50 protein-coding genes, 1 pseudogene and 3 riboswitches (1 of these 54 running past the window's edge) are annotated in these 57,671 nt (G+C 38.6%); of the genes and pseudogenes, 41 read left to right on the plus strand and 10 right to left on the minus strand.

Annotated features, from left to right (window positions below):
- Positions 1-264: 264 nt before the first annotated feature.
- The 4 genes from ACQKIC_RS15020 to ACQKIC_RS15035 all read right to left on the minus strand — a co-directional run bounded on the left by ACQKIC_RS15020 (position 265) and on the right by ACQKIC_RS15035 (position 5,637).
- Positions 265-1,185 (minus strand): VOC family protein, encoded by a 921-nt coding sequence (locus tag ACQKIC_RS15020; RefSeq protein ID WP_427591793.1) that lies wholly within the window; start codon positions 1,183-1,185, stop codon positions 265-267.
- Between the two features lie 13 nt (positions 1,186-1,198).
- Complete coding sequence (locus ACQKIC_RS15025) at positions 1,199-2,161, minus strand: fumarylacetoacetate hydrolase family protein (protein ID WP_427591794.1); 963 nt, start codon at positions 2,159-2,161, stop codon at positions 1,199-1,201.
- Between the two features lie 146 nt (positions 2,162-2,307).
- Positions 2,308-3,525 (minus strand): MFS transporter, encoded by a 1,218-nt coding sequence (locus tag ACQKIC_RS15030; RefSeq protein WP_427591795.1) that lies wholly within the window; start codon positions 3,523-3,525, stop codon positions 2,308-2,310.
- 285 nt (positions 3,526-3,810) lie between these two features.
- Positions 3,811-5,637, minus strand: coding sequence for a helix-turn-helix domain-containing protein (locus ACQKIC_RS15035; RefSeq protein WP_427668674.1), 1,827 nt, complete (start codon positions 5,635-5,637; stop codon positions 3,811-3,813).
- Between the two features lie 321 nt (positions 5,638-5,958).
- On the opposite strand from ACQKIC_RS15035, the gene ACQKIC_RS15040 reads away from it, so the two are divergent.
- From ACQKIC_RS15040 to truA, 22 genes are all read left to right on the plus strand, one after another.
- The gene (locus ACQKIC_RS15040; RefSeq protein ID WP_402989772.1) at positions 5,959-7,158 is read left to right on the plus strand and encodes an acyl-CoA dehydrogenase family protein; all 1,200 of its coding nucleotides are present in this window, start codon (positions 5,959-5,961) and stop codon (positions 7,156-7,158) included.
- A gap of 88 nt (positions 7,159-7,246) precedes the next feature.
- The gene (locus ACQKIC_RS15045; RefSeq protein WP_427591797.1) at positions 7,247-8,197 is read left to right on the plus strand and encodes a VOC family protein; all 951 of its coding nucleotides are present in this window, start codon (positions 7,247-7,249) and stop codon (positions 8,195-8,197) included.
- Between the two features lie 20 nt (positions 8,198-8,217).
- Positions 8,218-9,069: an alpha/beta fold hydrolase gene (locus tag ACQKIC_RS15050; RefSeq protein ID WP_402873160.1), complete on the plus strand. Its 852-nt coding sequence runs from the start codon at positions 8,218-8,220 to the stop codon at positions 9,067-9,069.
- A 49-nt stretch (positions 9,070-9,118) separates the two neighbouring features.
- Positions 9,119-10,615: an FAD-dependent tricarballylate dehydrogenase TcuA gene (gene tcuA, locus ACQKIC_RS15055; protein ID WP_427591798.1), complete on the plus strand. Its 1,497-nt coding sequence runs from the start codon at positions 9,119-9,121 to the stop codon at positions 10,613-10,615.
- An 11-nt stretch (positions 10,616-10,626) separates the two neighbouring features.
- Positions 10,627-11,484, plus strand: a complete 858-nt coding sequence (locus ACQKIC_RS15060; protein ID WP_427591799.1) for an alpha/beta fold hydrolase — start codon at positions 10,627-10,629, stop codon at positions 11,482-11,484.
- 22 nt (positions 11,485-11,506) lie between these two features.
- Entirely contained in the window at positions 11,507-12,715 is a 1,209-nt protein-coding gene (locus ACQKIC_RS15065; protein ID WP_427591800.1) for an acyl-CoA dehydrogenase family protein, read from the plus strand.
- A 21-nt stretch (positions 12,716-12,736) separates the two neighbouring features.
- Complete coding sequence (locus ACQKIC_RS15070; protein WP_402872389.1) at positions 12,737-13,690, plus strand: VOC family protein; 954 nt, start codon at positions 12,737-12,739, stop codon at positions 13,688-13,690.
- Positions 13,691-13,705: 15 nt separating this feature from the next.
- Positions 13,706-14,173 carry a flavin reductase family protein gene (locus ACQKIC_RS15075; RefSeq protein WP_427591801.1) on the plus strand — a complete coding sequence of 156 codons (468 nt, stop codon included), beginning with the start codon at positions 13,706-13,708 and terminating at the stop codon, positions 14,171-14,173.
- A 9-nt stretch (positions 14,174-14,182) separates the two neighbouring features.
- Positions 14,183-14,953, plus strand: a complete 771-nt coding sequence (locus tag ACQKIC_RS15080) for a 2-keto-4-pentenoate hydratase (RefSeq protein WP_427591802.1) — start codon at positions 14,183-14,185, stop codon at positions 14,951-14,953.
- Positions 14,954-14,962: 9 nt separating this feature from the next.
- Complete coding sequence (locus tag ACQKIC_RS15085) at positions 14,963-15,850, plus strand: acetaldehyde dehydrogenase (acetylating) (RefSeq protein ID WP_427591803.1); 888 nt, start codon at positions 14,963-14,965, stop codon at positions 15,848-15,850.
- Positions 15,847-16,848 carry a 4-hydroxy-2-oxovalerate aldolase gene (gene dmpG, locus ACQKIC_RS15090; protein WP_402989747.1) on the plus strand — a complete coding sequence of 334 codons (1,002 nt, stop codon included), beginning with the start codon at positions 15,847-15,849 and terminating at the stop codon, positions 16,846-16,848. The genes ACQKIC_RS15085 and dmpG overlap by 4 nt, the downstream gene beginning before the upstream one ends.
- 166 nt (positions 16,849-17,014) lie before the next feature.
- Positions 17,015-17,980, plus strand: coding sequence for an SMP-30/gluconolactonase/LRE family protein (locus tag ACQKIC_RS15095; RefSeq protein ID WP_427591804.1), 966 nt, complete (start codon positions 17,015-17,017; stop codon positions 17,978-17,980).
- Positions 17,981-18,095: 115 nt separating this feature from the next.
- Entirely contained in the window at positions 18,096-19,046 is a 951-nt protein-coding gene (locus tag ACQKIC_RS15100; RefSeq protein ID WP_427591805.1) for a VOC family protein, read from the plus strand.
- 23 nt (positions 19,047-19,069) lie between these two features.
- Entirely contained in the window at positions 19,070-19,852 is a 783-nt protein-coding gene (locus ACQKIC_RS15105) for an FAD synthetase family protein (RefSeq protein WP_427591904.1), read from the plus strand.
- Positions 19,853-19,864: 12 nt separating this feature from the next.
- Complete coding sequence (locus ACQKIC_RS15110) at positions 19,865-20,734, plus strand: isocitrate lyase/PEP mutase family protein (RefSeq protein WP_427591806.1); 870 nt, start codon at positions 19,865-19,867, stop codon at positions 20,732-20,734.
- 17 nt (positions 20,735-20,751) lie between these two features.
- Positions 20,752-22,164, plus strand: coding sequence for an FAD-dependent oxidoreductase (locus ACQKIC_RS15115; protein ID WP_427591807.1), 1,413 nt, complete (start codon positions 20,752-20,754; stop codon positions 22,162-22,164).
- Between the two features lie 18 nt (positions 22,165-22,182).
- A complete protein-coding gene (locus tag ACQKIC_RS15120; protein ID WP_427591808.1) occupies positions 22,183-22,917 on the plus strand; it encodes an SDR family NAD(P)-dependent oxidoreductase in 735 nt (244 codons plus the stop codon).
- Positions 22,918-22,936: 19 nt separating this feature from the next.
- A complete protein-coding gene (locus ACQKIC_RS15125) occupies positions 22,937-23,383 on the plus strand; it encodes a GlcG/HbpS family heme-binding protein (protein WP_427591809.1) in 447 nt (148 codons plus the stop codon).
- 4 nt (positions 23,384-23,387) lie between these two features.
- Entirely contained in the window at positions 23,388-24,767 is a 1,380-nt protein-coding gene (locus tag ACQKIC_RS15130) for an FAD-dependent oxidoreductase (RefSeq protein ID WP_427591810.1), read from the plus strand.
- A 139-nt stretch (positions 24,768-24,906) separates the two neighbouring features.
- Complete coding sequence (locus tag ACQKIC_RS15135; RefSeq protein ID WP_427591811.1) at positions 24,907-26,214, plus strand: MFS transporter; 1,308 nt, start codon at positions 24,907-24,909, stop codon at positions 26,212-26,214.
- Between the two features lie 98 nt (positions 26,215-26,312).
- Positions 26,313-27,170, plus strand: a complete 858-nt coding sequence (locus ACQKIC_RS15140) for an aspartate/glutamate racemase family protein (RefSeq protein ID WP_427591812.1) — start codon at positions 26,313-26,315, stop codon at positions 27,168-27,170.
- A gap of 634 nt (positions 27,171-27,804) precedes the next feature.
- The gene (gene truA, locus ACQKIC_RS15145; protein WP_427591813.1) at positions 27,805-28,542 is read left to right on the plus strand and encodes a tRNA pseudouridine(38-40) synthase TruA; all 738 of its coding nucleotides are present in this window, start codon (positions 27,805-27,807) and stop codon (positions 28,540-28,542) included.
- A gap of 67 nt (positions 28,543-28,609) precedes the next feature.
- Here the strand turns inward: truA and ACQKIC_RS15150 are convergent, their stop codons facing one another.
- Entirely contained in the window at positions 28,610-28,927 is a 318-nt protein-coding gene (locus tag ACQKIC_RS15150) for an iron-sulfur cluster biosynthesis family protein (RefSeq protein ID WP_427591814.1), read from the minus strand.
- Between the two features lie 441 nt (positions 28,928-29,368).
- On the opposite strand from ACQKIC_RS15150, the gene ACQKIC_RS15155 reads away from it, so the two are divergent.
- Positions 29,369-29,578, plus strand: a complete 210-nt coding sequence (locus ACQKIC_RS15155; RefSeq protein WP_402872441.1) for a hypothetical protein — start codon at positions 29,369-29,371, stop codon at positions 29,576-29,578.
- Positions 29,579-29,872: 294 nt separating this feature from the next.
- On the plus strand, positions 29,873-30,703 hold the full coding sequence (locus ACQKIC_RS15160; protein WP_402872444.1) for a DUF2935 domain-containing protein: 831 nt from the start codon (positions 29,873-29,875) through the stop codon (positions 30,701-30,703).
- Positions 30,704-31,227: 524 nt separating this feature from the next.
- Here the strand turns inward: ACQKIC_RS15160 and ACQKIC_RS15165 are convergent.
- Both ACQKIC_RS15165 and ACQKIC_RS15170 read right to left on the minus strand, forming a co-directional pair.
- Positions 31,228-32,655, minus strand: a complete 1,428-nt coding sequence (locus tag ACQKIC_RS15165) for an aldehyde dehydrogenase family protein (protein WP_427591815.1) — start codon at positions 32,653-32,655, stop codon at positions 31,228-31,230.
- A 269-nt stretch (positions 32,656-32,924) separates the two neighbouring features.
- Positions 32,925-33,266, minus strand: a pseudogene (locus tag ACQKIC_RS15170) (DUF6176 family protein); the annotation flags it as partial.
- A gap of 322 nt (positions 33,267-33,588) precedes the next feature.
- Here ACQKIC_RS15170 and ACQKIC_RS15175 point away from each other — a divergent pair.
- The 11 genes from ACQKIC_RS15175 (at position 33,589) to ACQKIC_RS15225 (ending at position 45,649) form a co-directional block, all read left to right on the plus strand.
- Positions 33,589-35,058, plus strand: a complete 1,470-nt coding sequence (locus ACQKIC_RS15175; protein WP_427591816.1) for an MFS transporter — start codon at positions 33,589-33,591, stop codon at positions 35,056-35,058.
- Between the two features lie 137 nt (positions 35,059-35,195).
- On the plus strand, positions 35,196-35,588 hold the full coding sequence (mscL, locus tag ACQKIC_RS15180; protein ID WP_402959683.1) for a large conductance mechanosensitive channel protein MscL: 393 nt from the start codon (positions 35,196-35,198) through the stop codon (positions 35,586-35,588).
- Between the two features lie 621 nt (positions 35,589-36,209).
- Entirely contained in the window at positions 36,210-36,968 is a 759-nt protein-coding gene (gene pxpA, locus ACQKIC_RS15185; RefSeq protein ID WP_427591817.1) for a 5-oxoprolinase subunit PxpA, read from the plus strand.
- Positions 36,969-37,082: 114 nt separating this feature from the next.
- A complete protein-coding gene (locus ACQKIC_RS15190) occupies positions 37,083-38,222 on the plus strand; it encodes an NRAMP family divalent metal transporter (RefSeq protein ID WP_402873167.1) in 1,140 nt (379 codons plus the stop codon).
- Between the two features lie 48 nt (positions 38,223-38,270).
- Positions 38,271-39,062: a putative hydro-lyase gene (locus ACQKIC_RS15195; protein WP_427591818.1), complete on the plus strand. Its 792-nt coding sequence runs from the start codon at positions 38,271-38,273 to the stop codon at positions 39,060-39,062.
- Positions 39,063-39,075: 13 nt separating this feature from the next.
- Positions 39,076-39,843 (plus strand): 5-oxoprolinase subunit PxpB, encoded by a 768-nt coding sequence (gene pxpB, locus ACQKIC_RS15200; RefSeq protein WP_427668676.1) that lies wholly within the window; start codon positions 39,076-39,078, stop codon positions 39,841-39,843.
- On the plus strand, positions 39,840-40,826 hold the full coding sequence (locus tag ACQKIC_RS15205; protein ID WP_427591820.1) for a biotin-dependent carboxyltransferase family protein: 987 nt from the start codon (positions 39,840-39,842) through the stop codon (positions 40,824-40,826). Before pxpB ends, ACQKIC_RS15205 begins: the two co-directional genes overlap by 4 nt.
- A gap of 168 nt (positions 40,827-40,994) precedes the next feature.
- Positions 40,995-41,750 (plus strand): IclR family transcriptional regulator, encoded by a 756-nt coding sequence (locus ACQKIC_RS15210; protein ID WP_427591821.1) that lies wholly within the window; start codon positions 40,995-40,997, stop codon positions 41,748-41,750.
- A gap of 38 nt (positions 41,751-41,788) precedes the next feature.
- Positions 41,789-42,697, plus strand: coding sequence for a DMT family transporter (locus ACQKIC_RS15215; protein ID WP_427591822.1), 909 nt, complete (start codon positions 41,789-41,791; stop codon positions 42,695-42,697).
- Between the two features lie 494 nt (positions 42,698-43,191).
- Positions 43,192-44,730 (plus strand): class I adenylate-forming enzyme family protein, encoded by a 1,539-nt coding sequence (locus ACQKIC_RS15220; RefSeq protein WP_427591823.1) that lies wholly within the window; start codon positions 43,192-43,194, stop codon positions 44,728-44,730.
- 28 nt (positions 44,731-44,758) lie between these two features.
- The gene (locus ACQKIC_RS15225) at positions 44,759-45,649 is read left to right on the plus strand and encodes a R2-like ligand-binding oxidase (protein ID WP_427591905.1); all 891 of its coding nucleotides are present in this window, start codon (positions 44,759-44,761) and stop codon (positions 45,647-45,649) included.
- Positions 45,650-46,141: 492 nt separating this feature from the next.
- Here ACQKIC_RS15225 and ACQKIC_RS15230 read toward each other — a convergent pair whose 3' ends face one another.
- Together ACQKIC_RS15230 and ACQKIC_RS15235 are read right to left on the minus strand one after the other, a co-directional pair.
- Positions 46,142-47,062 (minus strand): HNH endonuclease, encoded by a 921-nt coding sequence (locus ACQKIC_RS15230; RefSeq protein ID WP_427591824.1) that lies wholly within the window; start codon positions 47,060-47,062, stop codon positions 46,142-46,144.
- A gap of 302 nt (positions 47,063-47,364) precedes the next feature.
- Positions 47,365-48,549: a LysM peptidoglycan-binding domain-containing protein gene (locus ACQKIC_RS15235; RefSeq protein WP_427591825.1), complete on the minus strand. Its 1,185-nt coding sequence runs from the start codon at positions 48,547-48,549 to the stop codon at positions 47,365-47,367.
- Positions 48,550-49,020: 471 nt separating this feature from the next.
- Positions 49,021-49,122: riboswitch (purine riboswitch) on the plus strand.
- 188 nt (positions 49,123-49,310) lie between these two features.
- Here ACQKIC_RS15235 and ACQKIC_RS15240 point away from each other — a divergent pair.
- The 4 genes from ACQKIC_RS15240 to prpB all read left to right on the plus strand — a co-directional run bounded on the left by ACQKIC_RS15240 (position 49,311) and on the right by prpB (position 54,856).
- Positions 49,311-50,504, plus strand: coding sequence for a NupC/NupG family nucleoside CNT transporter (locus ACQKIC_RS15240; RefSeq protein WP_402989635.1), 1,194 nt, complete (start codon positions 49,311-49,313; stop codon positions 50,502-50,504).
- A gap of 351 nt (positions 50,505-50,855) precedes the next feature.
- Positions 50,856-51,054, plus strand: a riboswitch (cobalamin riboswitch).
- 224 nt (positions 51,055-51,278) lie between these two features.
- On the plus strand, positions 51,279-52,406 hold the full coding sequence (gene mmgD / locus ACQKIC_RS15245; protein ID WP_427591826.1) for a citrate synthase: 1,128 nt from the start codon (positions 51,279-51,281) through the stop codon (positions 52,404-52,406).
- Positions 52,407-52,497: 91 nt separating this feature from the next.
- A complete protein-coding gene (prpD, locus tag ACQKIC_RS15250) occupies positions 52,498-53,934 on the plus strand; it encodes a 2-methylcitrate dehydratase (RefSeq protein WP_427591827.1) in 1,437 nt (478 codons plus the stop codon).
- A gap of 13 nt (positions 53,935-53,947) precedes the next feature.
- Positions 53,948-54,856 carry a methylisocitrate lyase gene (gene prpB, locus ACQKIC_RS15255; protein WP_427591828.1) on the plus strand — a complete coding sequence of 303 codons (909 nt, stop codon included), beginning with the start codon at positions 53,948-53,950 and terminating at the stop codon, positions 54,854-54,856.
- 324 nt (positions 54,857-55,180) lie between these two features.
- Here prpB and ACQKIC_RS15260 read toward each other — a convergent pair whose 3' ends face one another.
- Positions 55,181-55,576 carry a DUF2294 domain-containing protein gene (locus tag ACQKIC_RS15260; protein ID WP_427668678.1) on the minus strand — a complete coding sequence of 132 codons (396 nt, stop codon included), beginning with the start codon at positions 55,574-55,576 and terminating at the stop codon, positions 55,181-55,183.
- A gap of 225 nt (positions 55,577-55,801) precedes the next feature.
- A riboswitch (cyclic di-AMP (ydaO/yuaA leader) is annotated at positions 55,802-55,942 on the plus strand.
- Positions 55,943-56,436: 494 nt separating this feature from the next.
- Here ACQKIC_RS15260 and ACQKIC_RS15265 point away from each other — a divergent pair.
- Positions 56,437-56,511, plus strand: coding sequence for a potassium-transporting ATPase subunit F (locus ACQKIC_RS15265; RefSeq protein WP_427591906.1), 75 nt, complete (start codon positions 56,437-56,439; stop codon positions 56,509-56,511).
- A 25-nt stretch (positions 56,512-56,536) separates the two neighbouring features.
- Positions 56,537-57,671, plus strand: the 5' portion of a protein-coding gene (gene kdpA / locus ACQKIC_RS15270; protein ID WP_427591829.1) for a potassium-transporting ATPase subunit KdpA. Its footprint extends 539 nt past the window's final position; 1,135 of the gene's 1,674 nt are visible here — the first part of the coding sequence; its start codon is at positions 56,537-56,539; the stop codon falls past the right edge of the window.

The raw sequence follows: 57,671 nt of genomic DNA on the forward strand, positions 1-57,671 counted from the left end.
TCATTTTACTAAAAAGGGCGATTTTTTTGTGCATAAATTTCATAAAAAAAGGGTTGCCCTAAAAGTCATTTTCCTGACTTTTGGGACAGCCCCTTACATTCTTAAAATTAAGACTGAAATCAATTAGCACATGAACTAGCGCTATAAGAAAAGGAAAGTAAAATATCCATTTTGCTTTTCTATTAGTTCCTTGTTTCTATATTATAGTGAGTGTAACTGAGGTAAAAAGGAAACCGTTTTCATTTTGATCGTTTCACCCTAGTTTCAAAGCGGTAAGATCTGTTTTGGTCGATCCATTTTCGATTCTTCTACTGATGGCAAAATATCACTAAATTGAGTTTCCCAATGCTCGAAGGACTCCCATTTCTTTGGACGCAAAGGTCTCTCTTTATGCCAAGGACGTGGCTCCATAATGTCTAGTTCTTGAATATATTTATCCATATCTGTATACAATTCAATTACATGTTTATCAGGATCGAAATGATATGAGGCAATATTATGTCCAGCCGTATGACGACTAGGTCCCCAAATAGTAGGCATGTTATGTCGCATAAGAATATCGGAGCTAGCATATTGATGCCCGGGGTTTCGTAATTGAAAAGCAATATGATGCATATAAGACTTTTTCCCTTGAATGATATTCAAGGTATGATGATCTTCATTACAAGTTAGAAAGCTTGCTACATCTAAGATTTGATCTGTCTTATGAAATCCAAGGATCCGATGATAAAAGTCAACGTTCTGAGGAGCATTTTTGACGCTAATGGATAGGTGGCCTAATTTATTCGGGATAATTCCGACTTCACTATAACCCGGTGAACTATATTCCATTTCATGATAGAGAAAAATCTTATTACCATCTGGATCTTTAAACTCGAGTTGTTCAACTACTCCAGGTTGTTTATCATGTATAAGTTCGCTAAAAATACCTTCTTCTCTTAAAAGATACTGCGCATCTTTTAACCCCATCTGTGCATTGACCTGCCAACCTATCCCTTCCATGAAGCTGTGTTGGCTAGGATGTATGACAATATGATGATGTTCGAAACCATTGCTAATATAAACCGTCCCATTTTCCACCTGTTCAACGACTTTGCATCCTAGTACGTTTGTATAATAATCGACCATCGCTTTGACATTTTTCGAGAAGAACGTTACATAGCCTAGCCGGAAAACTGGAATCATGAAATCACTCCTTTTATTTTACAGGTATGGAATGTGAAATTTTATTTTCTTGCATGCCTAAGTCAATGACATTGTCTGTGCTTTTGATGGAAAGACGTAAAACATCGCCATCTTGCAAGTATCCATTGTCTTTTTGCGTATCGATAAAATAAGAGATTTTATCTTCATGAGGAATTGTATTATCAGAAATATATTGGATGATATTTGCATTTAGACGTAAGCATACGCCACCAGGCGTTCCTGTAAGCACAAGGTCTCCTGTTTTCAAATTGAAGATTTCGGACATTTCACTTAATGTTTCTGTTGGTTTGAAAAGTAATTGATCCGTTATTACATGTTGGCGCGTTTCCCCGTTTACTTCTAAGTGAAGAACAAGTTGATCTAGGTATTGAATCTCATCTTCTTCTAATAAATAAATGTAAGGCCCTACTGGACAAAAACCTCGATAGCTTTTTCCTTTGAACCATTGTTGTTCTACAATTTGCACGTCTCGTGCAGACATATCATTGGCGATAACAAGGCCAGCAATGTAGTCTTTCAGATTATCCCCGGTAATCGTGGTTTGTTCTGTGATGTCTTTATTTATGATCAGACCAAGCTCAATCTCATAGTCCAATAATTTCACATGTGCAGGACAGAGTATATCAGCCGTTGCGGATGTTAATGTGCTAGACGCTTTTGTGAACAATAAATTGTACGGAGGCTTTTGTTTTGTAAAACCTGCTTCTTCGCGGTGTACGCTGTAGTTGGTTCCTTGACAAAAGATATTAGCATCTTCAGTGACTGGTGAAAGTAAAGTGATTTCTTCATTAGTAACGATTTTTCCATTTGTTTTTGCATGTTGAATGGCTTCATACCCGTTATCTAATAATTGGTTTAATGATTGCGCCTCATGCTCAATAATCCGAATGGCTTCTTCTAAAACACCCCAATGTATTTGAGATTCATATTCAAAACGTAATAATTTAATGCCCATAGTAATATCCTCCTTAAAGTTATTAAACTTATTGTAATGGTTAGCTTTATAGGGAACTAGAGTAATACTTATTGAAATCTTGAATGAGTTAAATAAAAATAATGAATCTGTTCTAGGAAGATATAAATACTTAAAGGTTATTCTTATTAGATGACGTCTGTTGAATTAGAAGGCTCGTATTCTGTTTGGACGGATCCTTTTTTAGAGAGTGATGTTATCACCAACCAAATAATGGCTAGTGCCAATAAACCAATGGCAGCAAGAAATAGTGTAAAACGACCACCTACTTGTCCAAATGAATGTAAAGTTAGTTGATACATGAAAGGGCTAATGATAGCGCCAAGTCCTTGTGCGGCAGCTGCAAATCCAACGAAAGATATGCCCTTGGCTATATTTGAAAGATCCGAAATACGTGATAATACTCCAGGAATCACGATTCCTAAGCCCATCCCCCCAACTAAACTGGCCATGAATATGAATGTTAAGTCTTTAGCATAGAAACACCACAGGATTCCAGCTGCAGTCAATATAATGCCGAAAGGAATATTGAAGTTTGGCCAAAGTTGGCGAAGTCGTCCGAAGAAGAAGCCAACTAATAATGTACCTAGAGTGAATAATGAAATAGCTAGGCCCGCTTCTGTTGCGCTACCTAGTTTTTCTGCTTGAATAATGATCGAAATGTTCGTCACATAGCCGAATACCAAGGCTGTATAAAAAACTTGTCCTAGTGTAAAGCCATAAACGGTTTTAGAAGCTGAAAATAGAATTTCTTTAAGAGAGGCATTCTCCACTTGTAGCCTGTTGGGCTCTGGTAAATATAAGAATGTAATCGCCAAAATCCAAATAGGAAAAAGATAGACTAAGAATCCGAATTGCCAGCTGTAGGCATCAGCAAGCATACCACCAGCCACTTGAAAGAATACTGCACCAATACAAGCAACAGTTGATGTGCCGAGACCAATTAAAGTATCTCTTTCACGACCATTAAAGAAGCTTGATATGATATCAATGGATAATGGTAGTGTAATGCCGACACCAAGACCCAATAAACCGCGGAATGCAATTATTATAAATAGATTATCTATGAAGAATGGCATAATTCCCCCAATAATGAACAGGAGGAGTCCGGTAAAAAGAAGGGTCCTTTTTGAAAACGTATTCGCTAATTTCCCATAGAACAAGGAAGGGAAAATCTGAAAAAAACCAGGGATTGTAGCAATGAGCATCACGACGGAAGGGGGGAATTCAGGAAAGGCCACGATAAGATCGGCCATAATGGAACCTGCTACACCTGCGGCAACATCCTGGAATGCGATTAGAACGATTAAAAACTTTAAAAAAGTAACGTTTTTTGTCTTTGCCATAAATAAAGACCCCCAAATTTTTTATTCAATTTTAAATAAATGCCGTGCAATGGCTTAGATACTGAGTGTGACTCCCTTCTTAATAGTTACTCAAGATGATAGCATAGAATCTCACATACAATATCGATGGTTTTTAATCAAAAGTAGAGCCATTTTACGAAAAAATCACTTATTTATTCAGAATAATCAAAAAGTAAGAGAGCCTTTTTTATATAAAACTATAACTTTTAATATCGGAAATAATTTGATTTGATGGTGAATTCAATAAAATATATTTGTTTTAGGTCAATCCATTTCAATTTTTCCTAAGATAATTAGGGATTTCAAAAGTAGCATAAGTTCAAATGAATGAGTAGAACTTCTTAAATCTTTATTGAGCATTTCTTCAATTTTTTGTATTCGATAGACCAGCCCACTCATTGATAAGTTTAAATCAAGCATGGTCTGTTGTAAGTTGCCGTTGTTGTTTAAAAATGCATAGAGCGTCTTTAAAAATTCATCCTTTTTATGTGCCTTTAATGCAAGAATGGGTGAGAGTTCTTTTTCCGCAAGTTGGATAATTGTATTCATATTGACGGGATTAATGATGGATCCCATAATACTCGTATTTTCATAGTAAATAAGGTTGGATTTCTTATCGATATTTAATGATGTCATTGCCTGTTGATTGGCTTCAGGTATATCTTCGATGGTATGAAGGGAACGACTTAAACCAACACGAAATTCATAACTTTTAAATGTTCGATGTAAATGTTTTAAAATATTTGTTAGAAGTTCATGTGTCTTTTCTTTCTTTGGAAACAAAAAAGTGATTTCTTGTTGAAACTCCGTAATGAAAATTTGAACTTGGTGCATTTCCAAATAGGTTGTAAAAGATTGAATAATTTTATTCATCAAGGTGGAATCCTTAATGATGATTCCTTTTTTTGTAATGCGTAAATTTCCAATATAGAAGTCTTCGTTTAAATCGATTTGCAACAAATAACTGCGAGATATCATGTTACTTTTCGATATATATTGCTTCTGTAATAGTTGCTCAAAAAAATAAGCCTTCATATTTTCTATAGCTTCTAAGCTTGATTTTTCATTTAAATAACATAAGGCTATCCCAGTAGCTGATCGTTGTAAAAAGTTCATTTCATCCTTTCGCGGTCCTTCTTCACATGAGTAAAGAAAAGAAATATAGCCAATGATTTGTTTTTGAACCGTTATTGGACTGATTAAGCGAATGTGTTCTGTGCAATCAATTTGAATTGAATGTAAAGGTTCAATGTGTTTCATTAAAATCTTCCCTGATTTAGTCTGCGGCATTTGATTAGCAAAATCAGTAGCTACAGCTTCTAATTCTGGTTCTGTCATTCCAATCGAATGCAGTGTATTAAAATTTAAATCCTGAATAATGACAGGAACATTTAAATTTTCATATATTGTTTCTAATATTTGTTCAATTGTCATTCCTTGAGAAATACCAATTGTTAAATCGTTATGGAAAGAGGAAACTTTTTCGGTTTGTTTTTTTTCGAGAAAAAGTTGTTCATAGGTTTGATTCAACACATCAATCATTGGTGCTTGATGTGTTTTTTGTAATTCTTCCTTCGTTTTTTCATCCCAATGTTCTATCATTCTCATTTCAAAAGCGCAGTCATCATCACCTTTAGCTCTACAAGTAATTTCAACAATATAAATTTCTCTCTTGGTTAAATAGGAAGTATAACCACTTGCATACCCTGCTAGGGTATGACAAATACATGAATCACTTTTGCCAAAATGATTCGTATGTTCATATATTTCATAAGAATTGATCCAGATTCCCTTTGCATACATATATTTAACCGTATCGTCAGGATTAAGTTCTAAAATTCTATCAGATATAACATCAGTAATCTGGCCAGAATTCAAATGATAACCAGAGGCACAATCTAATTTTTCACGTAAACTAAGTGGTCTCTGTTCGACTTCTTTTGCATGAACGACACCGATATTCCAGCCATAACGTCTTAAAAAGACTTTAGCATATTCCAAGCCGAGATATTCAATCAACTCTTTGCGTAGTAGACCAAATGTACCTGATGTTGAAAATAATTCTTTATCGACATATCCTGAATTTGCCATCATAGAATCCCCCCATAAGTTTACGGATCTACAAAAATAAAGCGCTTACAAAAAACATTCTAACAGAAATAAATGGAAAATGTAAACTTTGTAGGAATTATAACCCATTTAGTATGAAACTGGTTTTTTCGGTTTTCCAATACCGTTAAATAGGTTGATTTCCCATGTGATTGGGTTAATAACTTTCATAGGAGAAATGCAATTAAATAAAATTAAGCAGTTTTTATTAGAATTCATCATGAAAATTCAAGACATTTCACTAAAGTTTAATAGCTAGCAGTTTGATATATTAAATATTAATTAAGCAAAGGAGTTGGATATATGACAATCACCTTGAATGAAAAAGAATTAGAAACGATTCATAATGCTAAGCAAATAGCTAACGATATTCGCGATCGAGTAAAGGAAACTGAAACTCTCCGTCGCATTCCAAACTCTACAATCCAACAATTAAAAGATCATGGCATTTTCAAGATGCTGCGTCCAGCCAGGTATGGTGGGTTAGAAGTAAATATCCAAACTTATAGCCAAGTTATTTTAGAAATATCAAAAGCATGCGCTTCTACAGGTTGGGTTGCTTCTTTATGTGCGATTCGTGAAATGATGGTTGCTGAATCCTTCAGCGAAAAAACACATCTGGAAATTTTCAGTGGGGATCCGGATGACGTGTTGTTTGCAGGAGTGTATGAGCCCCGTTCATGTACTGTTAAGAAAGTTGAAGGCGGTTACATAGTGGAAGAAGGGCATTGGATGTTCTGTTCGGGCTCACTGCATGCTACTTGGGGTTACTTCGGCATGTATTTAAAAGATGATCTCGGAAATATTCAAGAGCAACTTTTGATGACATTGCCATTCGAAGAGTTAGAAGTGGAAGATGATTGGTTCACTCTTGGATTACGTGGTACGGGCAGTAACGCGGTTCACATGAAGAATGTATTCATACCGGAACATCGGTGTACGTCTTTTGTCAATGTATTGGATGGACATTTCCAATCGGAGCATCTGCGAGATAATCCACTATATAGTTCGGCATTATTCCCTTGTCTCATATTATCTTTAGCATTACCGGGATTAGGTGTGATGCAAGAAATGCTACGTTTGTTCCATCAAAGTTTACCTTATCGAACCGCGCAACATATGGGCGTCAAAATGATTAAGGATGCAGCAAGTACTCATAGCATCCTTGCCGAAGCAACATTAAAGGTAGAAACTGCCGAAATCTATTTAATGAATATAGCAAAGAGCATTGATGAATGGGCGAATAAGCTAACAATCATGCCAAAATCAGAACGTCTAAAGATACTTGCCGATATCGGTTATAGTAATCGTCTATTGAACGAAGCGATGCAAGAACTTTTATCCATCGGTGGATCAGGGTTTGTATATGATGGCAATCCGATGCAACGTTTAATTCGCGATTTCATTACTTTGCATTCACATCGTTCATTGTCGCCAGTAATCACTCTTGAGAATTTTGGTCGTCACTTATCAGGATTAGAACCAAATCAAGTCCGCTATTAAATTTATCTTTTGAAAAATAGAGGAGACGATATAGGGTAGTGAATGGTTTTCATTTTTCTAACATGAAAACCGTAAGGAGGGTTTAGGTGTGAAACCACAAATTGCAAAGTTAGGTTATGTAGCTTTAGAGTCTTCAGACATCGAAAAGTCGGTTACCTTTTTCCAAGATGTTATTGGACTAGAGTTAACAGAAAAAGTACAAGATACGTATTATTTTAGAGCTTGGGGCGATTTTGAACATCATACTCTATCTATTTCACCAGGTGAGATGGGAAAAGTGACATACATCGCCTTACGCACAAAAAGTTCAGAAGATTTGTACTTATTCAAAGAACAACTAGAAACAAAAGGTTATAGCATAGAGCATGTAGCAGCGGGAACGACACCAGGAATTGGAGAGGCCTTTCAATTTGTTGCCCCATCAGGTCACAGGCTAGAGCTATATTACGATGTTGAAAAAGGAGAAGTGGACGATCATCGGCGATCTGTCTTGAAAAATCAAACATATAAGTCTTGGGCAAAGGGAGCTTCTCCTCGTCGACTTGATCACGTGAATATCCATACATGTGCCCCAGGAAATAGCGCTTTCGATTTCTTTGTAGAAGAATTGGGCTTCCGTATCAATGAGTGCATTGAAACAGTAGAAGGTAAGCTGTTAGCTGGATGGATGAGCGTGACACCTCTAGTACATGACGTTGCACTTGTAGCACATGATTCATTGGAAACGAAAGCCCGCTTCCATCATATCTCTTATTGGTTAGATAGTTCAGGAGATTTGATGAGAGCGGCAGATATATTGAAAGAAAATGGACTTCAATTCATTGGTCCTGGAAAACACAGTGTTTCACAAGCTATTTATTTATATGTCATTGACCCTGGAAGTGGATGTCGGGTGGAGCTATTCACGGGAGGCTACCTGATCTTCGAACCAGACTGGGAAACGGTTGTTTGGCGACCTGAGGAAAGGGCATTTGGTAACACGTATTGGGGTGACAGTATTACGGGAAATGCACTTATAGTACCAACGATAGAAGCTTAAAGGAGGAATGAAGTGTGAAAATGACAAGGGAAGAGAAATTAATTACTTCGAAGCACATTAATACAGGGGAATATACGACTTGGATGAATGAAACGGGCAAAAAAAATGATGAAACGATCCTTTTTTTACACGGTTCTGGTCCAGGCGTAACATCCATTGCGAATTGGAGCTATGCTTTAGCCGATTGTGCCGATACATTCCACTGCTTGGCACCAGATTTATATGGGTTTGCCAAAAGCGACCATCCAGCAGAGCCATTGAAGAATCGTCAAGCTTGGATGGACTGCTGGATCGAACAAGTGATGGAAATTCTCGATTACTATGAATTAGAAAAAGTTCATCTAGTCGGGAATTCACTTGGTTGTTCTATTGCGCTAGAGCTATTGTTAGAATACCCTGAGCGATTTGACCGCATTGTTTTAATGGGACCCGGTGGTACACCTAATACCAAATTAAGCCTAGAATTAGCCCGTGCTAAGTCATTTTACGATAGCCCTTCCAAAAAAAGATTACAGCAAATCATGGGGTGGTTTGTATACGATAAAGAAAAGATGCAGCCAGTTATAGATGGCTTGACAGATGATCGGTTTGAAAATGCGATGCGTGAAGAGGTACGTCGTTCTAACAATTCCATTTTTTCAACGGCAGCTGTACCGATTCCAACAGTGGCGCTAGGTCGCATTAAAAATCCCATTCTTCTTGTTCATGGTAGAGATGACAAAGTGTGTTCGATTGAATCTAGCTATTATTTAATGGACTATCTTGATGATGCGCAATTACATGTTTTCAGTCAATGTGGACACTGGACGCAAATCGAAAAGAAAGAACAATTCAATCATCTTATACAAGAATTCTTTAATAGGCATTTATAACCTCTTATTAAAAGGCTTATAAAATAGGTAGATTATAGGAGTGAAAAGAATGTCGGAAATAACGGATATCGTGGTCATTGGAGCGGGAAATGCTGCATTATGTGCTGCCATCGCAGCAGCTGAAGAAGGCGTGACTGTCACGATTTTAGAAATATCATCCGCGGAAGAAAAAGGCGGTAACACAGCCTATACACATGGCTCCATTCGATTCGCCTATGAAAATGGTGAACAAGTCCGCACTCTATTACCGGACATGACGGATGAGGAGTTTAATACAATTGACTTTGGTACTTATACGAAAGAGCAATTTTTTGATGACCTTGCCGTGATGTCGAACTATCGAACGGATTATGATTTGGCTTCGATCATGACAAAAATGAGTTATGATACCGTTCGTTGGCTCACTGAACATCATGTTAACTGGATTCCAATCTACGGTCGGCAGGCTTATAAAATGGAAAATAAGTTTAATTTTTGGGGAGGAATGGTCATTGAGGCCGTTGGTGGAGGTAAAGGATTGGTCGATGCTCTCCACCGAGAAGCATTACGACTGGGTGTGAAAATTCACTATGATACAGCAGCAATCGACCTCGTAACCGCAAACCGCACAATTGAAGGAGTTATAGTGCGCAACGGTGACCAAGAACGGATAATTTCCTGTAAAGCTGTCATCTTAGCATCTGGTGGATTTCATGCCAATGTGGCGATGAGGACACAGTATTTAGGACCCGGATGGGATACGGTTCATACAAGAGGTTGTAAATATAATGTTGGTGATGGTCTACGGATGGCAATGTCACTTGGGGCGCGTACGACTGGCAATTGGTCAGGGGCACATGCAGTATGTGGAGATCGATATCTTCAAGATTATAAGGAAGGTTTTCAAAAGTTAAGTTTCCCTTTTGGCATTATGGTTAATCAACAAGGCCGGCGTTTCTTTGATGAAGGGGAAAATTTCCGTAACTATATTTATGCGAAAGTCGGTAGAGAAATTTTAAAGCAACCGGGACAAGTTGCATGGCAAATCTTTGATGCAAAGGTTAAACCTTTTATCCGAGAGGAATACAATGGTCGCCATATTACCAAAGTGACGGCCAATACATTAGAAGAATTAGCTGACAAACTGGATGGCATCAATAAAAATGGATTTTTAAAAGAAGTGGAAACTTTCAACGAATCCGTTTCTGAAAGTGTAGCTTTCAATCCCAATGTACTAGATGGCAAGAGTGCCGTAGGATTGGCTGTACCAAAATCGAATTGGGCCAACAAATTAGATGAAGGACCATTTGAGGCCTATGAAGTAGCTTGCGGAATCACGTTCACATACGGAGGTTTGAAAATCAATAAACAGGCACAAGTGATACACAACGACTTCACTCCCATTGCAGGGTTATACGCAGCTGGTGAAATCGTAGGTGGGTTGTATTATGATAACTATCCTGGTGGTGCCGGCTTAACTTCCGGGGCTGTATTTGGAAAAATGGCTGGAGAACATGCCGGGCAATATATTCAAAGCTTAAAAAGGCATGAAATTAAAAATAATTAGGAGGTATAGATATGACGATCAAACAAAATAAAGTTAAAACGGGTGAATTTGAAACGTATTTTCATGAGGGTGGTAAGGAACATGAAGAAACGGTTATTTTCATTCATGGGTCAGGCCCAGGAGCTAATGCAAAAGCCAACTGGCAATTTGTCTTAGAAGAATATGCACAAGATTTCCATGTTATTGCACCAGACTTAATCGGCTTCGGCGATACGGATCATCCTGAAATTTATCCGGAAAATGGTGTGCAATGGATGTCGATGCGAGTTCAGCAAATTTTAGATTTGATGGATGCATTGCAAGTTAAAAAAGCCAATTTAATAGGGAATTCTCTTGGCGGCGTAGTATCTATGTATTTGAACATGCAGGCACCGGAACGCTTTGGGAAAATCGTATTAATGGGAGCGGGGGTCCTTTTAAAAGAGCCTACTCCAGAACTGATGAAACTTTCCGGTTTCCATCTAGACCCGACAAAAGAAAATTTAAGGAACTTATTAAGCTGGTTTGTTCATGATTTGAATCGCATGAAGGATTTTGTGGATCAGGTAGTAGATGAGCGTTTTGCAATGTTCCAGCGTCCGGAAATTCTTCGTTCATATCGAGAGAACTTCACCAAGTCTTCGTTGACAGAAATGCTAATTCCACAAACTGCACTTGAACGGATGGAGAATGAGTTTTTATTGATTCATGGTTACTACGATCGTTTCGTACCATTACAAAGTAGTCTATATGCACTTGACCATTTGCCAAATGTGGAATTGCGCGTCTTCAAAAAATGTGGACACTGGGTAATGATTGAACAACGAGAAGAATTTTTGCATGAGACGAAGCATTTCTTTACCAAAGATAAAGTTCAAGTGAAAATCTAAATGATTGAAAGGAGGAATTACGATGAGTGAAGCCATAGTGAATATAGAAAACGTCAGTGAGATGCTTATTGAAAACGCACGATCACTACGAAAGGAATTACGGGATGTTACTCTAGAAATAGATCAAACGAGTACATTATCTACGAAGATCGTTGATTCTATACGTGATAAAGGACTTTTGAAAATTCTGCGTCCGAAAATGTTCAAGGGGTATGAAACGGACATGCGCACGTACTTTGATGTTGTAACAGAAATTAGTCGTGGCAATGCTTCAGCTGGATGGTTTGTTTCGCTTAGTAATATTCGGGATTACATGATTTCGTATGCGTTTGGTCGAAAAGCACTGATGGATATTTTTGGACCTAATCAAGATAGGGATGTTGTCTTAGCTGGGAATTTCAAACCCATTCACATTGATATTGAAAAAGTAGATGGCGGCTACATGATTAAAGATGCTAAATGGCCATTTGTCTCCGGTTCACCATACGCGGATTGGTTTTACTTTGGTGCACCAATTGATGATGGCAATGGCGGCGTTGAGATGGCAATCCTGGTTATTCCAAAAGAAGATGTCACGGTTTTAGATGACTGGGACGTTGTGGGTCTTCGGGGATCTGGTAGTAACAGTGTTATTGTGAAGGATGTGTTCATTCCGGAACATCGTACGTCATTGGATCGTCTTGCGCAGCAAGGACATTATGTTATCGATGAACTTAAGGATAATCCGCTTTATCGCACACCGTTTGTACCATCGTTAACGTTGTCCATCGTGGCTCCGGCTTTGGGAATCGCGCTTGGTGGCTTTGATTTGCATATGGAGCGCGTGGCAAAAGCGGGAATCGGTAATACCTTCTACAACAAAATGGATGAAGCGGCAGTGACGCATCTGCAAATTTCTGAAATTGATATGAAACTGGAATGTGCACGAATGTTACTGGAAAATGCCATTGGGAATTTAGATGGCCATTCGACAAAAGGGCAAGTTTTTACACAGAAAGAAAGTATCCGGATAAAAGCGCAGTTTGGCTATGCTAATCAATTATGTAAGGAAGCATTTGATTTGATGTTAGCTGGATCAGGATCCATATTCGCTTATAACAACAATGTATTCCAAACATTTTATCGTGATTTCATCACCATGCATTTACATGGTTTCATTACACCGTCAAGTTTATTGGAGACATATGGCCGGGTTATGTGTGATTTAGAGGCAAACACATACTTTGCATAAATTAGATAAGGGGGAAATGGTATGAGTAAAGCAGAAATTTCAAAATTGGGTCATTTTGGGTTAGTGAGTACGGATTTAGAAAAATCACTTTGGTTCTTTAAAGAAGTGGTTGGATTAGAGGAAACTGATGTAGTGAATGGCGTCCATTATCTTCGTGCATGGGGTGACTTCGAGCACCATACATTGTCGATACGTGCTGGAGAGGAAGCTTACTTAGATCACATTGCCTGGCGTACAAAGCGTCGTGAAGATGTCGATTTATTTGCTGAACAACTCGAAAATAGCGGCATAGCCATCAAATGGGTAGAAGAAGGAACCGAAAAAGGACAAGGAAAGGCATTCCGTTTCAAACTACCAAGCGGTCATACTTTTGAAATCTATTACGATATGGAAAAAACATTAGCTTCTCCAGAAACACGTTCTGTGCTAAAAAATCAAACACATAAATCTTGGAACAAAGGTGTGTCTCCGCGCAGAATTGACCATGTAAATCTATTAAGTTCATTGCCTGCGAATGAATTGGTAGACTTCATGCAAGAACACCTAGGTTTTAATCTCCGTGAATATGTAGAGGCACCAGATGGTACGTATGTAGGCGCTTGGATGAGTGTCACTCCACTGGTCCATGACATTGCCTTTAGCTTCGATCCAAACTCACCGTCAACACATGAAGTCCATCATATCGCTTACTGGTTAGATAATGCACAAGATTTATTGAGAGCGGCAGATATTTTAAAAGAAAATGGAATCTTCTTTAAAGGACCTGGAAAGCATGGTATCTCACAAGCCATGTATATATATGCGATTGATCCGGGTAGTGGTGTAAGATTGGAGATTTTTACAAACGGCTATTTAATTTTTGAACCAGACTGGGAACCAATTCGTTGGACGGTTGATGAAATGGATATCGGTTTCACATATTGGGGAGATCAAATGGATGCGAATACAGAAAATAATCCAACCATTAAAGCATAAAGGAGGGGAATCTGTATGGACGATCGTTTATTTCGAGATACAATGGGGAAATTTTCGACGGGCGTGACCGTGCTCACAACAAAGCATGATGGCAAGGTGCACGGGATGACGGCAAATGCTTTCATGTCCGTATCCCTTAATCCCAAATTAGTTGTTATTTCAATTGGTGAAAATGCTCTTTGTCTTAACAAAATTCGAGAAAGTGGCCAATTTGGAGTCAATATATTAGCCGAAGATCAGCAAGAATATTCGATGATATTTGCTGGACAGAAGAAGGGTGAAATAGATATTGAATTTGATACATTGGCTGGGGTTCCGGTGCTACCAGGTGCTTTAGCTCAAATTAGTTGCGAAGTAGTTTCTTCATATGTCGAAGGGGATCATACATTATTTATCGGTAAAGTGCAGGATATTCTCCTGGAAGAAAAAGAACCATTATTATTCTACTCAGGAAAATATTACTCACTGCAAACTGTCGTATAGGGGGAAGGTATGAACATTCAATCAGCAAGCCAAGCATTACTAGATGCTGAAAAAAACAAGATACCTATTGAACCTTTTACATCCACAACTAAAATCTCGGTAGATGATGCATATCATATTCAACTGCTGCAGATCCAAAAGAAATTAGAAAATGCTAATTTAGTAGGCATGAAGATTGGTTTGACAAGTAAGGTCATGCAGGACATGTTTGGTGTTGATTCACCGGATTTTGGACATATTTTGAACAATATGGTTTTCGAGAATAATAGTGTAGTATCCGTTTCAAATTTTATCAGTCCAAAGGTAGAATTTGAAATCGCTTTCATATTAAGGGAGGATTTACAAGGCCCGAACATTACGGCGGAACATGTTTTAAAGGCAACCGAAGCGGTGGTACCGGCAATTGAAATAATCGATAGCCGAATTAGAGATTGGAAATTCCGTTTTGAGGATACGGTTGCTGATAATGGTTCATCGGCCGGTGCCATACTAGGCGATGTCCATTCCCAACCAACAATGGCTGAATTAGCAAACATTAAGATTATAGCGATGAAAAATGGTTCGGTTTTTGATGAAGGAATTAGCAATGCTGTCATGGAGAACCCAGCAAAGGCCGTGGCATGGCTTGTGAACATGTTAGCAGCCTATGATATTACATTAAAAGCAGGACAATTTATTCTTTCCGGTGCAATCACTGCGGCTGTACCGTTTGAATCGGGAGATGTATTTGAAATAGATTATGGCCCATACGGCCATATGAAGGTAACTTTTTCAGACTGAGGTGACAATATGGAAAAACTAAAAGTGGGAATTATCGGTTCCGGGAATATTGGAACCGATTTAATGTATAAAATTGAACGTTGCGATGCATTAGAAATGTCGGTCATGATCGGTATCGATAAGAATTCAGAAGGCTTAAAACGAGCTAGAGATCGAGGTTATCATACGATTGAAAATGGGATAGAAGGGTTGAAAAATCAGCTGGATCTTGTTGATATCGTTTTTGACGCAACAAGCGCCTACGCACATGCTGAAAATTACGAGGTAATCAAGTCCGCGGGTAAAAAGATGATTGATTTAACACCGGCAGCAATCGGACCTTTCACAGTTCCACCCGTTAATTTAACGGAGCACTTTGATAAAGATAATGTCAACATGGTGACATGTGGTGGACAAGCTACAATTCCCATCGTACATGCTATCAATCGTGTAGTAGCTGTAGATTATGCCGAAATAGTTGCCACGGTTGCGAGCAAAAGTGCAGGCCCTGGCACACGCGCCAACATCGATGAATTTACACGTACGACTTCTTGTGCAATCGAAGTCGTAGGCGGTGCTAAAAAGGGTAAGGCCATTATCATTCTTAATCCTGCTGAGCCACCAATCATTATGCGAGATACGGTGCATGCCCTTGTTTCAGAAAAGGGAAAGGAAGAAGCAATCATTAGCTCTATTCGAGCTATGGTACAAGAAGTACAGGAATACGTGCCAGGCTATCGTTTACGCGGAGAACCTGTTTTTGAAGATCATAAGATTTCTGTATTCTTAGAGGTTGAAGGTGCAGGCGATTTCTTTCCAGCCTTCTCAGGGAATTTAGATATTATGACCGCAGCGGCCGCGCGTGTGGCTAATGAAATGGCGAAGAGTATGTTGGCTCAGGGAGGAGCGGTTTCATGAGGGATGTTCATGTGCTGGATGTATCATTACGGGATGGCAGTCATTCAATGAAACATGCTTTTACCGAGCAGCAAGTAAGAGATATTGCAAGAGGTTTGGATCAGGCAGGAGTGGAGTATTTTGAGGTCGCTCATGGAGATGGGCTTGGCGGTTCCAGTTTACAATACGGTTTTTCCTTGGTAGATGAACTGAAACTCATTGAAGCGGCTGTCGATGAATGTCAGCAGGCAGAAGTAGCCGTACTTTTAATCCCAGGAATCGGTATTAAGGAAGATATCAAAGAGGCGGTTAAAGTCGGGGCAAAAATGGCCCGTATTGCAACGCATGTAACGGAAGCGAATATAGCTGCACAACATATTGCCATGAGTAAGGAATTAGGTTTAAAAACAGCAGGTTTTCTAATGATGGCGCATATGGCACAAGTCGATGTCATTGTAGAACAGGCGAAATTGTTCGAGCAATACGGTGCGGACATCATTTACGTGACCGATTCGGCAGGGCATCTGTTACCGAATCAAGTGACGGAACGCATCCAAGCCTTAAAGCAGCATGTGCACTGTGAAATCGGCTTCCATGCACATAATAACATGTCTTTAGCGATGGCGAATTCACTAGCAGCTATTGAGGCAGGAGCTACATATATTGATGGTTCACTACGTGCGCTTGGGGCTGGTAGTGGCAATACTCAAACAGAAGCATTGATTGCTGTTTTAAATCGTCTCCATATTCAAACTGGTATTGATTTATACAAAATTATTGATACGGCAAATAATACTGTAGCGCCAATCTTGCCGAGACCACAAGAAATATCGGGTTCAAGCCTTATGATGGGCTATGCGGGAGTATATTCGAGTTTTCTACTTCACACTGAAAAAGCTGCAAGACAATTCCAGGTCGATGAACGTGATATTTTAGTAGAACTAGGAAAGCGCAAGGCAGTTGGGGGTCAGGAAGACTTGATTTATGAAGTAGCACAGCAATTGCAACACGCAAAGTAAATACCCTCTCATATCGTAAGAAAAGGAAGAGATAAATACTCTTTCTTTTTTTACAATTCACTAATGATTTTATGAACTTTATCCGTTTTCCATGCAAGTTCACCTTTGTGAAAACGAGTTAATATGTCAGAAGGGAAGACAGGGTGGAACGATATAGAAATAGTGGGTGATTAATATAAAAAAATGTGGAAACTACCGTGCGAAATTTGGAGATGGCCCGATTTGGCATGAAGGATATGGTTTAATTTGGCTGGATATTACGGCGAAGAAAATCATTACGTACAACCCGGAAACGGAACAAGAAAGTGTATATGATGCACTAGGTTGGATCAAATCTATTGTGCCATCAGCGGATGGACAGTTTATTGGCATATATAAAGATGGTTTGTATTATTTGAATTTTAAAAAAGGTAGTAAAGTCCCTTTTGTCTTACCAGATGGACTCAATGATATTCATTATTTGAATGATGGCAAGTGCGGACCGGATGGACAGATTTGGGTAGGATTGTCGGACGGTTTTTTTAAACGCTTCAAAGAATCTCCTTATACAGCATTGTCACATTACCCTTTTGAAAACTCCAAGTTATTTAGTGTTGATGCTGGTGGGAATATTTCTGTGAAACTGGAAAATATAACATTTTCGAATGGATTGGATTGGAATCGCAAGACCCATAATTTTTATCATATTGACTCTTCTAAGCATCTGATTTTCCAATATCAGCTAAAAGAAAATGGTGAAATTCAATTTAAAAAAATCATCTACTCTTTTGAAATGGATGAAGGTTTCCCTGACGGTATGGCAATCGATGCAGATGGAAACCTATGGGTAGCTTTATATAAAGGTGGTACCATAGCTGCTCGCTTAAAGACACCGACGCGAATTGTATGTATCTGTCCTAAAAAGATGGAAGTCATTCAAGAAATTGAACTGCCATTATCACACGTGACCTCTTGCACAATTGGTGGTGAAAACCTAGATACCTTGTTTGTCACGACTGCATATGAACCATTACCAGAGGACAAGGTTAAGCGGGAACCTCTTGCGGGATATTTACTGGCTATTCCGATTGAACAACGAGGAGTGGCAAACTATCAGTTTATGACCAATGAGGATAAAGCGAAAATTAGGTAGTTCTTTATGGAAAACTGATTGAATTTCAGAAAAATGATTCGTAGTTTTCAATAAAAAAAGTTTGTAAGATGGAACCAAAGCTAATCGAGTTTTCATACAGGAAGGAAGAGGAGCATTGAAACCAGAAATTGCGAAGTTAGGACATGTTGCATTAGTTACGAGCGATTTAAATAAATCACTATTCTTTTTCAAAGAAGTGATCGGCTTGGAAGAAACTGAGGAGGTAAATGGTGTTCATTATTTGCGTGCATATAGCGATTTTCAACATCACACATTAAGCCTGGAAGCTGGAGAGGAAGGCTATGTGAAACATATTGGCTGGCGTACTAAAACAGCAAATTGCGTTGAAAGCTTCAAGGGAATATTGGAAAAACACGAAGTGGCCTTTGAAGAATATCCAAAAGGGACAACAGTTGGAATAGGAGATTCAATCCGGTTTAAGATGCCGAGTGGCCATACATTTGAGCTGTATTATGATGTTGAGAAGCCGAAAGCAACAAATGGAAATGCATCGGTATTAAAAAATCAGGTATTTCAATCATGGCGAAAGGGTATTTCTCCTCGACGCTTCGATCATGTGAATATTCATACGTCTACAGATGTAAACGCTTCATACGAGTTTTTAATGGATGTTTTGGGCTTTAACATGCGTGAATATATGCGCGGTGATGATGGTATTTTAGCAGCTTGGTTAAGTGTAACATCCTTGGTTCATGATGTTGCTTTACTAAAGAAAGATAAATTACCAACTCCGGCTCGTTTGCATCATATTTCATATTGGTTGGATGATTCACAAGATATCTTACGAGCAGCGGATATTTTAAAAGAGAATGGACTGCAATTTATCGGACCAGGAAAGCACGGTGCAACACAAGCTATTTATCTATATGTTATAGACCCAGGAAGTGGGTGTCGTGTGGAATTGTTTTCAGGTGGTTATCAAATTTTCGAACCGGACTGGGAGCCGATTGAGTGGACATTAGAGGAACGGTCTTCCTGCAATACGTATTGGGGTGACACTGTGCAGGATAAGGAACTGAACAATCTTACTATTGAAGTTCGCTAATGTATGGAAGGTAGGCAAGAGTGATGAAAGTGATTCTTGTAAATGAACAAAATCTATCATTTGTTCAATCTAATAGTTGTTCAAGCGTAATGGCATTAGGGTTTTTTGACGGAGTTCATAAGGGGCACCAACATGTCATAACAAAGGCTAAAAAATCAGCAAAGCTAAGAGGACTTCCTTTAGCGGTCATGAGTTTTTTTCCACATCCCAAAACCGTGTTTTCAAATCAAGAAATTGATTATTTAATGCCAATGGAGCAAAAAGTACAACAATTAAAGACACTGGGTGTAGATATTTTCTACATTGTGGAATTTACAAAGACATTTGCATCTCAAACACCGAAAACATTTGTGCAAGAATATTTAATCAACTTACAAGTGAAACACGTGGTAGCAGGTTTTGATTATACGTATGGAGCGAAGGGTGCTGGAACGATTAAAACGATTGCAGAGCACAGTGAACAACTTCTATCCGTGGATGCCGTAGAAAAGTATGAAATGTATGGTACTAAGGTAAGTTCCACTTATTTACGAGAACTTTTACGAAAAGGAAAAGTGGAAACGATGACTGCACTACTCGGAAGACCTTATCAAGTCCAGTACCATTTCCATGAGGGTTTGAAAGAGCATTATACTCTCCCTGATGAGGGTAGTTATTATGTTTCCATGTTGATTGGAAAGCGGGTTATTTCCCAAGTTGTGCATGTGTTTGATCAAAGAATACAATTCAATCAAAACTTTCATTTTGAGGAATCTACAATTATTTTTCATCAGAGTGTAGCACATGACTTACAAGTAACTAGTTAAAGGATGAAGTACATGCTTAAGACAGAAAAATTTTATCAATTATTACAGCAGCAAGAGACACTGTTATTACCAGGCGCATATGACGGTATGACAGCTCGGATATTAGAAGAAGCAGGTTTTGAAGCGATTTATGTGACAGGAGCAGGCATTGCCAATGCGCAACTTGGCTGGGCGGATGTGGGATTAACGACGTTAACAGAGATTGCACAAGTTGTTTCATGGATGTCCGATATCACTAAGGTTCCATTAGTGGTAGATGCAGATACTGGATTTGGAAATTCTATTAATATGCAACGAACTATAAAAATATTTGAAAAGGCAGGGGCCGCTGCCATTCAAATTGAAGATCAAGTCATGCCAAAGAAATGTGGCCATTTTAATGGTAAAGAAGTGATTTCTCAAGAAGAAATGATAGGGAAAATACATGCAGCTCTTGATGCGCGTCAAGATGAAAGATTGGCAATCATTGCACGGACGGATGCACTGTCTGTGTTAGGTTTTGATGAAGCAATCAAGCGTGCTAATGCGTACAAAGAGGCTGGTGCTCATGCCATTTTTATCGAAGCTCCACAAGAATATGAACAGATTGTAGAAATTCCAAAATTAGTCACAGGCATTCCACTTATTTTGAATTTGGTAGAAGGGGGAAAGACCCCTCTATTTTCTCAAACGGAAGTACAAGAAATGGGTTATCGCGTTATGCTTTGTGCCAATACGGTTTTACGTGGTGCCATTAAAGGAGTAAAAGATGCAGTGAACGTTTTAAAGCAAGAACAGTCACAGAAAAATATAGCACCATATATTTGCTCATGGGAGGAACGTCAAGAATTATTTAAATTACATGAGATTAATAAAATGGAAGAAAAATATTCTGAAAAGTGAGAAAGTGGTGAATGCACATGGATGAAGTAAATTATGATCTTGTTATTGTTGGTTGTGGAGCAGCTGGAACAGCAGCTGCTTTAGCCGCAGCGGAAGAGGCAAAAGCTCAAAACCAATCACTCTCTATTGCAATATTAGAACGTGCACCGTTTGAAAAACGGGGTGGGAATACCCGTTGGACTGCTGCGTATATGCGAATGGAAAACATTGATACACCGGCACCTAATTTGGTGGGCGACATGCGTGATTTTTCAGATAATTTAATTGATATTCAATATGCTGAAACATTGGAAAAAGAGGCTGGGCCAACGTTACGATGGGTGGAATCCAAGGGGGTTGAATTTGATTTCTTACCTACTATGTTTTTAACCGCTTCCCGGCCACGCTTATTACCAGTGGGGGGAGGTAAAGCAATTATTGATACGTTAAGTTTACGCGCTCGTGCTTTAGGTGTCGAAATTATATATGAGGCTACAGCTTGGGACTTAACCCTTGATGATACAGGAGCTGTAAATGGACTACATGTACGTGTATCTGATGGCAGTAGCATCTACTTAAAAACAAATGCCGTAATTTTAGCGGCAGGTGGATTTCAAGGCAATAAAGAAATGATGGCTCAATATGTGGGGAGAGATGCACACAAAATCCCCCCGGTTTCAGAAGGTGGCTTGTTTAATAAAGGAGAAGCTATTCGAATGGCGATGCGTATTGGTGCAACAGGAAACGGACAATTCGATTCATTTCATGCAGAGCCGGTAGACCCTAGGAGTAAGCGTGAGGAAGCGGCTGTTATGTTATTTCCATACGCAATTCTGGTGAATCAAAATGGTGAACGCTTTACCGATGAGGGTGTATCAACAATTGATGAGCAGTATGAAGAAGTAGCTCGCAAAATCTTTTATCAATGCGAAAATCATGTTGCCTATATGATTACAGATCAAAAGATGTATACGATTCCAAATTATGAAGAGGCCTTACAAACCGATAGGCCACCAATTGTTGCGAATACCATCGAAGAGTTAGCCGACAAAATCAATGTGAATCGTGAAAACCTTGTGCAAACGGTAGCTAATTTTAACGCTGATTGTCCAACTGGGGAATTCACCTATGACAAAGTAGATGGTTTAGCGACGACGACATTAGCTTTAAATAAATCAAATTGGTCGATTCCTATTAATGAGGGGCCTTTTATTGCTTATCCCATACATTGTTGCAATGTATTTACAAACGGTGGGCTTGCAACAGATGTCGAAGGTCGCGTGTTAACAGGAGATGCAGTACCGATTCCTGGTTTATATGCTGTTGGTGAAACATCAGGCGTATATTATGGAAAATATCCAGGCGGTACATCCGTATTGCGCTGCTTAGTATTCGGACGTCGTGCGGGTAAACATGCCGTGTCGTATATAGATAGCTATCAAACGATTTAATGAAGGAGGAGGTCTTAAATGGAACTAGAGGGAAAAGTGGCACTTATAACAGGTGCCAGTAAGGGGATTGGGAAAGAAACCGCCATTTTACTGGCTTCCTACGGAGCAAAGGTGGCCATTTGCGCCCGAGATCTGCAGGAATGTGAAAACGTGGCAGAGTTTATTCAAAACACTTATGGCACGAAAGCAATTGCCGTTTCATGCGATGTAGCGAATGAAGAGGAAGTGGAATCGGTTGTAGAGAAGGTTAGGGAACAACTTGGGACGGTTGATATTTTAATTAATAATGCAGGAGCAATGCTTTTAAAACCTTTTACTGAAACATCAACTTATGAGTGGCAAAGGATGTTTGATGTGAATGTACATGGTCCGTACTATTTCTGCAAACAAGTTGTAAAGGAAATGAAGCAAAAAAATGATGGAGTTATTGTGAACATTTCATCTATATGGGGTACTAAAGGTGGTCCGGATCGCAGTGCTTATATCACTTCAAAACATGCTGTAATCGGTTTTTCGAAAGCATTGGGAGAAGAATTAAAACCTTATGGCGTGCGAGTGAATGCAGTATGTCCGGGACCTGTCGACACGCAAATGACCGCAGCACTAGGCGGAAATATCAATAAGGCAGGATGGCTGCATCCCATCGATATAGCCTATGTAATCGTGGATTTAGTTTTACCAAAGAGTAAGGCTATATCGGCAACTTCTGTAGAAGCATTTGGTGCTGGATTGCCAGTTGGAATTACAAAATAATGAAATGGGGGAGTTTATAATGACAGAATTGAAACAGGTTTACACACAACAAACAATTACATTGGATTTGGCTAAGGAGATACTTAAAAAGGCAGAAGAGAAAGGGAAAGAGTTAGGCATGAACTTTGCGATTTCTATCGTGGATAAAGCGGGAAATTTAAAGGCGTTTTCTGCTATGGACGGTACGCCTGTCTTGGCATTGGAAATCGCTCAAAATAAGGCATTTTCAGCAGCCGCTTATAATCGTGCGACACATGAATGGTATGATCGCTTGAAGGATGATCCACCATTAATGGCTGGATTAGTACATACAAATCGCCTTGTGGTATTTGGTGGAGGATATCCAATCCAGGTAGATGGTGAGTGCGTTGGGGGGATTGGTGTTAGCGGTGGGCATTACACGCATGATATGCAAGTGTGTGAAGCCGGGCTAAGCGTTTTGTTAGCAGTAACAAAGGAAGTATAAGGTAATGAACCAAGTAGATGTGATTATTGTCGGGGCTGGGATGGCTGGCCTATGTGCCGCACTGGAAGCTACCGAGCAAGGATTAAGCGTCGCTATCTTTGAAAAACAAGATACCATTGGGGGCAGTTCCCTTTTAAGCGGTTGTTTTATGGCCTTTGCTGGAACGGATTTTCAAAAACGTCTCGGCATCCAAGACTCAACTCCTAGTTTAATAGAAGATATGTTAACGGTTGGCCAGCATCAAAATGATGAGGCGCTAGTAAAAGCGTATGGAAAACATCAACTGGAAACATATAACTGGCTCGTAGCACATGGTATTCAGTTTCAAGATTGTCAGGCAGTGAGTGGCCATTCTAATCCAAGAGGACATACAATCATACCGGAGCAAGCAATTTACACGCTAAGGAATAAGGCAGTGGAAAATGGAGCTATCTTGTATTTGAATAGCCCTGTAAATCGATTGATCATCAAGGAAGATTCAGTTAAAGGTGTAGTGTATGAACAGAATGGTGAGAAAAAAGAATGCTTTGCCAATTCAGGTGTGATTTTAACGACTGGTGGATTTTCTCAAAGTGAAGAGATGCTGCATTTATATGCCCCTCAATTAGATGGTACGATTCGCCTTGGAGGGACCGGGAATCAAGGAGATGGATTAAAGTTAGCAGCTTCTGTAGGTGCATGGTTAATAGATTTTCCGAATTTGAAAGGCACATATGGTTTTCATCCAAAATCGACTAATGGGGGAAAGCTCCAAGCCCATACATTCTATAAGGGTGGCATCATTGTAAATGAAGAAGGCAACCGTTTTGTGAATGAATCGATTTCTTACAAATTATTAGGCGATGCAGCATTACAACAAAAACAAAAAACCTTTCAAGTCTTTGATGAAGCAGTTATGAATGAAAGTGTAAAAAACGATGCCCTATATGATTTTGATCTTTTATATTCAGAAAATTTAATAGTGAAAGCAGATTCCTTAGAAGAGCTAGCTCTTTTACTTCAACTACCTACTGAAAGCTTAATCCAGACCGTCGCATCATATAATGAAGGGATTGCTAGAGGAAACGATGCATTTGGTAGAAGAACTTTAACTCATACATTTGGAACGCCGTTGCCAATTCAACAAGCACCATATTATGCGATGGAAACCGTTGCGGCTATGCTAGCGACATACGCAGGTGTACGGGTTAATACCAGAGCAGAAGTCATCAATCCATTTAATGAAGTGATTTCTGGTTTGTATGCGGCAGGAGAGATGGTTGGTGGATTTCATGGAGCAGGGTACATGACAGGGAGTTCTTTAGGGAAAGCAGCCATTTTTGGTAGAGTGGCAGCGAACCAAGCTATAAATAAGTTGAGGGATGGAAAATCGTTAACAAAATAAAAATGTGCGTAGCTGTTCTGTATTCTTTTAAAAAATGGACGTCTGGATGAAGAGCCTCACAGGAGATGACCTATACTGGTTTCAGTTATATAGAGACTATTAGTCTTTTGGAAAACCCATTCAGTGGGAGGAAATAGATATGAGCCAGAATATCAATATACAGGAAATTGAAAGAAGTACATTGAAGAAAACAATGGTAAGGATTTTGCCTTTTATTTTGGTTTTGTATATTGTTGCTTTCCTTGACCGGGTTAATATGGGATATGCTGCGTTAGAAATGAATGCTGAACTGGCGTTATCGGCCGAAATGTTTGGACTTCTATCAGGATTCTTTTATATCAGTTACTGTCTATTTGAGGTACCTAGTAATATGATTTTGCAAAAGGTTGGGGCAAAGTTTTGGATCGCTCGCATCATGATTACCTGGGGAATCATAGTCATACTTACCGGTTTCGTTCAATCGGCAGTGCATCTTTATATCTTACGCTTCTTGTTAGGTGTCGCCGAGGCAGGGTTCACCCCTGGCATCATTTTGTATTTAACGTATTGGTTCCGTGCCCGGGAACGTGGAAAAGCAACTGCAGCGTTTTTTATTGCTCTCCCATTAGCTGCATTAGTTGGTGCACCGCTCTCAACTTGGATTATCGATAAGATAGCTTGGGGTGGGTTATCTGGCTGGAGATGGATGTTTATTCTCGAAGGCCTCCCAGCTGTAATGCTAGGCATAATTGTGCTGTTTTATTTGACAAATCGCCCTGCCCAAGCAAAATGGTTAACAAATGAAGAAAAGACATGGCTGGAAGGGGAACTAGAAACGGAAAGAAAGTTAGCTGCAAAACATAATAAAACCTCGCATAGGGGTATGCTGAAAGATTCGAATGTTTGGAAACTGTCAGTATTTAATATTGCAGGATTTGTAGCTGTGAACGGTCTGAATTTCTGGATACCGACCATTATTAAAAATCTTTCTGCGTCCGGTACTTCAAACATGGAAGTCGGTTGGCTTGCAATGATACCTCCATTGGTTGCCATACCTTCGATTTTATTTGTTGGTTGGAATGGGGACAGAACCAATAAGCATAAACAACATCTGGCTGTTTGTGTATCAATTGCTATGGTTGGCTTAATCGGATGTGCCTTTGTTACAACCATACCATTAATGATTTTAATGCTTTCAATAGCTTCCGCAGGACTATATGGAATTTCGGGTTCATTTTATGCTTATTTAACCTTTTTCTTCAGTGAATCTACAGCACCTGCAGGAATCGCTCTCGTAAGTACCTTGTCATCTTTGGGTGGTTTTATTGGGCCGATGGTATTAGGTGTCTTAAATTTACAGCAAGGTATGCTAGTCATTACAGGGTTTATGCTTGTTAGTTTGCTGACGCTCATTACCTTGAATCAATATCATAGAAAATTCCCACTGAATGTTGGCAAGGAAGTGTAAACCGACAATACGCTTGGGTAAGATTTTAATGTAATTGATAAATGTAATATTCCCTTTTCGTAAATTGCACACATTTTCTAATATTAAGGAGGTAACTCATGAAAATCTGGCATCAAAGTCTAACCAGTATTGAATCAGTGGTTCCATACAGGGATGCTGTTTTAAAACACATTGATCGTGTAGCTCGCCCGGGGGTGGAGGTTGTTCTCCACGGAATGGAGAAAGAGACTTACCCATCGAATTACCCTGGACATTTTATTACTTATTCTTATCTTCAAAATTTACACCGTGAGCAGTTTGTCCGCGCAGCATTAATGGCTGAAAGTGCTGGATATGATGCCATGTTCATCGGTACAATTCCAGATGTGGGTCTGTTAGAAGCCCGTACATTGGTGGATATTCCGGTTATCGGGTATGGACAAGCCTCTTTCCATATTGCTTCCATGCTTGGTGATCGAATCGGTGTGGTGAATTTCTTGGCCCCACTAGCAGATGAGCTTCGTCAAAATGCGGAACGATATGGCTTGGGAGGGAAACTCGGTCCCATTGTACAGACGGAGATTGGTTTTGACGATGTGCTGGCCGGGTTCGAAAATCCTGAGCTAGTCATAGCTTCATTCAAAAAGGCTGCTGAAAAGGCCATTGCTGAGGGAGCAGATATAATCGTACCGGGAGAAGGACCAATGAATGTATTCCTGGCAACCCATGGCATATCAAGGATTGGGGATGTTCCGGTGATCGACTCTTTTGCCGCTGGGATTAAGATGTGTGAATCGTTAGTGGATCTTAAGAAGAATTCAGGTGTTTACATGACTCGACGAGGTTTTTACAATTCAAAACCACCTGCAGACGCAGTAGCAAGGCTTCGTGGACTTTACGGATTGGTTCCTGTTCCGGATTGCAAAAACGACCATGGACTCCCGGTAAGAGGCGGGGAAAAAACGTCTTTAACTTAAAACTCAAATATTATTATTTGTAACTAAAATGTTTGAATCGTAAATTAAATAGGAAATTTATCACATGAAGATATCCAGTTTATTTGGATGTTCAACTGCTTTTAGCTTAAAAAAATAAAATAAAAACAGGAGGATGAAAAAGAAACGCTTTTCTCCACCTGTTTTTAATATGGGAAATCTTTGGACATAATTAGCCTTTTAACTCGCTCCATAAGTATGTAAACTTAGATGCATATCCAATGCCTAAATCATTTCTATAGTGAGAGTAAGAACAGTTACTTCTTTTTTTTATCCAGATCGGTATATTCGTGTTTTTTGTTTGAATATATTGTTTCTTTGCACGATGTTTGCCGCTTTGGTACACTATGATGAAGTACTCAGCTGGGTTGCCAAGCTTATAATGGATAATATGAAGTTTGTATATCTTTACATAGACCATGTATTAAAGATTGTAAGAGTATTTCCGAAACCGGATATGTATATCGGAATTTCCTATTCTGTGACTTGAAGACATTACACATAATAATTACCAGTGTTACTAATAATGAAAGAATCATTCAATCCCTCATGAAGGGTTACGTGAGGGCTAGTTTTCTTTGGATATACTCATTAGTAATAATAGTAGGAGGAAGTAATGAATAACTACAAATTGACCATTCAATATGATGGTGGACGCTATCAGGGTTGGCAACGACTTGGCGATAGTGAAAATACGATTCAGGGAAAAATAGAAAGTGTATTAACAGAAATGGTAGGAGAACCCATTGAAATCATTGGGTGTAGTAGAACCGATTCGGGTGTACACGCGATTTCCCAAATTGCCAATTTTAAGATGAGTTTGAATATGACTGAAACTGAAGTCATGAATTATTTGAATAGGTATTTACCACGAGATATCAGTATTGTGGAAGTTACATTGGTTCCTGAACGTTTTCATGCCCGTTATAATGTGAAGGATAAGACCTACTTGTATAAGATCTGGAACAAACCATATACAAATCCATTCATGCGAAAGTACAGTATGCATGTTGAGGAAAACCTCAATATATCAAGCATGATAGAAGGTAGTCAGTACTTTATAGGCAGTCACGATTTTACGGCCTATTCAAATGCAAAGTCAAAGAAGAAATCCATGGTTCGTGAAATATATTCTATTGATATAGAAGAAATATCCGGCTTCATCGAAATTAGAGTGCGAGGTAACGGTTTCCTTTATAATATGGTTAGAAAGATTGTCGGGACCTTAATAGAAGTCGGATTGAATGAAATAGATGCTAAAAATATCCCAAGTATCATCGAGTCGAAAGAAAGAATCCAAACGGGTCGTATGGCAGACCCAGCTGGGTTGTACTTGGAAACGGTCGAGTTTTAAAACAGACCAACGACAAGATTAAACTCAAAAAACCAACTGAAATTGAAGTTGGTTTTTTTTGAGTTATTTATTCATTTACTCTCTTCAATTGGAGATAATATCTCAAAGTTTCTTCGTCTGAATATAGTTTATATCCAAGACTATCACTGTAGCTAAGAAATACTTTATTCGGTAAATGCTTTTTGGATTCACTTGATATTAATATAGGCACTCCATCGATTATGAATTTCTCATCTTCTTCTGTTTGATTGTCAATTTTCAGTTCGTGTTCCACATAAATAGAACAGCTTCCAAGGTAGATGGCTTCGATTCGTATACCTTCGTTCTTTTTATAATCCACTTTTCTTAATTGTTCTACTGCTTCCTTTTTAAGCTCAATATGCATTTAACAACACTCCATAAAAATTACTTATCATGAATATCAATACAAAGAAAATTATAAACGACTGGTTAAACATTCTATTCATTCATATACCCAATTGTTTATAAACTAATGTGTCCATTAAATGTTAAATGAAGAGAAATCTTATGTAAAAGCTGCCTAGATAAAATCCCCCTAGTTACCCATTAAAAAAAGGGCTAAAGAGTAAGTGGCAAAATAGTAGAGGCTGACAATTCTACTCTTTGGAGGATGTTAGCCTTCTACCTTCAGAATGAAAGGGGTTCATATACTTTAAAATATGAAAGAGCTATGTGTTATATGATAAAAGTAATGCTATAATAGGGTACTCAAGTAGATTGGGTAGCCTTTTACCTACATTGAAAGGGAATTATCCGAAACTTCTTCCTTTGTTTAATTCGGAAACACTATCGGAGGTGTGTTAATATGAATAAAAAATGGACTATTGAAAATATCCGTGACTATGTCACAAAGAATTCCGATAGTGAATTACTTTCTACTGAATATCTTGGGTACTCTCAAAAACTACAGTTTAAATGTTCATGCGGAAATATCTTTGAAAAATCTTTCACTAAATTTAAAGGGAGCAATCAGAGAAGTTGTTCAGATTGTTCAGCTCCTAAACCTTCACGTTGATTTTTAGGGAATAAATCACTAAGGAATATTCAAATCCTGCCGTAACCAAATCGGAAAAGTCGTTCAACATGCTGAGAAATCAGTAGTTGAGCGACTTTTTTTATTAATTATGACTGTTGAACATACAAGCCTCTCATTCGAAATCTTGTAGAATTCAGGCCATTATAGGGCTGCCAATTCGAGGCCTTTTGAATGTACAATCATATATTTTATCCAGGCTGGCAGTATTTTTATGAACACTTGCTAATACAATATTAAAGGTATTTTATTTATGCATGATATTGGGGGCATAGTATGAATTGGAATGAAAACTCACAAGGTTCAAATATGGGAACAGCTACAGGAATGTTTGTTGCACGGTCTTTAGATGAAATTCGCTTTTGGTCTAGAATTATGAAGGAACACTCTTTATTTCTTAGATTGGGTTTTAGATGTGACGATACACAGTTAATTGAAGAAGCAAATCAGTATTATCAATTGTTTGAAAAAGTTGAGCAACAATCACATTCTTTTACAAATCAAACCGATCCAGAACAAATTAAAAGGTTTAATTCGGAAGTTCAACAGGCTGCGACAGGTATATTTGCCTTTAAGAGGAAAGTATTAGGACTGATACTAACCGGTCAATTACCAGGAGCAAACAATTTCCCGCTTTTAGTGGACCATACAAGTCGAGAAGCAAATTATTTTAGAAAACGGTTAATTGAATTAAATGAAGGGAAGTTGAAACCACTTCCTGATGCAATAATCAAAGAGAATGTTTTTTTCTTAAGAATTATGGCCGATCATGCCAAATTCATTGGACATCTCCTTGATCCATCGGAAAGAAAGCTTGTGGATATGGCAAGGGAGTTTAGCAATGATTTTGATCAATTGTTGTTTCAGGCTACAGACTTAGAGTCTATGAAACCACAATCAAAGACCGGTCCTCTTTTAGATCAGTTTCTTGATCAGAATAGGGTATCTGTAGTTTCGCTTCGAGATTTCAAGAAAACAGCTCGGGATCTAATTGAGGAATGTAAAATTAAGAGCATTATCCATCCTTTATTAGCAGACCATGTTTTCCGTGAAGCTGAAAGATTTCTTGAAATTATTGACATGTTCGAAGCACATCTTACAAAGTAATTAACTGCGAAAAGATTGATGAAGCAAGTGCTATAGTGTTACAGGTCAATGCGCTGGATCAAACATTGATTATTAATAATACAGTATGTTAACTAACGGAACCATCTTTGAATTATCTAAATCAAAAAGCAAAAATCTTAAATCCAATTAATTTAAAATAAAATTAGTTTGACACGTAGGGCTAGGGCTTCATATTAAAAAGGGATAGTCTCTCAACTTTGAGAGGCTATCCCTTTTTTTGCATAATTAAGATTTTTATTGAAGTCTATTAGCTTGGTCGGGCATTCAAAAATATTACATGCCTTTTGGTCGAACTTTCAGGTATCGTTGAAAGTAGATGTAGGGAAACCAATGTATAGATTGCCATCAAAGTGTAATCATTCATTGCTACTACTATAGTAAATCAGATTTATCTGGATAGATATAGGAAATAAATTGGTTGAGATGTGGGCATTTATAAGGAAGTATTATGTTTAATTCCATCATAGTTAAAGGGTGCCCGACAAGGACACCCACATAAACCCTTAAGAGGGCATACCTATAATAGCTTTCGGTTCTAGGAACTCCTCGATTCCGTAATCCCCCCATTCACGACCGATTCCTGACTGTTTGAAACCGCCGAATGGAGCAGAGAAGTCTGTTTTTGGATTGTTGACCGTGATTTGGCCGGCCCGAATGTTTGAAGCCACTTTGAACAATTCATCTGGATTTTGACCGAATACATACCCGGCTAAACCATATTTTGTGTTATTGGCTATTTCGATGGCTTCATCGATGGTTTCATAAGTCAGTATGGACATGACAGGTCCAAAGATTTCTTCTTGGGCAATGGTCATATCGTTTTTTACATTAGTGAAAACGGTGATTTTTGAGAAATATCCTTTATCGAGTCCATCTGGTTTTCCTGGCCCACCAGCGACAAGAGTGGCTCCTTCTTCTGTACCTTTATTTATATAAGACTGTACAGTTTCCCATTGTTCTTTAGAAACTTGCGGTCCCATGAAGGTATTTTTATCTTGTGGATCACCTACGGGGAAATCAGGAAGTGCTTCTTTGACGGCCTCAATGAATTCATCATGCATCGATTTTGGAATGATGGTCCGTGTTGCCGCTGTACAAACTTGTCCGGTATTCATCGCAACATTTAAAATGGCTGTTCGTGCCGCATCTTTAACATTTGCGTCTTTTAAAATAACTAACGGAGATTTCCCTCCTAGTTCAAGTGACACTTTCTTTATATCTTGAGCCGCATTTTCCATGATTTTCGTACCCACGGGACCCGAACCGGTGAAGGAAACGAAATCGATACCTGGATGAGAACTGATGGCGTCCCCAATGGTTGAGCCCGACCCATTTACTAAGTTGAATACCCCTTTAGGTAATCCGGCTTTATCAAAAATCTCTGCTAGGATGATCGCCGCAAATGGTGTCATGGCGGCAGGCTTTAATACGACCGTGCTACCTGCAGCAAATGCACTTGCTAGTTTGGTAGAAGGTTGATTTGTCGGGAAATTCCAGGGGGTAATAAGACCGGCAACGCCAATTGCTTCTTTTTTGATTAAGGTGTTTCCTCTTTGTTCCGTAAACTCGAAGGATTTAAGAAGTTCCGCCGCTTTTTTAAAATGCTGTAAGCCCATCTCGTACTGAATCTGTTCACTACGAGTAATAGGAGAACCTAACTCTTCGGTTATAACTTTGACTAGATCATCTTTCCGGTTTTCATATTCTTTAGCAATATTCTCTAAAAGCTTAATTCTGTCTTCTATATCCATTCTAGAGAAGGAGGGGAAGGCAGCACGTGCGGCTTCAACTGCACGATCGACATCCTCTTTAGTACCAGCACTAATTTTCCCGATGACTTTTTCTGTAGCTGGGTTAATAACTTCAATCGTTTCTGTACTTGTGGAATCCACCCATTCACCATTAATATATTGTTGTATATAGTTATGCATTATTCCAGCTCCTTTTCTTCATTTATATTAGGTTTTTTCCCTGTATAATGAAGAGTAAACGTTATAATTACTTGTAACTGGATAGGATAGTTGAAAATGGGTTTAGGTACCAATTAATCTTAAATGATGTATCATATGGAAATTTAAATTTAAAATTCATAAACCTAAATTATGTTTTCAAGCGGTGATAGGCAAGGTTTGATAGTTTTACTGCTTCCAAACAAATAGGGGGTGTGAAATACAAAAAAGACCTCAAAAAATTGAGGTCTTTTCATCATTTCCCTTATATTAGGAGGGGTCATCACTACTTCGGTTTTTAAATCGACCGGCCTAAATGTTTCATCGATACATTCTTTCCAATACTCTACATGTTTTTTATCTATCCAGTGATCTGAATCGTTCACTTCGAGACCATTATCACCTTGGACAGAGTACCAATATAGATATTCCTCACCATTTAGAATCTCTCTAAATATCGTTTCTACATACATCTTTTCACCTTCAAGCGTTATCAGCACTTCATTCATATTTTCATTAAGAAACCTTAACCATTCATCTACTTGTTCTGATTTTCCTTCCTTCACTCTAAATCTTGTAAGTTCTACATTCATGCATATCCTCCATAAAATTTGATAACTTATCTACGTTACATATTTTATATAGTTTTGAAATAAATAACAATGTTCAGTTCTACAGTGTATGATTATATATAAGGAACGATAGTATCTATCCATATAGTGTGATTTGAAGTTTTAACCGATTCCTTTCATTTTAATAATATAATAATACGTAGTTCGTTTTAAATGTATCTTTATAGAACCTATAAGCACTCTTATTCAAATATTAATCTAATTAAGATATGATTATAGTAAAATTACTGTATACCTGTATAAATTAAGAAAAGAAACTACTTTAATGATAAGGAGAGCTAAAATGCGTCGTTCACCTATAGATTATTTACGCATAGCAGGAATCTTGGATGGTATTTCATTACTGACGTTATTACTTATTGCTATGCCACTAAAATATTTTGCTGATTTACCGCTTGCAGTGACGATTAATGGTAGTATACACGGGGGTATTTTCCTCTTGTATATTGGAAGCATTCTATATGCAGCTATTCGCATCCAGTGGTCGATTAGTTGGTCACTTGCCGCTGTATTTGTCGCTTTTATTCCATTTGGGAATTTTATCTTTGACGTTTATTTAAAAAAAGTGAAAGATCGCTACCCTGTTAAGCCTTTCCGAATGTCATGGATTATCTATAGCATTATATTCTTTTCATTTATAGACTTATTTGCTCAGCTTCCGGTCATGAGTACATTTGCGAAGTCAGTAGGGGCGAGTGCATTTATTGCAGGCATTGTGGTCGGTTTATATTCTTTTACGAACTCATTTGGCAATATCACATCGGGAATATTAACGGATAAAATTGGTCCACTCTCGATGATGTTATTTGGACTGGCCGCTACGAGTGCATCATTATTTTCTTATCATTTCGTTGATGACCCTCTGACTTTGCTTATTGTTCGATCTCTACACGGCTTTTTTGGTGGCCTAATTGTACCCGCTGCATTTACGCTCCTAGCGAATACAACTGCGCATGATAAACAGGGGAGTAAGAGTGCGGTAACTGGATCATTCGTGGGGATTGCTGCCATTATAGGACCAGCTTTCAGTGGAATAATGGCGAGTAAAACGTCCGTTCCGAATGTTTTCACCGTAATAGGCGCACTCGGTGTCTTATTACTTGTTTGCTCTTTTTTATTACGTCAAGTACACGTCAAGAAGCAAGAGAGAGAAGCGTCGCATGTCTCATTCAAGTGGAATCGGGATGTACAAAAAGCATTTATGGGTGCGTTCTTTTTGATGTTTTCCCAAGGGGCATTGGCTTATTTGCTACCTTTGCATGTAGAAGCACTTGGCTATAGTTCCCGGATGTCCGGTACACTAATGAGCATGTTTGGAATTGTAGCGGTTTTCCTATTTATTTTACCGACAAATCGAGTGTTTAACCGGGTTGATCCTATGTATACAATGCTTATTGGTGTGGCTATTTTAGCCATTAGCCAAATGTTGATTGGGCAAATGACGACGACGTTGACATTATATCTTGTAATGATTCTATACGGGATTGGATTCTCAAGTTTATTCCCTTCTATTAATACACTCTTGATACAATCAACGACACCTGAAACACGTGGACAGGCTTATGGATATTTTTATGCATTTTTCTCTATCGGTGTAGTTGTCGGTTCATCGGTTCTTGGTTTTTTACGGATTGGTATCGCTGGAGGGTTTATGCTCACGGGTGTGGTGCTCACAGGATTTCTAATAGTTGTCCTTTTCGATATTCGAAAAAGGGTAAAGAGCAAGAAAATTTCTGATTTTAGTATGAAATGATTAATGAAAAAGGAATGCAGGATTGTTTTACGTACTTTAGCTTATGCCTTTTTTCTATTGATGCTTCTAGACTTGTTCATTTTTTCGTGTAAATCTGATAAACTTGTAGCACTTATAGATTGAAAGGTGTAGGTATTATGATTAAGGAATTTAGGGAGTTTATTGCTAAAGGCAACGTACTTGATCTGGCTATTGCAGTAGTGATGGGGGCGGCATTTGGAAAAATCGTTTCGTCACTAGTTGAAAATATTATCATGCCGATTGTTGGGATTTTACTAGGGGGAATCAATCTTTCTTCACTGTCCATAACGGTGGGAAGTGCGGTCATTCAATATGGATCGTTTATTCAAGCCGTGATTGATTTCTTGATTATTGCGTTTGCTATTTTCATATTTATGAAGTTGGCAAATTCTATTTTTAGAAAAAAAGAGCAAGAAGAGGTCGTGGTGGAAGCACCAGCAACTGAACAATATTTAAAGGATATCCGTGACCTTTTGCAAAAAAATGTACGCGAGGATGACAGGAGATGAATCTCTTCATTTTCTGAGCACGGTAAGGTTATATAGAAAATAAATAGAATGATAAAGAACATGTCTGGAACAGTTTGGTTCCAGACATGTTCTTTTTTATGTATATAGAAGTTTTATTAAGACTATTTCAGTTGTTTCATATCTAGCTGGAAAGCTTGCTTTCCCCTTATCTAATGGAACTCTTTGTGTTGCTATAGATGCTTGATTGCCTATTTATTTTTAAGAGATGTTACTCTGGTCTTTTTTCATTAGTTCATATTGGGAGAATTTTTTAAAAAATTAGTACTATGGAATTATTCAAGTGTATAGATGGGCTCCAAGTCAGAAGGGTGAAGAAGTAACGGACAGCTCTATGAAATATTTAAGAGGACGGGGTCATTCAGGATTTAAACGTTCAGGAAAAACTGCCTATAAAAATAGGGGATAATTTCCATATCCCGGCATTTCATAATGTTAGGTAATCTAACAAGTGTATTGTGTATTTTAAAATCAAATGATATAATTTAGAAAATTCCGAAATATGAAACTGACATTCCGAATTTCGGAACCGTATGAATTAGTTTACAAACTATCAATCTATGAGAAAAGTATTAAGTTATCGTTGAAATGGAGGAAACAATCATGCATACAGTTGATTTGAATTGTGATTTAGGAGAAAGCTTTGGAGCCTATCGAATGGGAAATGATGAAGAAATTTTAAATTATGTTACTTCAGTGAATGTTGCGTGCGGTTTTCACGCTGGGGATCCAACTGTTATGAGAAAAACAGTTCAGTTAGCTTTGGAAAAGGATGTAAAGATCGGTGCCCATCCTGGTTTACAAGATTTAATGGGTTTTGGTCGACGAAATATTAATATTTCCCCTCAGGAAGCTTATGATATTGTGGTGTATCAGATAGGTGCATTGAATGGTTTCTTGCAATCTGAAGGAGGACGGATGCAGCATGTCAAACCACACGGGGCACTTTATAATATGGCGGCTCAAAACAAAGATTTGTCACTTGCCATTGCAGAAGCCGTATATAAAATTAATCCACAACTAATATTATTCGGTTTGTCGGGAAGTGAATTGATACGCGCTGGTCAATCTATTGGTTTACAGACTGCTAGTGAAGTGTTTGCCGATCGTACATATCAAGATGATGGCTCATTGACATCTCGAAGGGAAAAGAATGCATTAATTGAAAGCGACGATGAAGCTGTAGCTCAAGTGATTAAAATGGTTAAGGAAGGAAAGGTCTTGTCCCAGCAAGGAACGGAAGTAGCAATAAAGGCAGATACGATTTGTATACATGGAGATGGAACTCACGCATTAAGTTTTGCGAGTCATGTTAAAAAATCGTTAAAGTTATCTGAAATTACAGTCAGTTCGTTTGCATAATAACAAACATCTAGGAGGTAGATTCTATTGGAGCCAATCAAAAATACATCGGTACATAAAATTCCAAATAAGTTAAAAACCAATAAAACTTTATTGTTGGGTGCAGCATTTCTTATGGCAACGTCAGCTATTGGACCAGGATTTTTAATGCAAACAACGGTTTATACTCAAAGTCTGGCAGCAAGTTTTGGATTCGTGATTCTTATTTCTGTTATTCTCGATATTTTTGCTCAAACTAATGTGTGGCGAATTATTGCTGTATCTGAAAAAAGAGGACAAGAGATTGCTAACATGGTTCTTCCTGGGCTAGGTTACGTTTTAGCGGCTCTCATCGTTCTGGGAGGTCTTGCATTTAATATAGGGAATATCGCTGGAGCTGGACTTGGTTTAAACGCGATGACAGGGATGTCTCCAACAACTGGAGCAGCCATTAGCGCTGTCATTGCTGTTTTAATTTTTGTGGTGAAAGAAGCAGGAAAAGCCATGGACCGATTTACACAGATTGCTGGCTTTGTAATGATCTGTTTGATGGTTTACGTAGCATGGACAACCTCTCCTCCAGTAGGGGAAGCGGTAGTGAAGACATTTGCTCCCGATAAGATAGATATTATTGCAATCGTTACGTTAGTTGGGGGATCTGTGGGTGGTTATATTACATTTGCAGGTGGACATCGTCTATTAGATGCGGGAGTCAAAGGTGTCGGTGCCCTTCCAGAAGTTACGAAAAGTTCCGTAGTAGGCATTTTAATTACCACCGTTATGAGAATTGCTTTATTTCTAGCTGTCTTGGGTGTTGTTTCAAAAGGTTTGCAAATTGATTCTGAAAACCCCGCAGCATCCGTATTTCAACTTGCCGCTGGAAATGCTGGCTATAAAATTTTTGGTGTTGTTATGTGGGGAGCTGCCATAACATCAGTAGTAGGTGCTGCTTATACTTCCGTTTCATTTATCAGAACATTCAGCCAAAGGATAGAGAAAAAAGCGAATTGGATTATTATTGGCTTTATCCTTCTTTCCACCATTTGCTTTTTATTAATAGGTAAACCGGTTAAAGTACTCCTTGTGGTAGGGGCAATTAACGGCCTCATTTTACCGATAGCTCTTGGAACACTATTAATCGCCGCTTATAGGAAGAATATTGTAGGTGACTATAAACATCCATTGTGGCTAACGATTTCCGGTGTGTTCGTTGTAGTTGTTATGGCATTGATGGGTGGGTATACATTAATTACCCAACTACCATCACTATTTTAATAGCATTCAATAAAAGAGCAAAATCCAATTACATAGGAGATGTCTAATATGATTGATTTTTCCAAAGCGAGCCCTGCAGAGTTACGCTCCATGATCCGTAATAATGAATGGACCAAACCGACTGCTGGGATGGCAAATGGGTATGCGCAAGCAAACCTTGCTATCTTAAAAAAGGAGCATGCATTCGATTTTTTGTTATTTTGTCAACGTAACCCTAAGTCTTGCCCTTTACTGGATGTAACTGAAATTGGTTCTCCTGTTCCTAAGTTCGCTGCTCAGGCAGGAGATATCCGTACAGATATCCCTAAATATCGCATCTATAAATATGGTGAATGGGTAGAAGAAGTGACGGATATTTCGGATTATTGGGAAGATGATATGGTGGGATTCCTAATCGGTTGCAGCTTCACTTTCGAACATGCTTTGTTGAACAATGATATTTCGATTCGTCATATTGAGGAAGACTGCAATGTTCCTATGTATAAAACGAATATTCCTTGTATAGAAGCAGGTATTTTCCATGGGGAAATGGTAGTAAGCATGCGCCCGATTCCTCAAAAGGATGTCGTTCGAGCTGCTCAGGTTACCTCACGATTTCCTGCCGTACATGGTGGACCAATCCATATCGGAAACCCAGAGGCGATTGGCATCTCCTCTATTGATCAACCGGATTTTGGTGATGCGGTGACCATTCATGAAGGGGAAGTTCCGGTGTTCTGGGCATGTGGTGTTACGCCTCAATCCATCGCGATGGAAACAAAACCAGCCATTATGATTACGCATGCACCAGGACATATGTTCATAACAGATATCCGGGATGAAAAGTTGGGTGTTTTATAATAAAAGGAAAGAGATGAGTTCTATGCCGGAAAAGCTTTCAAGTAAAACAAATGTTGTACTATCTCCATTAGGCGATTCCGCAATCGTGATTACATTTGGAAATGAAATGAAGGGTAACGTTCATAAAAAAATAAAAATATTCAAGGACATGCTTGAAGAAGAACCATTTATAGGTTTCATAGAATGTGTACCGGCTTTTACAAACTTGACGGTCTATTATGATGCGTTGATGATTTATAACGAACAAAAGCAAAAAAGTAAAGAGGCAAGCATTTCCCCATATGAATTCGTCCAGACAATCATCGAAGCAAAATTACAGCAGGTGAAGAAGGATAAAGCCCTGGACCAACGGACGATCAGTCTGCCTGTTTGTTATGGAGGGGAATTTGGACCGGATCTGGAGCATGTTGCTCGCTTCAATCATTTAACTACGGATGAAGTCATTCATATCCATTCTAGTGGAGAATACTTAGCCTATATGATTGGTTTTGCACCGGGTTTTCCATTTTTGGGTGGGCTTTCTGAAAAAATCGCAACGCCTAGAAGGCGGTCACCTAGGATGAACATACCAAAAGGTGCAGTTGGAATTGCAGGAATGCAAACGGGTGTATATCCCATCTCAACACCTGGGGGATGGCAATTAATTGGTCAAACACCATCTACTTTATTTCTACCTAATGAATCACCGCCGAGCTTGTTACAAGCAGGAGATAAGGTGAAATTCATTCCCATTTCTTCTGTGGAGTATAAAGAAATTGCTCGTAAGGAGGAGTTAAAATGAGTATGCGTGTCTTGAAACCAGGATTGTTAACAAGTATCCAGGACCTTGGAAGAAAAGGGTTACAGCAGCACGGAGTGATCGTAAGCGGAGCCATGGATCCTTACTCTCTTCGCATTGCCAATATGTTGGTTGGCAATGAAGAAGGAGAAGCCGCCCTGGAAATCACCTTATTGGGACCGACTCTTATAATAGAAAAAGATTGTTTAATTGCAATAACGGGTGGCAATTTATCACCGACCATTAATGGAGAAGCCGCGCCGATGTGGAGACCTATTTTTGTGAAAAAAGGAGCGGTTCTTGCATTCTCGGGATGTCGATCAGGCTGTCGAGCATATTTGTCTGTTGCGGGTGGATACTCCATTCCCTCCATCATGAATAGTAAAAGTACATATTTAAGGGCAGGAATGGGCGGATATAAGGGAAGGGCCTTGCAAGTGGATGATGTGATAGATTTTAATGAAGCTTCTCCTCATCATGCGAAGTACGGGTTAAATGTATTCTCTACAGTCAAATGGTTTGTTAACGAAAAGGATTTTATGCCCGAAAATAAGCCGGTTATCCGAGTTACAAATGGAAGCCAATACGGATTTTTTACGGAGTCCAGTAAAGTTCAATTCGAACAAGAGTCATTTAAAGTATCCAACCAGTCTGACAGGATGGGGTATCGAATTTCAGGGCCTTCGCTTGAATTAAAAGAAAAGCGGGAGCTGTTGTCAGAGGCGGTAACGAATGGTTCCATTCAAGTTCCACCTGATGGCAATCCTATCATCTTACTAGCGGATAGCCAAACAACCGGGGGATACCCCAAAATTGCTCAAGTCATTACGGCTGATATCCCATTTATCGGACAAGTCAAACCAGGGGATTCCATCCAATTTGCTAAGGTTACTTTAAGAGATGCGGAACAGTCATATCTTAAAAAGGAACAACTGCTAAAAGAATTGAAGATTTCGATTGCATTAGCCCTGAAGGGGTTTAAATGATTTATTAATATAGGGAAAGGTTCAATTACCATGAACGTCTTACTTAAGACATTCTTTCGGAAATGGGCCTCTACTTATTTTTTCCATCATTTATAATGAAATATAGGAGAGGTGAACAAAGCTCTTCCAATAAATAATGGATACTTAAAATAAGAATGGGGACATTGTATGCAAGCTCATAATAAAACGGTAGTCAAATCTATGCAAATTCTTACCCTTTTCCTGAATCATCCCAAACTGTCATTTAACGAAATGATGGATTATTCCAACCTACCGAAAACTTCATTGCATCGTATGGTTGTGTCATTAGAAGAAATGGGATTTTTAACAAAAGATGATGATGGCTATTATTCATTAGGCCTTATTTTCTTACAGCTTGGTCAACTAGTAAGTGAACGTTTGGATATTAGGAAAATCGCCTACCCCATTATGAAAGAACTTCGGGATGACGTTGAAGAGGCTGTGAATCTCATTATCAGGGATGCAGACGAAGCGATGTATATAGAAAAAGTTGATACGAAGCAGCCTGTACGCCTTTATACCTCCATTGGTAGGCGCTCACCACTTTATGCAGGGGATTCTAGAATCATCCTTGCCTATTTACCTGAAGAAGATCGGGAATCGTATATAGAAAAGGTAGAATTAAAGTCAATGGCCATAGGAACGATCAATGATAAAACAATCCTTCGTCAGGCTTTGGATGAGGCGAAGAAAAACGGGTATACGATCACTTCTTCTGAACTTGAAAATTATACAAAATCCGTTAGTGCACCCATACTTAATGGGGATAATCAAATTGTCGCCGGTATTAGTGTAGCGGGTATCGAAGCACGATTTAAAGAAGATCGTTTACCAGAATTAATTGAAAAAGTAACGAATGCAGCTAAACAGATTTCTTGGAAATTGGGATTTAAAACTTCATAGTTTCATGTAGCCAAGACCTTCAGTAGGGGGAATAGAGAATGAAATCACTCTCTCGACCAGTAACAGCGATAAGCATCGCTTTCGTTGTAATCATATGGGGACTATGTTGGCCGGTCTATAAAGTGGCACTCGATTATTCACCACCACTGCTTTATGCAGGAATGCGTACATTATTAGGCGGAATGCTATTAGCCTTAACTCTTCTTCCCCAATGGAAGAAGATTCAGTGGAAGAAAAATTGGTACATCTATGTAATCGTTGCATTTTTCAATACAATCATATTCAATGGTGTCCAAACGATTGGCCTTCAATATTTACCTTCGGGGTTGTTTTCGGTCATCGTTTATCTTCAGCCCGTTTTAGTCGTGTTAATAGCTTGGAAATGGTTGAAAGAATCATTATCCGCCATTAAAATCATGGGGTTAATGATTGGTTTTACTGGGGTGGTGCTTGTATGTCTGGATGGAATTTCCGGTAAAATCTCTTATGTTGGTATTATACTAGCACTTATTACTGCAACTGGATGGGCATTCGGTGTGGTCTATGTAAAGAAGACCAGTACACAAGTGCATGGACTTTGGCTGGTGGCGATGCAAAGCATCATTGGTGGTTTGTTTCTGACAGGCAGTGGTTTGGCAGTAGAAAATGCATCGAATATTGAGTGGAATTCAACGTACATATCCTGTTTGATTTTCGGATCAATCTTTAGTATGGCATTAGCTACCGCAGTGTATTTCAAGTTAATGAGTTCTGGCGAAGCAAGCAAAGTTGGATCTTTTACATTTCTTGTTCCTTTAATAGCCGTTGGGATAGGAACCATATTCTTAGGTGAACCATTTACTGTATCCCTCCTTGAAGGCATGGTCCTCATCTTACTTAGCATCTATTTAATTAATCGAAAAGGTGCATCGAAAGTTGCTAAAGTGAAAGGCAAAAATGTGGTTTAACAACATTTCTGCCTTTTACTTTTGCGTTAGGGGACTAGTTAATGTAGGTATAAAGGGCGTTATGGTCAAACCTGCTTTATCCACCTCGTTTACCCTATTTCATCTAAAAACCAAATTATAAATGATTTTACCTATTGTAAAAATATACCTTTTATTTTATGGTTAGTTTAGATAAAAGAAAAAAGATTCATAGGGAAAAATCATGAAGTTTCAAATGTTAGCATGACGGAAGCGCGGTATTCTAGTCGCAATGTTATGTAAGCGCTTCCTTTACGGAAACTTTAACGTTATCCCAGCCAATTAAAGCCTATGGATGATTTCTATTAGCGAAAGAGATTTTACCAAATAAAGATATCGAGAGCATTTAGGGGAAGGGTGTATATTCTTTTTTCCTGACTTCATGGTTATCTTGACTGACTGGGCTTTACAGTTCATCTAGAATGATAAAGCACCGAGAATCGCTTGCTGTCAAAATCATTGCAGGAGGTGTAGGTATGAAGCTTTCAGAATTACTTGATAAGAACATTCGAGAGTTCGGTGAATATCCTTTTATATTCTCTGGTGGCAAACAGTATACAAATGTAGAAACCATGAACTATGCCAATCAGCTCGCCAATGGATTGCAAAATCATGGAGTGGATAACGGCGAACGGATAATAGTCATTATGCCGAATTCCCCGGAAGTGTTATTTGCCTATCAGGGAATCACGAGGGCGGGAGCGGTGATTGTACCTGTCATGTATACTTTACATCCAAAGGAAATCGCCTTTATTGCCGATAATTGCGGAGCCAAATTGATTATTACCTCTTCTTTACTTCTTGATAATATTGTACAGGCGATGGAGTTAATGGATGAGCGGCCATCCGTACTCGTAGTTGATGCACCTACTACCGAACAAGCCCAGAATTTCTATGATTATCTGTCCCCATCACCTGATCGTGATGCGAAGTTGATTGAAGTGATGCCTGAGGATACGGCTGTCATCCTTTACACGTCAGGAACGACCGGGAATCCAAAAGGAGTCAAGCTAACTCATAGAAATCTATGTTCCAATGCAGAAAACTCAGTAAAACACTCTAATGTAGAACGTGGAACGACACTTGGAATTCTTCCTTTGGCACATGTGTTTGGGCTTACCATTTCTCATACATGCTACATAGTGGGAAGTTCCATTGTAGTATTTCCGCGTTTCGAACCGAAAGAAGTATTGGCAGCAATTGAAACCCATAAAGTAAGAGCGTTTTCTGTAGTCCCTGCCATGATTCATGCTTTGGTAGCTTTCCCCACAGCCGGTAACCATGACACAAGCAGTTTGGAATCAGTAAGTTCTGGATCTGCACCCTTGCCTATAGCATTACTGAATGCATTTGAACAAAAATTCGGTGCTAAGGTGTTTGAAGGCTACGGATTATCTGAAGCGGCTCCCATCGTAACGGCACATACTAAAGACCGCCCGATTAAACCAGGATCCGTGGGAATTCCGATACCAGGGGTAACAATAAAGATTGTGAATGAAGAGAACGAAGAGGTTCCAAGAGGAGAAATCGGTGAATTACTTGTCAGTGGAGATAATGTGACCCCTGGCTATTTCCGGAATCAAGAAGAAACCGATCGTACTGTAAAGGAAGGCTGGTTATATACCGGAGATCTAGGACGCTTGGATGATGAAGGGTATCTATACATTGTCGATAGAAAAAAAGACCTTATCATTCGGGGCGGATTCAACATTTATTCAAGGGATGTGGAAGAAGTTCTTAGTAAGCATTCAGGCATTTCTGAAGTTGCGGTTGTTGGTGTACCAGACGAGAGAATGGGTGAGGAGTTAGTTGCCTGTGTTGTGAAAGACCCGTCCTCGCGCGTATTGGAAGAAGAATTGATTCTTTATTGTCAGGACAACCTTGCCAAAAATAAAACGCCAAAGAGAATCATATTTTTAGATAGTTTACCACGAAATGGAGTAGGAAAGATTTTAAAGACCCATTTAAGAAAAATGGTAAATATGACGGATTTAACAGATTCTAAAAAAGGATGATTTCCAATCTTGAGAGGGGTTTTCAATGATGAGAAAGACCATTACCGCAACTTCAAGAGGATTAATGATTGATTCATTTCCATATCGCTTATATCAAAAAGCAAAAAAGGTGGGAACATGGAATCCCGCTACCATTGATTATACAAAGGATGCTGAGGACTGGGGGATTTTATCGATAGGACAAAAAAATAGCATCCTTCGACTACTTTCACAATTTCAGGCTGGAGAAGAAGCCGTTACCCTCGATTTATTACCGCTCATCATGGCAATAGCAAAAGATGGACGGATTGAAGAGGAGATGTATCTGACCACTTTCCTATTTGAAGAAGCGAAACATACAGAATTCTTCAGGACGGTTTTGGATGCTATAGGTGAAAAAGGTGAATTGAACCCTTTGTTAACTGACACGTACAAGCAAGTTTTCCATGTTATATTACCTACTGCCATGGAGCGTCTGATTACAGATCAGTCACCAGAGGCCATTGCCGATGCAGCCACTGTATATAACATGTTTGTAGAAGGGGTTCTTGCTGAAACTGGTTATTTTTCTTTCTATAAGTCTCTGGAAAAATCGAAATTAATGCCTGGTTTGCTTGAGGGAGTCGGTAACTTGAAAAGAGACGAATCTCGCCATATAGGGTATGGAACATTTCTGTTGCAACGATTGATTTGCGAACATCCCCATATATATGATGATGTCGTCATGAAACGAATGGAAGAGCTCACTCCTTTGGCATTCAAGATTATAGATGAAGGGTTTCAAGAACCTGACCTGGAAGCCTTCGATAATGATCCTGATGAATTCGTGAATTTTGCCATGAAACAATTAAAAGTCAGAATGGAAATTTTGTCCCGGGCTAGAGGGAAGAAAATCGAAGACATTTACAAAACGACTGAAAGTGATGTTGGTGTTTATTGATAAGATAAATCAAACAAATACTTTTAATAAATTGAAGTGAAAATGTTCAGTGTATATGGGATTATAGATAAGCTCAACCATTTCAAGGAATGGCTGGGCTTTTTTTGTGCGGCCCGGCAAGGGTGCAATTTAAATATAGAGTGTAAGTCCCAATCTATGGTGACAGTAGTAATGGTTAGCCTAATGTAAGTGTTTCCAAGATAGCACAGAGAAATGACGCGGATAATAGAGGAAAGAATGTAATCTTACCCTGGGGAGGGCCTGACGACAGCCAAGTAACTTGGAAAGCTACCCACCGATGGTCAGCTGAATCATCAATACTAAAGGGCATAGTACTATGAAAAAGAAGGAACAAACGGACTAAGGAGGATGAATGATATAAACGTCTTATTGTTCCATACATCTCGGTAGAATATTATTAAAAAAAGCCCTGTAAAATAAGAGTGTCTTATTTTACAGGGCTTTTCCTATGGTTAAGTTATAATAGTTTATTCAATCAACGAATACATTTTTCTTATGCCATTTAAAGTATGGTTTATTATCAGGATGAAGGGGGATTTTTATGCCCTTTCTTAGCTGGTACGTATCATATTTTTCTTCGGGAATCTGATTAGAAATATGTAGTCTGCCTTGACCGTCAAAGGAGATAAGGCCTTTTTCATACAAGGCATCATGATTGAAGCATAATAATAATCCATTATACGGGTTAAGGCGCTCATCATCGGTACTGTCCTTCCATGGTTTAGAGTGACTACTCTTTAGTAGGGCATCCATTTCTATTCCGCATAGCGGGCATTTATGATTCCAAAGAGGTATAACCGATTTTCTGAATTTTTGTTGGCCACAGCGAATGTTCATTTTGGCTTCCGATTCTGTTTCAGCAAGAAGTGCTTGTAGCGGATTCCGCTCTTTAGCAATGACTTCATCGACAGAGAGTTCTAATTGATCTTCATCGGAATTGAAGATGTTAAGCATACTCATATATTCTAAAAGTTTTAGTGTAAGTTCTTCATTACAAGGATATAGGTATCCTGAATTGCCGGTTGCATCCTCCTGGAATGCTGAATATTTAATAGGAAGAAATGGAGCAATACCGTCAAAGTATTCACGAATATTCAGGGGTACCTCCAATTCACGATACTCGGTTTTAACTAGATAACCATTATCTGTCCATCTAGTATGATTTCGAATTTTTTGAGGTTTGTTATCTTCTTGACAACCCTTTTTTACAATACTTATCGCGACAATCGATCCCTTTACATAATGGAAAATCCGATCTCCACTTTTAACTTCTTGCATCAGTTTAGATGAGTGAGGTACTAAACCGGATTTATCGATTTGAGGAGACCAGATGATCCCTAAATGTTTTTCTTCTTGATAGGTAGTACCTTGCATGACAATAAAACTATTCAACGTCTTTCCTCCTACTTGCTACGATATGCGATTTAAATGAAAGAGCTGGTTTGCTTACTCTTTGGACATATTCTATGTAACTTATCATACCTTAATTATTTTAGAAATGTAACGATAACGTGTCAAATGACGAAGTATGTATGCGGGGTGAAAGAACTCATCCTGGGAAACCCATTCTAATGTAATGTATAGAGCGGGGATATACTAATCTGAAGTAAAAAAAGAGTAAGCATCAAACAGTTACAGTGTTTGATGCTTACTCTAGTTGGTTTTCTGTAATGCGCTTAATGGCATTCAAATCATTAGTTAAGAATTCGAACGGCTTTTACGAAAAGAGGTTTCCAGTATGAACCGTTGATGTTTGCATACGATACACCTTTGGAAGTTGAAGCATTAATCATTTGATTATTCCCCGCATAAATTCCTACGTGATTAATCACTCCATCATGATTAGTATCATAAAACACCAAATCACCCTTTTTCAATGAATATGAAGAAACAGGTACTCCCATTTGAGCTTGGCCAGTTGATGTGCGAGGCAAGGAGATCCCTGCTGCTTGGAATGCTTTCATGGTAAATGATGAGCAATCAAAGGCATCAGTGCGCGATGTGCTTGCAGCATATTGATACTTGGCCCCTAAGTATTTTTTAGCGGCGTTTAAAACGCGGTCCACTTCAGAAGAGGCAGAAGACACAGTCTTTGTAGCAGCTGTAGTTGCCTTTCCAGAAAGTTTAATAGTCTGTCCAATACGTAAAGTATTAGCATTTTTGATGCTAGGATTTAATGAAAGTATAGCTTTGACGGTCGTTTTATTTTTACTTGCAATTTTGGAGAGACTGTCCCCAGACTTAACTTTATATGTACTGCCCGATTTGTTTGCTGTACTGGTTGCACTAGATGTAGTGGCTTTTCCAGAAAGTTTTATGGACTGTCCAATACGTAAAGTATTAGCATTTTTGATGCTAGGATTTAATGCTAGCAAAGCTTTGACAGTCGTTTTATTTTTGCTTGCAATTTTGGAGAGACTGTCTCCTGACTTAACCTTATATGTACTGGTTGAACTGCTTTTTGCAGCTGTAGCACTAGTTGAAGTAGCTTTTCCAGAAACAATGATGGATTGTCCAATGCGAATTCGGTCTGAATTGGAAATGGTAGGGTTCAATTTCAATAATGAATTTAGCGAAAGATTATACTTTTTAGCAATTCCACTTAACGTATCCCCAAGTTTAACCACGTGTTTCTTTGTTGAAGTTGTACTTTTCACCGTGGATTCATTTATCTTTAACACTTGTCCAGGGAAAATAAGGTTATTAGAAAGTTTATTTTGCGATTTTAACTTTTGAACGGTTGTATGATTTGCTTTAGCAATTTTATATAGACTATCACCTGATTTTACATGGTATGTACTAGCATAAGCTGAATTGCTGGCAAATAGGGTACCTATGATAGAACCCGCGATAATGAAAGATTTTTTTGAACTATTCATAAAAAGGAAGATTCCTCCTGATATTCTATAATATTATTGCACTATTTTTATAGCGCAATAATATTATAAGGCAATTAACCCAATAAAATATTAAAAATAGAAAAAAATTCTGATTTAAACATTAAATTATCATTGCTTATATTACAGGGATGTTACGAAGTGTCGGAATGTTGATGTGAGCAAGTGAAGGGTGAGCCCTATTACCTATAAGGTTTCAATAATTTAGAAAATATATATATTGCAAGTCAATGATTTATTTTTGTTAAAGGTACCCTTAAATGGATTGATTGCTACATTGCAATTTTGAAAAGGTAAAATGTAACACAATCTACAAGATGGCCTTATATATTTTAAACGATATACTTCGCATAAATTGTCTGAAAAGAGTATAGTAGTAGAATTATTCCGACTATTTTTAAGCATATTGTAATAGTTAATACTTTCATTTAGAATAATACCCATTACTACGAATCATTATCATATAAATATCCTTGTATAATATCAGTGATAAGGTCTGATAGTTTCTACCTGGCTGCCATGAAAAGCCGGACTACAGGGAAGCATGAATAAAAGAGATGAAACCGTTATAGGTAGCATTTTGTAAGTCACTTTGTGATTCTTGCAGAAGGTCCCACTATTACTTTGTTTTTTTGAAGAGGCTCTTATTTTTCATGCTTTCTGTCCAGTGGCCGAAAGCATGAAAAATAAGGGCTTTTTTATGTATGCATTCAACAGTAAAAGATAAAGGAAGAGGGTGCCGTATGTATTTCTTATTGAATATTCTAGGGGTATTGGTTGTCATGGGTATCGTATACTTGTGCTCACCTAATAGAAAAAACGTGAAGTGGAAAATCATTCTTACGTTGCTTGGCATTGAATTGGTTATTACATGGTTCATGTTGTCGACCACCATCGGAACATGGGTCATTAAACAGATTGCTACTTTCTTCACCTGGTTGATTGCATGTGCTAATGAAGGAATCTCTTTCGTTTTTCCTTCTGTTATGGCAAACGAACAAGTGGATTTCTTTTTCAGTGCGTTGATGCCGATCATCTTCATTATTACGTTTTTTGATATTCTATCGTATTTCGGCATCCTGACCTGGATAATAGACAAAGTCGGTTGGCTCATTTCGAAAGTGTCAGGATTACCGAAATTGGAGAGCTTCTTTTCTATCCAGATGATGTTTCTTGGGAATACGGAGGCTCTCGCTGTTATCAGGATGCAATTAAGTTCTTTAAAGGATCAGCGTTTGCTGACCTTTGGAATTATGAGTATGAGCAGTATAAGCGGTTCGATTATAGGTGCGTATTTATCCATGGTTCCGGCTGAATTTGTATTCGTCGCTATTCCATTGAATTGTTTAAATGCCTTGCTTATAGCCAATATGTTAAATCCTGTTACTGTCAGTAAAGAGGAAGATGTCGTATATATTCCTACAAAAGAGGAACGTAAAGACTTCTTTTCAACCATTTCAAACAGTATGCTAGTTGGAGTCAAGATGGTGATCGTCATTATGGCCATGGTAATCGGCTATGTCGCATTAACGGCTAGCCTTAACGGTATTTTAGGGCTTGCGGTAGATGGGTTGACAATCCAAAAAATCTTTTCTGTCATCTTTAGCCCATTCGCTTTCTTGTTTGGATTAAACTGGGATGATACGATGTATGTTGCTCAATTAATGGGAATCAAACTGGCAACGAATGAATTCGTAGCCTTGCTCGACTTGAAAACACAGATCAGCGGTTTGGCCCCGCATACAGTAGCTGTGGCCGTTACGTACCTGACCTCATTTGCGAACTTTAGTACAGTCGGCATGATTTACGGAACGTTCAATTCGATTCTAGACGAGGAAAAATCGAGTATCATTGGAAGGAATGTTTGGAAGCTATTGCTTAGTGGAATGGCAGTCTCCATGCTAAGTGCCATGATTGTTGGATTGTTTGTTTGGTAACGCTGTGTATTATAGTTTACTAGATCACCTTAAATATTGCGGTTTTAATACGTGAATGAAAAACAAATTAGCCAAGTGATTTTTAGGAATCCTTGGCTATTTGGAATTTAATAATGAAAATCTGTTCTGTTGGAAGAAAATTAATTCCAGCTTTTAACAAACTGTGGACGAGTCTAAATTTCCTTTTTGTATTATTAGAGAAAAAGGCTTAAAGCAAATGTTTTGGATGCAGAATTTTCTGGTTGACCTCGTGATTTTCTATCTAGTTACAAAATATGTTAAATCTGAACGAGTGAATCCAAATATATAATTGTAAATATTTAAAATATTTGGTATATTTAAATAGAAAATTGAATATGTAAATTATTTGGTGCGAATAACATGATTGATTTTATTCGCTTAAAAGGGAAATCGGTTTGATTCCGATGCTGTCCCGCAACTGTATTTGGGAGCGATTCGAAGATGCCACTGTTTCTATGCAGATAGAAATGGGAAGGTTCGAAAAGCGATGATCATAAGCCAGGAGACCTGCCAACTAATCATGCATCAATTACCTACGAGGATAGGAGGTGTTAATTACGAATATTTGGCATGAATTTTCATGTTTATTTAGGCAACCATTCGTTAATTAACAACTTCCATTGGAAGTTGTTTTTTTAATGTAAAGACCATTTTCTTTTTGGTTAGGGTATTGAAAGAGAATTCAAAAGTATGAATGGTTAAAGAAGATACACCTGTTATGTTAACGCTTTCATTTGAATAGGAGGAGTAAAAATGTCGATACAAGAAAACTATTCACCTGGATTGGATGGGATTATAGCTTCAGAGACAAAACTTTCATTTCTTGATACGGTCCAGAGTGAAATTATAATCCAAGGATATGATTTGATTAAATTGGCTGAAAATACAGATTACCTGGATATCGTTAATTTACTATTAAATGATAATCTGCCAACCCTAGAGGAAAAAGCGTTCTTAGAGAAAACACTGAAGGAAGAATATGAAATACCAACTGATATTTTAGAAATATTCAAGCTATTACCTGACAAAACACATCCCATGGATGCGTTAAGAACGGGAATTTCCGCATTAGCTGGATATGAACAGCTAATTGATGATCGCTCAACTTCAGCCAATATTGAACGCGCTTACAAATTATTAGGGAAAGTACCCACTATCGTAGCTAATAGTTATAGAGTGCTGAAAAATCAAGAAGTTGTCCTTCCTAATAAGGATTTATCTTATAGTGCAAATTTCTATTACATGATTACTGGTAAAGTGCCAACAGAATTGGAAGAAAGGATTTTCGATCAATCCTTATTATTGTATAGCGAACATGAAATGCCGAATTCTACGTTTACAGCTCGAGTCATCGCTTCTACACAATCCGATTTGTATGGTGCGTTAACCGGAGCGGTTGCTTCGTTGAAAGGCAATTTACATGGTGGAGCAAATGAAGCGGTCATGTACATGCTTTTGGAAGCTGGAACAGTTGAAAAGTTCGAGCAGTTGCTTGAAAAGAAATTAGCAAACAAAGAAAAGATAATGGGTTTTGGTCATCGTGTTTATATGAAGAAGATGGATCCAAGAGCCCTAATCATGAAAAAAGCGTTAAAACAACTCTGTGACAATAAAGGAGACGACCTCCTTTATAGAATGTGCGAAGCTGGCGAAGAGGTCATGGTAAGAGAGAAAGGCCTTTATCCGAATTTGGATTATTATGCAGCACCTGTATATTACATGCTAGGTCTACCCATTGAAATCTATACACCTATTTTCTTTAGTGCTAGAACAGTAGGGTTATGCGCTCATGTGGTTGAACAACATGCAAACAACCGACTTTTTAGGCCTCGAGTAAATTATATAGGCGAGCGTCGTAACCACACTATTTTAACCAACTAAAAAAATGTAAGTTATTAGCTCGCCGAATGGTCGTTCTGACCAACGACCATTTCTAATAATAAATGATTTTGCATAGAAAGGGAATGAAAAAATGCTAAAGGTGAATGGAATTAATCAAACGGATGTATTATTAGAGACAATTGCAGATTATGTGTTAGACAAAGAGATTACTAGTACAGAGGCGTACGAGACTGCCCGTTATGTGTTACTTGATACAATTGGCTGCGGGATTTTAGCACTTCAATATCCAGAATGCACGAAATTATTAGGACCGGTCGTCCCAGGGACAGTAGTACCAAATGGCACGCGTGTTCCAGGTACTTCATATGTATTGGATCCAGTCAAAGGTGCATTTAATATTGGCTGTATGATTCGATGGTTGGACTATAACGATACGTGGTTAGCTGCCGAATGGGGACATCCATCTGATAATTTGGGAGGTATTCTTGCGACAGCGGATTACTTAAGCCGAGTAAATATTGCAGAAGGAAAAGAAGCACTAACGGTACAGGATGTTCTTGAAATGATGATTAAAGCACATGAAATTCAGGGTGTATTAGCATTAGAAAACAGTTTGAATCGAGTCGGTCTTGATCATGTGTTATTCGTAAAAGTAGCGACGACGGCTGTTGTGACAAAAGCTCTTGGAGGCACTAGAGAAGAGATTATTCATGCTATATCCAATGCATGGATTGATAACTCCAGTCTCCGTACATATCGTCATGCACCAAATACAGGGTCTCGTAAATCATGGGCTGCTGGGGATGCAACAAGCCGGGGTGTTCATTTAGCATTGATGGCTATAAAAGGAGAAATGGGATATCCGACAGCTCTTTCAGCACCAGGTTGGGGATTTCAAGATGTTTTGTTCAATAAGCAAGAACTGAAGCTAGCTCGTTCATTAGATTCGTATGTAATGGAAAATGTGTTATTCAAGGTATCTTTCCCAGCTGAATTTCATGCGCAAACAGCTGCCGAGTGTGCAGTGCAATTACACGATGAAGTTAAAAACCGTTTGAATGAAATAGAAAAGATCACCATCACAACACATGAATCAGCTATTCGTATCATTGATAAGACAGGACCTTTAAACAATCCTGCGGACCGTGACCATTGTATTCAATATATAACTGCCGTTGGTTTAATTAATGGAAATGTTACGGCAGACCATTACGAAGACGAAGCGGCAAGGGATATAAGAATTGATCAATTGAGGGATAAAATGGTGGTAGTGGAAGATAAACAATATACGAAGGATTATCTAGATCCGAACAAGCGCTCAATCGCCAACGCTGTTCAAATTCATTATCAAGATGGAACGGTTTCAGAATTTGTGGAATGCGAATACCCTCTTGGTCATCGTTTTAGAAGAGAAGAAGCATTTCCAAAGGTTTTAAGGAAATTTAAAGACAACATTAGCACTCATTACTCACAAAAACAACAAAATAAAATTCAAGAAGCTTGCTTGAATCCAAAGGCATTATCAAATTTAAAAGTTAACGAATTCGTTGATTTATTTTTAATCTAAGGGGGGCTTATCAGTGGCTTGGATCGTAAATAGACAATCATCACAGGAAGAACTAGCAGAACGCTTCTTAACATTAATACAGGAACCAGGTATATTACAAATTCCAGGTTCACATGATGCTATGGCGGGACTCATGGCTAAAGAATCAGGATTCCAAGCTTTATATTTATCCGGAGCTGCTTATACAGCTAGCCGAGGTTTACCGGATTTAGGTATTGTATCTTCAGAAGAAGTGGCAGAACGTGCAAGAGATATTGTTCGGGCTACAGATTTGCCAATCCTTGTGGATATCGATACAGGGTTTGGAGGGGTTTTAAATGTGGCCCGTACAGCAAGAGAGATGAAAGAAGTAGGGATAGCTGCCGTCCAAATAGAAGATCAAGATTTGCCCAAAAAATGTGGTCATCTTAATGGAAAGAAGCTCGTTTCTTCTGAAGAGATGCAGCAAAAGATAAAAGCGATTAAACAGGTTGCTCCTTCACTTATTGTTGTGGCGCGTACTGATGCAAGGGCAGTGGAAGGGGTAGAAGCTGCCATTGAGAGAGTACATGCCTATATCGAAGCGGGGGCAGATGCCATATTCCCTGAAGCACTTCAATCAGAAGAGGAATTCCGGCATTTTGCCCAACGGATTAACGTACCGCTATTGGCGAATATGACTGAATTTGGGAAAACGCCTTATTACACCGCAGAAGAATTTCATGATATGGGGTATCAAATGGTGATATATCCTGTAACTTCCCTTCGCGTGGCGGCTAAAGCCTATGAGAGAGTGTTTAAACAAATCAAGAACCAGGGCACACAAAAGGAAGCTTTATCAGATATGCAAACTCGTAGTGAGTTATATGAAACTATTGCTTATCATGATTTTGAAGGACTAGACAAAGATATCGCTAAAACGGTTTTAACTAAAGACCAATAAATGATGTGAATCCCTTAATCGCAAAGATTAAGGGATTCCTATTTCAGATGACTTTGTCCTGGCGTTTTAATGGGGAGAGAGTGAAGTGCTTGGCAGACTATGAATAGGATTTTGTAAGATATGTAGAATCTATGGTTATAACTATTTGATATGGAAAAGTGCGGCCAAGAGTATAAAGAGAAACCAGTAGTCAAGTTTCCGGAATGAGGTTAGGGCGTGTGGAAAAACAATAGAGCATGGTTTAATAAAAGAATGAAGAACAGAAAGTTAGTTCACCCATGTTTCTGCTCTTCCAATTGAGGTGATGTCTGCTAAATTCACCATTTATTTTAGATTTTCTAGGTATTTTTCCAAATCCTTATCAACTATGAAAACTTCGATCCGTTCTCCCGTTTTGGTACTAATGTCACTGTGTGAAGAAAGGACTTTACAACCTGTTAGATCCTCAACAATTTTTTCATAATCCTGACTGTACATTTCACGTAGAAGAGAGCGCATTTTTTTTACAAGCTTCTTTCCAGAATCCTGACTGACAAGGTGTTTTTCTTCGACAGTCAACACTCCTTTAAAACGAGTGATCAGCATGTCATTAATAATGTAGGTTTTAACTTCTTGTGGACCTCTGCCTATTAAATCACGCTGGAATTTAATGAATGCTGCACTAATTTCGGCTTCAATTTTCTTTTTTTGGTTTAACATAATGCCTCCGATTTTTTTCATCGATCGTATATGGGATTCATCATAATGCCGGATTCAAGTTTTTGTCAATACAAGTTTGTATATATATTAAAATATTAGAAATATATAGGATTAATGAGTAAATAATACTTTTAATTGGAAAAACGGAAGTATATGGTAAAATATGAATCTATTTGCGAATATATGGAACTTTAATGAGGTTTACAAAGGTTTGCTGATGAGCGTAGAATATGCTCATCAATAAAAATTTGATATCGGCCAAATCTCAAGTAATTGAGAACGGAGGACCCACTATTTATGGGGTTAATTCTGCATTTGCAGAAGGGATGTGAACTCTTTCGCCATCCTACCCGTCAGCTAACTTCGTCGGCTAAAGCGAAGGAGGTCATAAGACCACCTTGATCCAGGAGGCTTTTTTGTTGTGTTTGTAGCAAAATGGCAACCTGTCATTTCAGTAGGTCTTTTTATTATGCCTATAATTACATGAAAAGGTTTCTTGGAAGACAGATCGCAAAGAGCGCTGAAAAGCTTGCTGGGCGATAAGTAGACCAATGAGTACTTTTTCTCCACTAATACTGTTTGCTTTTGCAAATATTCTTGTTTGGATTGTGAATCATTTTTTTCACTATTGAAACTAGGATAGCCATGCAATGCGAACTATTGGAGAAAGGGTAAGCATTGGTCTATTTTTTGTGTTTTTTTTGGCACCAATTTCTCCACTAATCGTGAAGGAGGTAAATTGTAAAGATTTTTAAAAAAGTGAAAGGAAGGTTCGGATGGATGCTATAACAATCTTTCTAATGGGTACACCCTTTTTACTTTTCTATGGATTCATTCATTTTTGTAACAAAGTTATAACGAAAAAAGGAGAGTAGTAGAACATGTTATTCATTCTTATTGTCGGGGCGGTTACCGTGTATTTAATTCATGCTTTATTATACCCAGAGAAATATTAATAGAACGATAACGGAGGAAATGTAAATGGATTTTTTACAAATCAGTATGGTGTTGTTTTTGGTAGTGATCCTAGCCATACCATTGGCCCAATATTTAGCGGCAGTATATTCCCTTGAAACCACAAGGCAAGATCGTATGTTCGGGTGGTTAGAACGAGGCATATTTAAAATATCTGGTATTAAGACATTTGATATGAATTGGAAGCAATATGCACAGGCATTACTCCTAAGTAACTTAGTCATGTTTGTCATCTCATACATGATTGTACGGCTTCAGGGAGTTTTACCGGGTAATCCAAGTGAGATAGCCAACATGGAACCGTTATTGGCATTCAATACGGCAGCAAGCTTTCTTACTAATACCAATTTACAGCACTATAGCGGAGAATCCGGACTTTCGTATTTATCACAAATGGTTGTCATCATCTTCTTGATGTTCACGACACCAGCAACCGGTCTTTCCTTATGCATCGCTTTTTTCAGGGGTTTGACCGGTCAGAGGAGTTTAGGGAACTTTTATGTAGATTTAATTCGTTCGATCACTCGGGTGCTACTGCCTCTCTCCATTTTTGTCAGTTTGGTTCTGGTATCCCAGGGGGTACCACAGACCCTTGGTTCTACGGTAATGGCTACTACGTTAGAGGGAGCCACCCAACATATTGGAAGAGGACCTGTGGCTGCATTGGAGTCAATAAAGCACCTTGGCACAAACGGCGGTGGATTCTTCGGTGTCAACTCGGCGCATCCATTTGAGAACCCTAATGGATTTACGAATGTATTAGAGATTTTATCGATGTTTCTCATTCCTGCTGCCCTTCCATTAACATTCGGATATATGGCGAAAAATAACAAACAAGGATGGATCTTATTTTCAGCAATGGGACTCATGATGCTTGTCTTCCTAAATGTGAATTATGCTAGTGAACAAAATGGAAATCCTAAATTGGAGGCAATAGGCCTTTCACAAGAGAGTGGAAACTTGGAAGGGAAAGAAGTGCGATTTGGGATGGCTCAGAGTTCCCTATTTACAACGGTGACTACAGCTGCCACTACAGGTTCAGTTAATAATATGCATGATACGCTGACGCCGCTCGGGAGTATAGCGCCACTGGCCATGATGATGCTGAACTGTGTATTTGGCGGTGATGGGGTAGGCACGA

Origin of the sequence: Peribacillus sp. NPDC046944, assembly GCF_050272735.1 — a bacterium.
Classification (GTDB): Bacteria; Bacillota; Bacilli; order Bacillales; family DSM-1321; genus Peribacillus.

Coding starts and splice junctions, on each gene's coding strand:
- ACQKIC_RS15075 (WP_427591801.1), top strand. CDS start 13,706: ATGGACGATCGTTTATTTCGAGATACAATGGGGAAATTTTCGACGGGC.
- ACQKIC_RS15070 (WP_402872389.1), top strand. CDS start 12,737: ATGAGTAAAGCAGAAATTTCAAAATTGGGTCATTTTGGGTTAGTGAGT.
- ACQKIC_RS15225 (WP_427591905.1), top strand. CDS start 44,759: ATGAGAAAGACCATTACCGCAACTTCAAGAGGATTAATGATTGATTCA.
- ACQKIC_RS15235 (WP_427591825.1), bottom strand. CDS start 48,549: ATGAATAGTTCAAAAAAATCTTTCATTATCGCGGGTTCTATCATAGGT.
- tcuA (WP_427591798.1), top strand. CDS start 9,119: ATGTCGGAAATAACGGATATCGTGGTCATTGGAGCGGGAAATGCTGCA.
- ACQKIC_RS15080 (WP_427591802.1), top strand. CDS start 14,183: ATGAACATTCAATCAGCAAGCCAAGCATTACTAGATGCTGAAAAAAAC.
- ACQKIC_RS15065 (WP_427591800.1), top strand. CDS start 11,507: ATGAGTGAAGCCATAGTGAATATAGAAAACGTCAGTGAGATGCTTATT.
- ACQKIC_RS15085 (WP_427591803.1), top strand. CDS start 14,963: ATGGAAAAACTAAAAGTGGGAATTATCGGTTCCGGGAATATTGGAACC.
- ACQKIC_RS15175 (WP_427591816.1), top strand. CDS start 33,589: ATGCGTCGTTCACCTATAGATTATTTACGCATAGCAGGAATCTTGGAT.
- ACQKIC_RS15215 (WP_427591822.1), top strand. CDS start 41,789: ATGAAATCACTCTCTCGACCAGTAACAGCGATAAGCATCGCTTTCGTT.
- ACQKIC_RS15060 (WP_427591799.1), top strand. CDS start 10,627: ATGACGATCAAACAAAATAAAGTTAAAACGGGTGAATTTGAAACGTAT.
- ACQKIC_RS15210 (WP_427591821.1), top strand. CDS start 40,995: ATGCAAGCTCATAATAAAACGGTAGTCAAATCTATGCAAATTCTTACC.
- ACQKIC_RS15240 (WP_402989635.1), top strand. CDS start 49,311: ATGTATTTCTTATTGAATATTCTAGGGGTATTGGTTGTCATGGGTATC.
- ACQKIC_RS15260 (WP_427668678.1), bottom strand. CDS start 55,576: ATGAAAAAAATCGGAGGCATTATGTTAAACCAAAAAAAGAAAATTGAA.
- ACQKIC_RS15195 (WP_427591818.1), top strand. CDS start 38,271: ATGATTGATTTTTCCAAAGCGAGCCCTGCAGAGTTACGCTCCATGATC.
- ACQKIC_RS15110 (WP_427591806.1), top strand. CDS start 19,865: ATGCTTAAGACAGAAAAATTTTATCAATTATTACAGCAGCAAGAGACA.
- mscL (WP_402959683.1), top strand. CDS start 35,196: ATGATTAAGGAATTTAGGGAGTTTATTGCTAAAGGCAACGTACTTGAT.
- prpD (WP_427591827.1), top strand. CDS start 52,498: ATGCTAAAGGTGAATGGAATTAATCAAACGGATGTATTATTAGAGACA.
- ACQKIC_RS15020 (WP_427591793.1), bottom strand. CDS start 1,185: ATGATTCCAGTTTTCCGGCTAGGCTATGTAACGTTCTTCTCGAAAAAT.
- pxpA (WP_427591817.1), top strand. CDS start 36,210: ATGCATACAGTTGATTTGAATTGTGATTTAGGAGAAAGCTTTGGAGCC.
- dmpG (WP_402989747.1), top strand. CDS start 15,847: ATGAGGGATGTTCATGTGCTGGATGTATCATTACGGGATGGCAGTCAT.
- ACQKIC_RS15125 (WP_427591809.1), top strand. CDS start 22,937: ATGACAGAATTGAAACAGGTTTACACACAACAAACAATTACATTGGAT.
- mmgD (WP_427591826.1), top strand. CDS start 51,279: ATGTCGATACAAGAAAACTATTCACCTGGATTGGATGGGATTATAGCT.
- pxpB (WP_427668676.1), top strand. CDS start 39,076: ATGAGTTCTATGCCGGAAAAGCTTTCAAGTAAAACAAATGTTGTACTA.
- ACQKIC_RS15135 (WP_427591811.1), top strand. CDS start 24,907: ATGAGCCAGAATATCAATATACAGGAAATTGAAAGAAGTACATTGAAG.
- ACQKIC_RS15150 (WP_427591814.1), bottom strand. CDS start 28,927: ATGCATATTGAGCTTAAAAAGGAAGCAGTAGAACAATTAAGAAAAGTG.
- truA (WP_427591813.1), top strand. CDS start 27,805: ATGAATAACTACAAATTGACCATTCAATATGATGGTGGACGCTATCAG.
- ACQKIC_RS15140 (WP_427591812.1), top strand. CDS start 26,313: ATGAAAATCTGGCATCAAAGTCTAACCAGTATTGAATCAGTGGTTCCA.
- ACQKIC_RS15025 (WP_427591794.1), bottom strand. CDS start 2,161: ATGGGCATTAAATTATTACGTTTTGAATATGAATCTCAAATACATTGG.
- ACQKIC_RS15035 (WP_427668674.1), bottom strand. CDS start 5,637: ATGGCAAATTCAGGATATGTCGATAAAGAATTATTTTCAACATCAGGT.
- ACQKIC_RS15105 (WP_427591904.1), top strand. CDS start 19,070: ATGAAAGTGATTCTTGTAAATGAACAAAATCTATCATTTGTTCAATCT.
- ACQKIC_RS15115 (WP_427591807.1), top strand. CDS start 20,752: ATGGATGAAGTAAATTATGATCTTGTTATTGTTGGTTGTGGAGCAGCT.
- ACQKIC_RS15155 (WP_402872441.1), top strand. CDS start 29,369: ATGAATAAAAAATGGACTATTGAAAATATCCGTGACTATGTCACAAAG.
- ACQKIC_RS15220 (WP_427591823.1), top strand. CDS start 43,192: ATGAAGCTTTCAGAATTACTTGATAAGAACATTCGAGAGTTCGGTGAA.
- ACQKIC_RS15040 (WP_402989772.1), top strand. CDS start 5,959: ATGACAATCACCTTGAATGAAAAAGAATTAGAAACGATTCATAATGCT.
- ACQKIC_RS15120 (WP_427591808.1), top strand. CDS start 22,183: ATGGAACTAGAGGGAAAAGTGGCACTTATAACAGGTGCCAGTAAGGGG.
- ACQKIC_RS15160 (WP_402872444.1), top strand. CDS start 29,873: ATGAATTGGAATGAAAACTCACAAGGTTCAAATATGGGAACAGCTACA.
- ACQKIC_RS15030 (WP_427591795.1), bottom strand. CDS start 3,525: ATGGCAAAGACAAAAAACGTTACTTTTTTAAAGTTTTTAATCGTTCTA.
- ACQKIC_RS15130 (WP_427591810.1), top strand. CDS start 23,388: ATGAACCAAGTAGATGTGATTATTGTCGGGGCTGGGATGGCTGGCCTA.
- ACQKIC_RS15165 (WP_427591815.1), bottom strand. CDS start 32,655: ATGCATAACTATATACAACAATATATTAATGGTGAATGGGTGGATTCC.
- ACQKIC_RS15050 (WP_402873160.1), top strand. CDS start 8,218: ATGACAAGGGAAGAGAAATTAATTACTTCGAAGCACATTAATACAGGG.
- ACQKIC_RS15205 (WP_427591820.1), top strand. CDS start 39,840: ATGAGTATGCGTGTCTTGAAACCAGGATTGTTAACAAGTATCCAGGAC.
- ACQKIC_RS15190 (WP_402873167.1), top strand. CDS start 37,083: ATGGCAACGTCAGCTATTGGACCAGGATTTTTAATGCAAACAACGGTT.